The following is a 57,671-nucleotide window of genomic DNA, read 5'->3' on the forward strand; positions in this document are numbered from 1 at the left end:
TTATCGAGCCCAGGTTGGTGAGGCGGTTGTTGAAGCCGCTGACCGCACCGGTGGAGGCACGGGTGATGCCATCGCAGTAGATGGAATCCAGCGTATCCACGCACAGGTCGAGCTGGGTCTGCGCGTTGATGGCCTGGATGGCGCCTTCGATGTTGTGGCGGTAGAAGGTCACTTCCACGTCGAAGCGTTCGGACCACGAGGCGTTGTTGCCGAACCACGGGCTCCACACGAAACCGGCACTGAAGCTGCGCGAGGTTTCCGGATCCAGCTGGTCATTGCCGCCGGTGGTGACCGAGATCTGCGAGTTGGCCTGCTGGAAACCGGTTGGCACGCCCAACGCCGCACAGTTGGCCGCGCTGCCTCGCGGCGGCGTACCGCCCAGACCCACGGAGCACGGATCGAACAGTTGCAGGTCCGCGCGCGCCGCCGAACCGTACAGTTCACCGATGGACGGTGCGCGGAAGCCTTCGGCGTAGCTGGTGCGCAGCACGAAGTCGTCGGTCACCTGCCAGCGCAGGCCGTACTTGGGCGTGAACTCGCCACCGAAGGTGGAGTAATCCGAGTAACGCCCGGCCAGGCTCAGGTCCAGCTTCTCACCGAGCGCGCTCTTGGCGAAGATCGGCACCGCCAGTTCGAGGTACACCTCGTTGACGTCGTACGAACCGGAGGTCGGCAGCGACGGCACGCCGTTGTAGTGGCCGCGCACCGTGATCGGATCGGGCTGGTATTCGCCTTCGTACTTGCGGTACTCGTAACCAGTGGCGAACGACAGCGGCCCGGCCGGCAGCGTGAACAGGTCACTGCTCAGGTTGGCGGTGAACAGCGTGAGCTCGTTCTGGCTCTGGTCGTGCACCACCGGCTGGATCCAGTCCAGCATCGGCCGGGTGATGGTGCCGGGGCCCCCGAAGATGTTCAGCGGCACGCAGCCCGGGGTGGCCGCGCAGATGGCCGGGTCACCCAACGCGATGTTGGCGTTGTAGATGTTGTAGCTGCCGTAGTTGGTCTGTTCGGCCTTGTTCTTGCTGTACATGCCGTTGACGTCCCACGACCAGCTGCGGTCGGCGGCCTGGAACAGGCCCACCAGCCCGGTGGCGAAGTACGTGGTGTTCACTTCCTGCTCGAAGATGCGCGGCCCGCCTTCCACCGGGCGGCGGCCGATCATGCTCAGGTTGCTGGACGAATCCAGGTCGAAGCCGAACGGGTTGTACGGGTTGAGCGCGGAGATGACGATGTTGTCGGCCAGCGGGTTGCCGGTGGCGCCGTCGGGACCGAAGAACAGCGGCTCGGGGCCGGCCTGGTTGGTCGATTCGCGGCGGTTGGCCAGCGCCTTGATGTACCACTGCACGTTGTCGGTGATGTCGAAGCGGAACTGGCCGAAGATGCCCTTGCGCTCGGACGGGGTCAGCAGCAGGTTGTATTCGGCGAAGTTGAAGCGGTCCGCCGTGGTGAAGCAGTGGTAATCGTCGGTGCGGTCGCAACCGCCCACGCCGTTGAAGGTGGGGCTGGTGGCGCCGTTGTTGGGCGTGATGTTGTAGGCGATGCCGGTGTTCGGGTCGGTGAACATGAAGCGGCCGGTCGGGGTGGCCGAGCTGCCGAACGACAGGCCGGTGCCGGGAACCGGGTAGCGCGACTGTTCGCGGGTGTTGGCATACACCGCGTCCTGCTTGGTCCAGCTGGCGCCCAGGAACAGGCTGTAGCGGTCGCCACTGGTGCCCCAGGCCAGGTCCACGTCCTTCTGGGTGCCATCGCCCTTGCTGTACTCACCGTAGTTCACGGTGACCTGGCCGCCGTCGAATTCACGGCGGGTGATGATGTTGACCACGCCGGCAATCGCGTCCGAGCCGTACAGCGACGACGCGCCGTCTTCGAGCACTTCAATGCGCTCGACGATCGCCAGCGGAATGGTGTTGAGGTCGGTGGCCGCGCCCACGCCCGAGGCGGAAGACTCGTTGACCCAGCGGATGCCATCCACCAGTACCAGCACGCGCTTGGCGCCCAGGTGGCGCAGGTCGACCTGGGCCGAACCGGCGCCCACGCCGCTGCCATCGGGCGGGAAGCCGAAGTTGCCCGACGAGTTGAACTTGGCGTTGAGCGCCGAACCGGAACCGGTCAGTTGCTGCAGCACCTCGCCGATGGAATTCAGGCCGGTGCGTTCGATCTCGCTGCGGGTGAGGGTCTGGATCGGCACCTGGCCTTCGACCTCGGCCCGCTTGATGCGGGTACCGGTGACTTCCACCCGGTCCAGTTCGGTGGTGGTGCGGGGAGCATCCTGCGCGGTGGCAAGGGTGGGGACGGACAGCAGGCACAGCGCTACGGCAGCCGCCAAGGGGCGGTAATGCAGGTTGTTCATTCGCTCTCTCTCCAAAGGAATGGCTTGCTGGGACCGCCTCGCCTCCCCCTTGAAGCGCGGCAGCGTCTCCTTTGTAAACAACCTGTAAAGATGAAGGCGTGATGAAAGTGTGTTTTTCACGCGGACCTTACGGATGCGGCACCCAGCGGCGTGTTTGAGCCGACAAACGGCTGCACGGGACCCGAATTCCGGACAAAAGCGCCCTATTCCGTATGGCAGCTCAAGGCGGTGCCCGACCATCGGCACTGCATGCGGGTGGCCGAAGGGGTGTCGTCCTGCACCGGGATGCCCTGTGCCCGCGCGGCCCGGACCCACGCCTGGCGGCTGCGGACATTCTGGAACTGGTACCACCCGACCAGCGACACCGCACCGGCGCGCTGGGCAGCGCTCTGGTCCGGCAGCGGATTGCCGTGGGGGTCGCGGCTTTGACCGGTGAGGTAGGCGGCCCGGCGATGGCTGTTGCCGTCCATGGTGTAGACCGTCCGGGAGCGGTCAGGCCAGACAAGTTCGACCCGCAGCGGGCCCATGCCCAACCTGTCGTACAGCTTCAGCCTGCGCTCGTGCAAGTTCATCGACAGCTCGTCGAGCCGTTGGTAACCGGTGGTGGCCCCGGCCAGGTGGCGGGCCAGCTGCGCGCCAAGGCGGGTCTGCAGCGCAGTGTCCTGCGCCACTGTCACCGCGCTGAGCTGAGGCAGGGTTCGCTCGTGGTCGGCAACGCGCACCCCAACGGAAACCGCCGCCAGTGCAGTCGCGGGCAGCAGTACGCACCCCAGCACAACAAGAACGAGCAAGCAGCCAAGCGACCTCATCGCAGTGCCCCCTATGCGTTGCCTTCTTCATCCTCCTGCGGATAGAGCTCAACCGATAGGCCTATCCCGCTGCAGCGATCCGACCGAGCACTGCCCTATAGAACTGAAACCCACACAATCCGCTCAAGAATGCACTTACATAGAACTCCACTTCGCCAACGGTCTCACGTGGACATCGGCATCTGCCGATACCCCACTTGGCCAGCCACTAGACGGGCCATTTACTCTGGCACTGCGAAATGCTGTAGTTCCAGCTTCCACCCTGATCCAAGCAACCATCAATTGACAACTGCCTACGCAGCCAGAATCCAGCCCACAACAGCAACACAACGATCACCACCAGTATGATCAATTTTGACTTTCGCTTCATCATCGTCAGTAGCTTGGTGGAAGGCCGGACCCTTGAGAGCGCCAGCCCTAGCTCCATCGAAACGTACGCCGCACCCAGCACGGCCAGATAGAGCCATCCTGACGCCACGCCCGGGCCACAGAGGGTCGAGGTCAAACACTTGGCGACTCGAATGAACACCACCGCATCCAAACCGAGAGTTGCCAAGGCCGCCACAACCGACAACGCGCCCAGATAGTCCTTTGAACCACCGCGAGTTGTGGCGCGTCCACGCGCGCGACGAAGGACCTGACTCACTCGAAGTGGAACAAGGCCGACAGACAGCAGCCCAATCCCTCCCAGGGTGTGCAGCGCAAGATCCACGACAGACGTGCCCATAGCTCCTTCCTTGTGAGCCGAGTATGGCCTTAGGTACTTTACTGAGCGGCTCAAGTTCAAGGCATTACGAATGCATCCACATCATTGCGAAGCAGCACTTCCCGTGACGCAACCTTGCCGTTCGCGAGTGCCACGAAACCAAGCCTCACGTGTAGTGCCGGCTCATAGTCAGCGCAATGAATCACTCATAAGAACCTCCGGCTCATCACCAGAAATCACGTCAATCACCCCCTCACCAATCATTAGAATGAAGTGTGACAATTGATTACTGGAACGAGTCCCCAGTGATTCATCAACGTAATAGCTCTTCAACGAACCTTCGTTACATCGAACCAATGCCCCTCGCTTGTCTCCCATATCGGCGAAAAGTCTCAGCCTCACACCCTCATCAGAAACGCAGATGAAATCCACGGAAGAAAACGAGATTTCCAACGCCACACAATCGTCACCATCTCGCCCTTGAATCACTACACGGCCATCGTCGAAGACGACGTTGGAACTGGATGGCCTTGGTAGCAGGCCGAGCAGAACCTCATACTTATTTGACATAGCGCACCTTCACCCGCGCTCTGTCCCCGGGCCGTATCTCTATCGCAGGCGACCCGTCCGAAGATGTAGGACGCACAGCAGCTGCCAAAAATTTCATGCATACACATCAAATGCAAGATTGATATTTAGATCAGCCAATTTCTTCAAAGTATCATAATCCAGGACAAACCCTGAATTACCATCCGAGAACCATCCGATGAAGTACTCCAACCTTCCGCCCGTTTCCTTCAGGTGGCGCAGAAATTCAGCCTTTCCGACCAACTGGGCGGTCACCTCCTCAACAGCAACTTCGAATGAAGCACCGGCTGAGCACTCATGGGTCCAGTACGTTTCTCCTCTGAATCCGGCGAGTGGCGCCCCCTTCGGAGTGACCCTTTTGTCGCCGGCGGTATATGAGACTTTCGGAAGCAAGCCGAGCCCTCTGGAGATGGCATCACTCTGGATTTCAGGGTGCCACACCCTCAGGGAAATTTTGAATCGCGCAGATTTATTCACGGAAGATAATCCTCAAATGAACCCTGATCACTTCCCACTCCACCTTCATTGATCCAAACGTTGCCGTCCGGGCTGATCCCAACCCAATCCTTGGGACCCGCATTGACGCCATCCTTGATGCCATGGATGTCATCTTTACTAAGGCCTGGCCACTGGTCGATGGGCCTTGTTCCGGCTGGGCAGTCATCAGGGCGCTGCTCCCGGGAGGGTTTAGATCCATGATTACTCTTTTTGCTTAAGTAGCCATTGAATGCAGACAGTGCACCTATCATCGCGGAAGAGGCGATTCCTGGGTAGGAGTTTTTCGGAAAGGCCCCAATCATGGGAGTCACGGGATACGAACCGGGGTAGCCCGCATCCGCGACAGGATATCCACTGTGGTCGACCCAGGATCCGCCTACTGGCCCAGGTGCAGGCCGCGGCACAAATCGCTGCAGGCCTTTGGGGTCGATTGCTTTCATTGGGTTCCCACCCACGTACGCGTAGGTACTCGCTCCCCCCTTCAGCCCAATGGGGTCACTCTGGGAATAGCGCCCTACGTTTGAATCGTAGTCCCGGTGATAGTTATAGAACAACCCGGTCGCACCGGTAGCCTGTTGTCCTGGAAAACGCAGCGGGAGATCGAACACGACGCCGTCTCCGTCCGGGTCGCTGCTTGGCTCCTGGGCGCCAAACACTTCACTTTTGCTGCTCCATTCCCAAATTGGCACGTCGCGAGTGGGATCGACGACTATGCGAGGGGCCCTCAGATGATCGGGCTGGACGTAACCCAGGGTCGCTTCACCATTGCTCAGAACCGTGATCACTGCCACCGGGTAGTCTCCGAGCCAGATTGCCTGGTGCAGCGCTGACCCGCCAGCTGCGTAATTGCCCAGCCACTGGCCGGTCTCGTCATAGACTGTGATCTGGGCTTCGCTGGCGCTGGGCGTACGTAGTACCCGCTCCCCGCGATGGTTGTAAGCGTAGGCCTCCACTGCCTCGCCATTCTGTCTGACCTGGCTCGTCCGATTGGCATCGTTGTACACCAGCTCTTTCCCGTCCAGGCTGATCGTATTACCCGTGGCGTCATAGTGGCGCACGGCGCCATCCACTGCGATTAGACGATGGCTGTCGAGGGGGTAGGCGTAGCTCGCCGTGCCAGATGATGATGCGAGCGAGGTACGGTTCCCGGTGGCGTCGTACGTGTACGTTTCAATCGGCGTGCCCGTGGGGCCATCCTGGGTCTGGGTCAGTCGGCCGAGCGCGTCGTAGCTATACCTGGCTAGGATCGTGCTGCCAATTCCGTCCTTCAACTCGGTGACGTTGCCCACGGAGTCATAGCCAAAGCTCAGCGAGAGGCCGCCCGGGGCTGGATCGTGGACGGCTTGCGGACGGTAGTCGGTATCCACCGGACGCTGGAGCTGGCGGCCATTGCCGTAAGTCCAACCGGTGGCCGGGCCGAAGGGTGCATGGGTGACGTTGGTTACTACCACGTGCCGTGCCTGGCTGGGGCGCGTCAGGCCTATCTCCGTGATGCGACCCAGGCTGTCTCGTACATAGTCGGCCACGCTGCCATCGGGGTAGGTCAGCTGGGCCAGTCGACCAGCGGTGGTGTATGCGTACCGCACGGTTCTGCTGACACCATTTACCGTCTGCACCTTACGGGTGACTTGCCCGAAGCGGTCATGGCAGTACGCGGTACTCCCCGCTGCGTGCTGCACGTGCCCCAACCGGCCCTTGGCGAAGCGTTCGTTGGCCTCGCAGACCGCGGGTGCGGTGTCGTAGGTGTAGTCAACGTCCAGGTTGGGGTCCGGATAGGCAATCCCGGTCAGGCGGTTGAGCGCGTCATAGTGATAGGTGGCGGTGATGCCACGGGCGTCGGTGCGGGTCTTGCGGTTCCCGGCCGCATCCACGGTGAAGCCCGTCGTTCCGCTGTCCGGACTTACCTGCGCGGTGTGGTCTCCAAAGCCGTTGTAGGCATAGGTGGTGTGCAGACCCTTCGGGTCGGTGACCTGGGTGACCTGGTCCAACGCGTTGTAGCTGGATTTGATCTCGGCCTCGATGCCCCCTACATCCTGCAGGGTGCGGGCGAGACGTCCCAGCGGGTCGTGCTGCTGGGTGGTGACCCGCTGCAGGGCGTCGGTCAGACTGGCGGGGTTGCCTTCAGGGTCATACGTGAAGACGGTGGCGTGGTTGCCGGCGTCCTTCAGCGTGGTCAGTTCGCCCAGCGTGTTGTAGATGCGGGACAAGGTGCGGCGCAGCGTGCCGGCGGCATCCACCGTGTCTTCCTTGAGGCGATTGCCGGCGTTGTCCAAGGTGTAATGGAGGGTATTGCCGGCATTGTCGGCAATGTCGGTCAGCCGCTGAGCAGCGTCGTAGACATAGGTGACCGTGCTGCCATCCGGCTCGACTACCTCCTGCACTTGGCCGGTGGGCCAGTAGCTGATTTGGGTGGTGCGGTTGGTGGCGGCGGAATCGCCCCGCACGGTGACAGAGGTGGGCCAGCCACGCGGATGATAAGTGAAATCAGTGATCACGCCGTTGCTGTCCACCACCGAGAGCGGCCGGCCATTGGCGTCGTACGCCAACGTCTGTGCGCTGTTTCCCGCTGCGTTGGTCACGCTCAGCAGGTCGCCCTTGCGGAAGTTGCACGTGCCGGTGCCACCGGGAGCGCAGCCGGCGTCGTCGGCCGCATAGTAGCCGTAGGTAACCAGATCATTTGCGTCAGTGCGTGGACCATCCACCTGCTTGAGCAGGCCCAGTACCGGGCAGGTACCGCCGGACGCCACATCCGCTGCCTCGCAGTAGCTCAGCGTGGTGGTGCGAAGCTCGTCGGTGGTGATATCCCTCACCGCAATGCTGGTTGGCTGCAGACGGGTGTTGCGGGTGATGCGTGTCTCGCGATCACCCACCCTGCTGAGTATCACGCGGTTGCTGGTCGCATGCGTGCGCGTTTCGATCGTCCGCTGTTCCGGCAGGCCCACGGCCTCGGTCGTGATCTGCACGTTGACCGACTGGCCGCCCACCGGGTCTGTTCCGGTGCTGTAGGCGTACCTGGTCTGTATCCCCCGACGGTCGGTGACCGTGTCCAGCCTGCGGCGGAAGTCCTGGGCTGCGGGGTAATAGGTACGGCTGACAGCGCCTTGGGTATCGGTGAGCCCGGTGACCTTGCGCGGATAGCCGCCGTTGGCGGTACCGGTGAGGCCATACGTGGTGACATGGCCAAGGGCATCGGTAACGACGGTGGTACCTGCAGCGGTGTAGACCAGCTGCGTACCATCAATTCCGACATCGGCCTGGCTGCAGTCACTCGAATGGCGGCTGCAGGTCACCCGTCCCTTGGCGTCATAGGCGTACCAGCCGAACCGTTGGTTGTCCTCGGCGGTGACGCCGGTGAGGTACCGCGGAAAGCGGCTGTCTTCGTAGTGGTAGACACGGGTTGCACCGTCGGCATAGGTGGCAGTGGCCACCTGTGCAGTGGGGGTGTAGGTGTAGGACGCTACCATCTGACCCGCCACCGAGATCGCGCTGATCAGGTCGGCACCTTGCGGCGCGTCGTAATGGAATCCCAGCGTGCGGCCGTTTGTGTGGGCAATGGAAGCGAGACGCGCGCGAGGGTCGTAGGCATAGGTCAGCGTCGTACCATCCTCGCGGGCGCGCAACTTCAACCGCCCACCTGCATCGAAGGTCAGAACCTCGTCAGCGCGGAAGAGCTGCCAATCTGTCCCCTGCGGGACGATTCGATCACCACTGCCATCGATGGCTTCGTAGGCAGCGCCCACCTTCTGGAAGGCACCGTGCGTGCCGTCGGCCTGGATCAATCCCACGTTGAGTTCCGTACCCGGCGGGAACGTGGTGGGATCCGTGCCAATCGCCAAGCGCAGATTGTGCGAGTGCGTCCAGCCTTGGCCGAACGCACCACCCGCCGTGGAGGACATGGACTGGAAGTAGCGGGTGAACTGGATCCAGCCATAGTCCAGATCCGGTTCTGGCTGAGTTTTGTTGCCGGTTGTGGGTTCGCACGGATTGCCCACCGGGCACTGGTTGGTCAGCGGCGAGCTGGAATAAGTGCGCAGCTGTGCGCTGCTCTGCTCCTGCATGGGGTCCATGCCGCAGGCGTCCAGATCAGGACGCCAGGCCATGATCGTATTGTTGGGGCATTTGACCGTGCGCGTGCGCTGCACGTACTGCGTGGCCGGCGTGGCGGAGCACGCGCCCGTCGCCGAGTCATGTAACTGCACCACCACCGCGTAATTGGCGTCCTCACCGGTGTTGCTGCCATCCGGGCCGGCGCCTGCGCCACCGCCAGGGATGCCGGTCCAGGCGGCGGGGGTGACTTCCGTCGCCGGACATTGTGGGGACGAGACGAATGCGGTCTTGATTGCCGCGATCAGCGCATCCTCGCTCGCGTAGTCCTGCGAGTTGAGAATGTAATTCCAGTCAGTGCGCTGCAGCGCCTCCGGCTTGATCTGGTAGTCGTACAGGACCTTGTCTTTGGCGACGGTCTGTTTGACGACGTGCCAGCTAAAGGGGCCGCCCGACTGGTAAGAGGCGTAGATGTTCTCGATCGCGCCCTGGACTTCGCCCTCTGTGTTTTTGGGCTGGCTGAATGCGGCCATGGTTTCCCACTTCTTCTCCACTTCCTGCGCGTGCGCGAACGGGGCGATGGAAAGTACGATGAGCGTGACGAGCACGCGTTGGCGCGTGTGGTGCGTGGTTGAGCTGGACATCCCTGTACTCCTTCCTGGAGGCAGACTGCGCGTTTGACTGGAAACATCATTCGGGCGTCACCGCGTGTGCCAACTGTGCGGGCGGTGAGTGACAGGGAGGTTTATGCGCGATGGAAGCGCTGTGGGCAAGACGGGAAAGTGTGACCTTTCGCACCCAATGAAGAGGCCGGGACTGAAACAGCGTTGATTATGGGGTTTGCTTACGCGTCCGCGCGGAGTTTCCCTACGCTGACACGGGCCTGGTAATAGCGGCTGGTTACAGGCGCCGTGTCGGTTTTGGGGTGATCTGCGGGTGTACCGACCAACGGTCGGTACCTACCGGGCATTTGTTGGTGACGCGGGAGCAGCCCGCCGGTTGGCGGGCCGCTGGCTCTGCTACGGGTTCACGAACGCGATCTTTTCCATGTGCGCGTTGTTGGCGGCCGCCAACACCTTGGCCATCACGTCGTACTCGGCGTTGGGGTCGGTGGCGATGCGCAGTTCGGGAACATTGCCGGTGTTGGCTTGGGCGGCGTCCTGCATGCGCTGCTGCAGCGAGTTGACCGCAACCATCTGCCCGTTCCAGCTGACCTGGTTGCTGGCGTCCACGCGCAGTTCGATCGGCGGCGGCGGTGCGGTGGGCGGTACCACGGTAGTGGGTTGCGGCAGGTTGACCGGGATGGGCATGGACACCATCGGGGCGGTCACGATGAAGATGATCAACAGCACCAGCATTACATCCACCAACGGGGTGACGTTGATGTCGGCCAGTGGTCCGGAGTTGCCTGCTGCACTGAATGCCATGGTGAGGGTCCTTGTTGTTGGGTTCCTGCGGGCCGGCCAACGGCCGGCGCTACCGTTTGGTTTGAGTCTCCTGCAGCCGTTGGGGCTGGCGGCTTTGACATTACGCCCGTGCGTGGCGCCTGTTCAGGGGGGCGACGGGTGCCGTTCACCATTGAGTTGGCTTGCCCTCACCGGCCTTCACCCCCGCCCGCTATCCTTTCGGCATGAACCGACTCCCCCTCCTGATCCTCAGTTCCGCCACCCTGCTCGCCTGCACCGGCGTGGGCGCCGATGCCGGCGCCCAGAGCCTGGATGCCCAGCGCGCGCAGATGAAGGCGGCCATCGAGAATGCCGAGCGCGGCCAGTTCGATCCTGCCCAGTCAGCGGGCCTGACCCGGCACCCGTTGTATGGCTGGCTGGAGTTCGCCAACCTGCGCCGCAACATCGATACGGTCACCACTGCCCAGGCCCAGGACTTCCTCAAGCGCTACAACGGCCAGGCCGTGGCCACCAGTTTCCGCAATGTGTGGCTGCCGTCCGTTGCCCGCCGTGAGGACTGGCCCACCCTGCTGGCCAACTGGGCACCCACCGAGAATGTCGGCCTGCGCTGCGCCCAGCTCAATGCGCGCCAGGCTACCGGCAAGGGCGATGCGCAGTGGGTCAGCGAAGCCCAGGCGATCTGGCGCAGCACCGGCAAGTCCCTGCCCGATGCCTGCGACCCGGTGTTCGCGGTGCTGGATGCCAAGGGCGGGCTGAGCGCGGAGCTGCGCTGGGAGCGCATCGATGCCGCTGCCGATGCACAGCAGCCGGCGGTGATGCGCAGTGCCGCACGCGGGCTGCCGGCCGCCGACCTGGCGCTGGCCAACACCTATGCGGCGTTCGTGGACAAGCCCAATGCCAGCGCACTGAACTGGCCGCGCAACGAACGCAGCCGGCGCATCGCTACCGATGGCCTGGCCAAGCTGGCCAAGGCCGACCCGGACGCGACCGAACAGCAGCTACCGCAGTACGCCAACGCGCTGCAGCTGAGCGCCGCCCAGCAGGCGGACGTGAAGTACCAGATCGCGCTGTGGACGGTGGCGTCGTATGGGCCCGATTCCGCACGCCGGCTCAATGCCGTGCCGGATTCGGCGTATGACGAGCGCCTGCACGAATGGCGGGCGCGCGAGGCGATGTCGCGCGGCGATTGGCCGGCCACGCTGGCGGCGATCCGCAAGATGGGCCCGACCCAGCGCAATGACTCGCGCTGGCGCTATTTCGAGGCGCGCATGCTGGACAAGACCGGCAAACGCAACGAAGCGCTGCCGCTGTATCGCGAAGCGGCGCGCGCGGCCACCTTCCATGGCTTCCTGGCCGCCGACCAGCTCGGCCAGAGCACCTACACGCTGTGCCCGGTGGAGCCCAAGGACAGTGCGCAGGCGCAGGCCACGGTGGCGCGTGACCCGGCGATCGTGCGCGCGATGGAGCTGTTCAAGATCGAACGTTCGGGCTGGGCCGTGGCCGAGTGGAACGATGCACTGACCCGCTTCGACACCACCCAGCGCCGCATCGCGGTGGAAGTGGCGCGCGACAACGGCTGGTTCGACCGCGCGGTGTTCTCGCTCGGCAAGACCCCGGAAGAGCAGCGCCTGTACAGCCTGCGCTTCCCGCTGCACCACGATGATGCGATCCGCCGCGAATCGGCGCGCAACGCGATTGACCCGGCCTGGGTGGCCGCCGAGATCCGCGCCGAGAGCATCTTCAACCCGAAGGCGCGTTCGCCGGCCAATGCGATGGGGCTGATGCAGGTGCTGCCGGCCACCGGCGCGAGCGTGGCCAAGACCATCGGCCTGACCAACTACGGCGGTGCGGCCAGCCTGTATGACGCCGACACCAACATCGCCATCGGCACCGCCTACCTGCGCCAGCTGATGAACAAGTACGAAGGCCTGCCGTACGTGACCATCGCCGCGTACAACGCCGGGCCGACCCCGACCGCACGCTGGCAGTCGCAGCGGCCGGGCTTCGATCCGGACATCTGGATCGAGACCATCAGCTACAAGGAAACCCGCGAGTACGTGGCGCGGATCCTGGCCTTCAGCGTGATCTACGACTGGCGCTTGAACGGCGATGCGCTGCCGGTGACCGACCGCATGAACGGGCGGCTGCAGGCGAAGCGGAAGGCGTTCACCTGCCCGACCGATGCGGAGAAGGGCGGCGACTGAGGGCCTGCCAACGGCCGGCGTTGCCGGCCGTGGCATCATGGGCCCATGAAGATCTATCTCGTTGGCGGCGCCGTGCGCGACCGCCTGCTGCAGCGTCCTGCCGGCGACCGCGACTGGGTGGTGGTCGGTGCCACCCAGCCGCAAATGGAAGCGCTGGGCTACAAGGCCGTGGGCAAGGACTTCCCGGTATTCCTGCACCCGGATACGGGCGAGGAATACGCGCTGGCGCGGACCGAGCGCAAATCCGGGCGCGGCTACCGGGGCTTCGTGGTCGATGCCGATCCGTCGGTGACGCTGGAAGAAGACCTGCTGCGCCGCGATTTCACCATCAATGCGATTGCCTGCGATGAGGCCAGCGGTGAGCTGGTTGATCCTTACGGCGGCGTGCGCGACATTGAACAGCGGGTGCTGCGCCATGTGGGCCCCGCCTTCGTGGAAGATCCGCTGCGGGTGCTGCGTGCGGCGCGCTTCATGGCGCGTTTTGCACCGCTGGGCTTAAGCGTGGCACCGGAGACGATGCAGCTGATGCGGCAGATCGCCGACAGTGGCGAGCTGGATGCACTGGTGCCCGAACGGGTCTGGCAGGAACTGCGCCGCGTGCTCGGTTCGGCGCAACCGTCGGCCTTCCTGCGCACGCTGCACGATGCCGGTGCGCTGGGTGCGGTGTTGCCCGAACTGGAAGCGCTGTATGGCGTGCCGCAGCGCGCCGAGTACCACCCCGAAGTGGATACCGGCGTACACCAGGAAATGGTCAGCGATGTCGCCGCGCAGCTGGCGCCGGGCGATGACCTGGTGGGGTTCGCCGCGCTTACCCACGACCTGGGCAAGGCGCTGACTCCGCACGCGGAATGGCCGCGCCATGTGATGCATGAGGAGCGCGGGCTGGAACCGCTGCGTGCGCTGTGTGATCGCCTGAAGGTTCCGCTGGATCACCGCCAGCTGGCCGAGGCGGTGTGCCGCGACCATCTCAACGTGCACCGCATTGATGAACTGCGCGATGGCACGGTGCTGGATCTGCTGGGCCGCTGCGATGGGTTCCGGCGGCCCGAACGGATCGCAAGGATCGCGGTGTGCTGCGAGGCCGACGCGCGTGGCCGTCTCGGCTTCGAGGATCGGCCGTACCCACAGGCCGAAACGCTCAAGCGCCTGCACCAGGCGGCGCTGTCAGTGCAGGCCCGCGACCTGGATCTGGCCCACCTGAAAGGCCCTGCGGTAGGCGAAGCGCTGGCCCAGGCCCGCATCAAGGCCATTGCCGCCGCCCGTCGTTGATCCTACGGATGCACCACGAACAGGCCGCCTGCTCCGGGTGAGCGGGCGAGATCGGCGTCGGACAGGCGCGCCCGCGCGGTAGTGATGAAAAGGCGTCCGTCGTGTGCAAATGCGAGGCTGCCTACGTGCGCGGCAGGTACCGGGATCGAGCGCAGGACCGCACCGTTGGGGGCGAGTTCCACCACCGCATGGCCGCCCCACATCGCCACCCACAGGTGGCCTTCGGGCCCCATCGTCATGCCATCAGGTTTGCCTGGCACGCCGAGGAAGTCGGTCACCACACGCGGTTCGCCCAAGGTGCCGGCGTGGATATCGGCCGGATAGGCGAGCAGTGTGCGTGCCAGCGTATCGATCACGAACAGCGTGCGCTCGTCCGCGGAGAAGGCCATGCCGTTGGCCACGCCCAGCCCCTCTGCCACGCGCTGCGCGGGTGCTTCCGGGCGGGTTGCATGGAACAGCGCGCCACGGCCGGACAACAGGCCGCGATGCATGGAGCCGCCCCAGAGCCCGCCCCGGCTGTCCACCACCATATCGTTGAGCCGGCATCCCGCACCGACATCGATCTCCGGGCCGGCAGTGATGCTTCCCTCCGGCCCCAGCCGCAGGAAGTGTGTCTCGCCATTGCCGACCAGCGCGGACCCCACCCGTCCCAACGCCCACACCGGTTCGGTCAGCGGCACGCGCGTGCACGCCGTACCCTCCCAGCGCAGCAGGCACGGCGCGGTCGGGTCGACCCAGTACAAGGTGCCTTCGGCATCGAAGAGGGGCGACTCGCCCACCATCGTCTGCGCGGCATGCGCCAGCGTCGCCACCGGCGCGGGCGACGCCTGCAAGGCCTGGATCCACGCGGCAGCACGCCGGCCGACGTCATCGGCGGCCCGGCCGGGACGGTACAGATCGGTGCCGACGCCGAAGGCCCGCACACCTGCGTCGCGGTATGCCCCAATGTCGCCGACGCTCGCGCCACCCACGGCGATCAGGGTCACGCCGGCCGGCAGCACCGCCGACAGCGCCGACAACTGCGGTCGCGCGCCATGGGCCGGGAACGCCTTGAGGTGGCGTGCACCGGCGGCGATGGCGGCGAACGCTTCGGAGGCAGTGGCGAACCCGGGCAAGGGGATCATGCCCTTCGCCGCTGCGGCCGCGATCACGGCCGGATCGGTATTGGGCGACACGCAGAACGCGCAACCGGTGGCGGCGAGCTGCTCGACCGCATCGGTGGTCACCACCGTGCCGGCACCGATCAGCATGCGCCCTTCAAAATGCGCTGCCAGCGCGGCGATGGTGGGGAACGGGTCCGGCGAATTGAGGGGCACTTCCGCCAGCCGCACGCCGGCGGTGTACAGCGCCTCCACCACCGCAATCGCTTCGTCGCCGGTCAGCCCGCGCAGGATCGCGATCAGGCCGGTATCGGCCAGGGCACGGTCGAACACCGCATCATGCGCACTCATGCCATCGCCCCCGCTGCCTGGTGCAGTGCCAGGAACCCGCGGGTCGAGGCCTGTTGTGAGGCGATGGGCCTGCCGGAGCTCCCCAGCTCCTGCAGTGCGCGCGCATACAGCGCACACACCGGCGCCGCGCCGATCAACGGCACCTCGTTCAGTGCGTCGGCCCAGCAGCGGCGCACATCGGCGAGTTCCGCGCCGATCAGCAGGCCGCGCAGATAGGAAGCGCCCTCGCGCCGGGCCAGGTCACCCCGGATCACCCGCGCCCGCGCACCGAACAGCAGGGTGGTCAATCCCGCACCGCCCTGCGCGGCACGCACGCCATCGATGAACGCCGCGCCGTCTTCGGCCGGACCGTCAACCACCGATGCCAGCAGACCTGCTGCGGTGAGCCGGTCGAAGATCTCGCCCGACGTCGCGGTCATGAACTCCACCACCACGCCCTGTTCCAGCCGCACCCACTTGCTGTGCGTGCCGGGCAAGGCCACCAGTCCGGTGGCGGGAATCGTCCCGAGCGCGACCATCCCCAACAGCTCGGTTTCCTCCCCGCGCATGATGTCCGGTGCACCATCGCCGCGCCGGCAGGCCAGCCCCGGAACGATCGCCACCGCATGCGCACCGATGTGCACCTCATGCAGGCGCCCGGCGATGGCATCCGGTGATGCCGGGCAGTCCACGTATCCCGCATCACTCCAGCCGATGTTGGAGCCGATCATGCCGCTGGCGTAGATCCGCGAGGCGTGCGGCCATGCCGTTGCCACCTCCTCCAGCAGCGCCTGCATCTGCGACCGCTCCAGCCCGGCAATGCCGCGCGGCTGTTCGATCGTCGCGCTGACGGTTCCGTCGGCATCGATCCGGTACGCGCGGAAGTTGGTGCTGCCCCAGTTGATGCCGATGATGTAATTCGTGTCCTGCACACTCATCGCCGGGTCACCCCTGCACCACCGTCCAATGGAAACACCGAACCGGTGATCCAGCCGCTGCGCGGCGAGGCCAGGAACAACGCCAGCTCGGCGGCATCTCCGGGCGTACCCAAGCGACCCAGCGGATGACGCTGCTCGTTGCTGCGCCGTGCGGCGGCCGGGTCGGCGGCGCGCGCGAACGAGGCCTGCAGCATCGGCGTGTCCACCGACGCCGGCGCGATGGTGTTGACCCGGATGTTGTCCGGGGCAAACTCCAGCGCGGCGGTGCGCGCCATTTCCTCCAGCGCGGCCTTGGAGGCGGCATAGGCCGCCAGCCCCGGGGTGGCGAAACGTGCGTTGATCGAGGACACCAGCACGATGCTGCCACCGCGCCCGCGCATGTCCGGCACCACCTCGCGCATCACCCGCAGCGCACCGAGCACGTTGACCGAGTACACGTCCAGCCAAAGGTCGTCGGTGCTGTCGAGCGTACTGCCCGGCGGGCAGATGCCGGCGCAATGCACCAGCGCATCAAACGGCCCCAGCGCCGTGCGCAGTTCGGCAATGGCGGCTCTGACCGCCTCCGGCGAGCGCAGGTCGGCCACGGCACTGGCGTCCGCCCCGCTCGACTCGCCCTGGTCCAGCGCCGCCACCCGGGCGCCATCGGCGCGCAGCCGCGTCACCACCGCTGCGCCTATTCCGCTGGCCGCGCCGGTCACCAGCACCGTGCGCCCCTGCATTCCCGCCTCGCTCATGCCCTGCCCATCCTTTCCAGAGGAACCATGCTCAGAACCGGTAGGTCAGGCTGGCCTTGTAGGACCGCCCGAACACCACGTTGGTACGCAGGCCTTCGGCATAGCCGTCGAAGGTGCGCTGTTCGCTGTCGAGCAGGTTGTTGCCTTCCAGCTTCAGCGACAGGCGCTCGCTGAAATCGTAGCTCATCGATGCCGACAGGTCCTTGTAGGTATCGTTGTAGATGCCGGTGGACGCCGCCGACAACCCCACCAGGTACTCGTCACGCCAGTTGTAGGCCAGGCGGATGCCGAACGGGCCGTTCTCGTAGTAGCCGATCAGGTTGGCGTTGTTCTTGGACAGCCCCGGGAAGGTCATCGCATTGCCGTTGATGTCGGTGATCGGGGTTTCCGAGTCGATCCAGGTGTAGGTGGCCACCACCCCGAAGCCGTCGAACATGCCGCTGAAGGGCACCTGCGCCAGCAGCTCGGCGCCCTTCACCTTGGCCTTGTCGCCGTTGATCTTGCGCAGCACCAGGAAGTTGACGTTGCTGTAGGTTTCCGCGCTCTGGCGCTGCACGATGAAGGTGGACACATCCTTGTAGAACAGGCCGGCCGAGAGCAGGCCCTGGCCGCCGTAGTACCACTCCAGCGACAGGTCGTACTGGGTGGCCTTGAACGGGTCCAGGTCCGGTGCGCCGCCGCTGCCGGTGCCCGGCGAGGTCTGCACGCCGTTGGCGTCGAACACGGCGTTGTTGTTGAGGGTCACGCCGTTGTTGAGGTCTTCGGTATTGGGGAAGGCGACCACTTTGGCCGCGCCGCCGCGCAGCACCAGGCTGTCGGTGATCTGCAGCTTGGCCACCGCCGAGGGCAGTACGTTGCGGTCATCCCGTTCGAAGTTCGACGGGGTCAGCACGCCGGTGCCGCTGATCAGGTTGCCGCGCGAGGTCAGGTCACGGCCCACGAAGCGCAGGCCGACGTTGCCGCCCAGCGCCATGCCGCCCACCTCGGTGTCCCAGTTGAGCTTGGCGTAGGCCTCGAGGAAGTCTTCATCGACGCTGAAGGTGGCCGAATAGGCCAGCGCGGTATTGGCCGGATCCAGGCACTGCGGGTTCTGCGAGATCTGCGGCAACGTGGTGAAGCTGTCGCAGCCGCCGAAGGTGCCGCGGAACGCCCCCAGGTAATCGCGCGGCAGGCCGGCGAACTCCCCCGGCAGGAAGTCGTTGTTGCTGTACACGCGGATGTACGGATCCATCTGCGTGACCGGAATGCCTCCGGCCGGGCGGATGTCGGCGCGGCGCGGGTCCTGCAGGCTTTCCAGGCGGCTGAAACGCGCGCCGACGTCCAACGAGCGCAGCGGGCCGTTATCGAAGGCCAGGCTCCAGTCGGTGCGCAGCGCGCGCGAGTCGGTCTGCGCGCGCCAGTCGTTGTCGAACAGGATGGACATGCGCCACTGCGCCGGATCGACCACGTTGACGCCACTGACATTGAAGCTGCCGAAGCTGCCGCTGCGCAGGTCGAAGTCGGTGACCGAGGTCAGCCCTGCCATCGGCGCCAGCCGCATGTAGCGCTGGTTGTAGCTGGCGGTGGAACGCCCCCAGTCCAGTTCGGCCGAGCCGGTCACGCGCTCGCCGACCTGGAAGCTGGCGCGCAGCGCGCTGGACAGGGTGTCCGAATCGATGTCGGCCACTTCGGTGTTGAGCAGCACGGTGCCGGAGGATCGGCCGGCCAGCAGGATGTCGTGGTCGGAGTAGACCGCGTTGCTCAGGCCGGCGGATGGATTGAAGGCGATCCAGTAGCGGTCGCGCTCGGCCTTCTGCCGGGAATAGAAGGTATCCCAGGACAGCTCCACGCCATCGGCCGGGCGCCACTGCAGCACCGCGCTCAGGCCCACCTTGGTGCGGTCATCGTCGATGTTCTGCGCGCGCATGTCGGTGCTGCCGAAGCGCGTGCGGGTGGGGTCGGTCGGGTCGTTGAAGCGGGCATATCCGGAGAACGTGTCCAGGCCCTGCTGCACGACGTTGCGGCGGCCGTAGGTGGCCGACAGCAGCGCACCGAAGGTGCGGTCCTCGTTGCGCCGCGAGATCAGCCCGAACGCGTTGTGGCCCCACGAATCGGCCATGTCGTCGTAGGTGCCGGCCAGGCTGACCACGTTCTGGTCGCTGTCGCCCGACAGCGGCTGCCGGGTGTGGATGTCGACGATGCCACCCAGCCCGCCGGAAATCTGGTCGGCGCCGGCCAGCTTGGTGACTTCGAGCCGCGAGATCAGCTCGGAGGGCACCAGCGAGAGCAGGCCGTAGGTGGAGGTGGCCAGCTGGTCCAGGCCGTTGCCGCCGCGCCCGGTGGCATCGACGATCTGGCGGCCGTTGTACAGCAGCACGTTCTCTTTCAGGCCGCGCACCAGGATGTCGCTGCCCTCGCCCATGCCGCGCTCGAGCTGCACGCCGGCCACCCGGCCCAGCGATTCGGCGACGTTGGTGTCGGGCAGCTTGCCGATGTCATCGGCCACGATTGCGTCGACGATCTGCGGCGAATCGCGTTTGAGGTCGCGCGAGGCTTCCAGGCTGCCGCGGATGCCGACCACGCTCACGGCGTCGAGCGTCTGCGCCTGCTGGTCGCCGGCGGTGGTGGTGGTGGCGGGCGGAGCATCCTGTGCGGCGGCCAGCATCGGCGCCAGCAGGCAGGTGCCCAAGGCGGTGAACAAGGTGGAACGTCGAAAACGAAGCATGTATCGGCCCTCTCCCAAGGTAGGGATCCCGCTGCAGGCCCCCGACCTGCCCAGCTGGATCCAGCGCTTTTTCGTCGTTGCTGCTGCGCTGCGGCTTGGCAGCGTGTAGCTAATATAGCAATATGATTTGACCGCGCACGCTGCAATGCAGCGAAGAATCAAGACCCGTCTGTAGCGTCTGCGGTCACTTCCCTTCCATAGTGTTGCTATCCATGGCACACGCTTTCCAACAAGGACCCGGCGCAATGGCCGTTCTGCAAGGTGTCTTCCCGATCCTGCCCAGCATCTTCGACGCGCACGGCGCGCTCGACGAGGCCGGGACCGAAGCCGTGTTCGAGTACATCCTGGCCGCCGGCGCGGCCGGGGTGGTGTTTCCGGGCCTGGCCAGCGAGTACGACATGCTCACGCTGGATGAGCGCCTGCACCTGACGGCCTGCATCGGCCGCTGGAACCGCGGCCGCGTGCCCTTCATCGTCGGCGCCAGCGCGCGCACGCTGGAAGACGCGGTGCGGCTGGCCCAGGCCGGTGGCCAGGCCGGTGCGAGCGCTGCGATGGTGCTCACCCCGCATGCGCTGGCCGGTGATGCCGAGGGCATGGCCGCGTTCTTCAGCCGCCTGGCCAGCGAATCGGGCGTGGCGGTGATGCTGCAGAACGCACCGGCGCCGATGGGCGTCGGGCTGGGCGTCGACGAGGTGGTGGCACTGACCGCGCGCGTCCCCGCCATTGAATACGTCAAGGAAGAAACGATGCCCTCGGGGCATCGCATCACCGCGTTGTCCGAACGCGCCGGCAGCAGCGTGCGCGCGGTGTTCGGCGGCGCCGGCGCCCGTTATGTACTGGATGAACTCACGCGCGGGGCGGTCGGCACGATGCCGGCCTGCGAAATCACCGAGGTCCACGTGGCGATGCTGGCGGCCTGGGCGGCGGGCGATCAGTCGCGTGCGCGAACGTTGTTCGAACGCACCCTGCCGCTGCTCAGCATGCAGGCGGTGTTCCGCTGGCGCCTGACCAAAGCCATCCTGCTGCGCCGCGGCCTGATCGGCAGCGACCATGTGCGTGCCCCGGGACCGGCGCTGGACCGCTTCGATGCGCGCGAACTGGATATCCTGCTGGATCGCATCAGCGACCTGCTGCCGTTGGACACCGTCCCCGGGCAGGCACGGAGAAGCCACGCGTGAGCCAGGTCACCCAGGTTGAAACCTTCATCCTCACCGTTCCGCGCACCACGCCCTATCTGGGGCCGCTGGGGCCGGGCGAGCGGGTCAACTCCCGCGGCTACCTGGTGCGCAAGGGCAACGGGACGCTCTACCCCACCGTGGACCGCTCGGTGCTGGTGCGCGTCACCACCGCCGATGGCGCGGTGGGCTGGGGCGAAACCTATGGCATCTGCGCGCCGCGCGCGACCTGCGAGATCATCAACGACCTGCTTGCGCCGGAACTGATCGGGCGCGAGCCGGACGACGTGGAGCAGATCTGGGACGACCTGTACGGGCTGATGCGCGTGCGTGGCTGCGGCAGCGGGTTCCACACCGATGCGCTGGCGGCGCTGGACATCGCCCTGTGGGACCTGCGCGCGCGTGCGGCCGGCCAGCCGCTGTGGGCGCTGCTGGGTGAGCGGCGGCGCGACACCATTCCCGGTTATGTATCGGGCCTGCCGGCGGCAACGGTCGCGGAGAAGGTGGCGATGGCGCGCGCGTTTGCGGCGCAGGGCCACGATGCCTTCAAGGTGCATGCCGTGGTCAGCCATGAGGGCATCGTCGAAGAAATGCAGGCGCTACGCGCCGAGCTGGGCGATGCGGTGCACCTGATGGTGGACCTGCACTGGAAGTTCGATCACGCGCAGGCATTGGCCCTGGCAGGGCAACTGCTGCCGGCGCAGCTGACCTTCATCGAAGCACCGCTCAAGCCCGAGGATGTGGCCGGGCTGATCGCGCTGGGAAGCGAGAGCCCCATTCCCGTCGCCGCCGGCGAAGAGTGGCCCACCGACCACGTCGCGCGGTTGCGGCTGGTCGGCGGAACGCTGGCCTACGTGCAACCGGAGATGGGCCACACCGGCATCACCCAGTTCCTGCGCATTGCCCACCTGGCAGCAACGCACGGGGTGCAGGTCGCGCCGCACGCCACCATCGGCGGCGGCATCTTCATGGCGGCCAGCCTGCATGCATCAACGGTCATCGAAGGCCTGTGGCGCCACGAGTGGCAGCACTCCATCTTCTCGCGCTCGGTGGAGATGCTCGACACCGACATGGCGTATGCGCGCGAGGGTTACACGCTGCCCTCCGGTCATGGCCTGGGTGCACAGCCGAACGCGCGCTTCTGGCAACACGCGGAACTCGTAGCCTGAGCGGAAGGGCCGGACACGGTCCGGCCCTTCTCAACCTGCCGCCACCGCCTCGGCGTCCGGGCCAACCAGCGTCATTCGCGAACGCTTGGCTTTTCTCAGCGCGGTCCACGCCAGCAGCACTGCGATGGGGTGCAGGAACGCCATCAGCACGAACGCGCGGTCGAAGTTGCCGTCTGCCACCAGGTGGCCCACCACCTGCGCCGAGACCATGCCGCCGAGTGCACTGCCGCAGCCCACCAGCCCCGCCACCGACGCGATGTAGCGCGACGGGAACAGATCCACCGTCATCGCGGTGAGGTTGATCTGGTAGGTCAGGTGCGCGAAGGTCACCACGCACGCCAGCGCGAGCAGCAGCGGAATCGGCGGATGCAGCGCCACCAGCATGCCGATCGGCGCCAGGCACGCTGCACCGATCATGGTGGTCAGGCGTGCCCGCACCGGGCTCATGCCGCGTTTGACCAGTCGTCCTGATATCAGGCCACCGCCCACGCTGCCGATGTCGGCGGCGACATAGACGATCCATGCCAGCGAGGCGATCGCGGCCAGGCTCATGCCGCGGGCGTCGCCCAGGTATTTGGGGAACCAGAACAGGTAGAAGTACCAGACCGGATCCGCCACCGCGCGCGAGGCGACCAGCGCCCACACCGTGCGGTCGCGCGCCAGCCGGCCCCAGACGCCTTTCATCGACGCCGCCGGTGCGGTTGCCGCGGGTGTTTCCAGCGCCGGCGTGGCGACCGCCTCGACCGTTGCGGCCGCAGGCACCTCGGTGGCCGCCTGTCGCGCCGGGCGCGGATAGACGAAGTACCACGCAATCATCCACAGCAGCCCGGCCACGCCGGTGATCCAGAACGCGCTGCGCCAGCCGTAGGTCAATGCAATGCCGCCGATCAACGGCGGCGCCAGCGTCGCGCCGATCATCGCACCGGCGGTGTACAGGCCCAGCGCCAGGCCACGCTGCGGCGCCGGGAACTGCTCCGACACCACCTTGGTGCCCACCGTGTAGTTGCCCGGCTCACCCAGCCCCAGCGCGAAGCGCGCCGCGCCCAGCTCGAACGCACTGCGTACGAAGCCGGTGGCGATGTTGGCCAGCGACCACCAGCCCACGAACAGCAGCAGCGCCACGCGCGCGCCCAGCCAGTCGGTAACCCGCCCCGCCATCACGTAGGCCGCCGCGTAGGCGAACAGGAACACCTGCACCACGCGGGCGTATTCCAGGTCGCTCATGCCCAGGTCGGCCTGGATGGTGGTGGCCAGGATCGACAGCGCCTGCCGGTCCAGGTAGTTGATCACCGTGGAAAAGAACAGCAGCGCCAGCAGCACCCACTTGGTGTTCCTGCCGCCGGTCATGCGCCCGCACGCTTGGACATTGCCGATGCCTCCCCTTCGGAAGGCTGCAACGTATTGCTATTGTAGCAACATGTCAAACCGCACTGCGGCAAAGTCCTCAGCCGATCTCGGCGGCCGCCGCGCGCAATGCCGCCACCAGTTCTTCGGTAGCCGATTCGGGGATCCAGCCGGACATCGCGATGCCCGCATGCACCGGATCGCCCATGGCGATGGCCACGATGTGGTGGTCGCGCTCGTCGGCCACGTGCACGCGTGCATGCCCCTGCCGCCTGGTCTGTTCCAGGGTGGCCAGCAGCTGCTCGATCCCCTCCGGGAACATCGGGATGGGGCGGTCGGCGTACAGCTCGCGCACTTCCTCATCGGACAGCTGCGCCAGCAGCACGATGCCGATGCCGCTGGTGGTCGCCGGCAGCAGGCCGATGCGGCCCAGGCCCCGCGCCGCCTCGATTCCCGGCGGCGCATGGAACAGGTAGCTGACGCTGTCGTTCCACAGCACGCCCAGCGCCACGGTATGGCCGAACCGCCGCAGGTGCTCGAGCACGGGCAGCGCGCGGCGGATCAGCCCGGAGGCGAACAGGCTCTGCGCGGCCAGCACGTGCATGCCTGGGCCGGCGGTGTATTTGCGGTCGGCGGTCTGCCGGGCAATGCCCAGGTAGGCCAGCGTCTTGAGCAGCCGGTTGACCCGGGTGGGGTTGGCATCCAGCTGCCGGGCCAGCTCGCGGCAGCCCACCGGCTCGGGCGAGGACGCCAGCGCCTGCAGGGTCGCGATACCGTCGATCAGGCTCTGGTTGGGCTGGGCATTGGGCTTGGTTCGCATCCGGAAAGCGTACTTCCCCGCCGGAGGTAATGCCACCAATAGCAACACAATGCCCGGTTCCCGCTAGAAATCGAACCGCATCCCGACCGTGCCTTCGATCACCTTGCGCTCCTTCTGACGGCTGCTTTCCAAGTCGCGCGTGTAGTCGGCGACCGCAAACGCGCTGACATTGGCGTTGAAGCGCGCCACCACCCCGAAGCCGACTTCCAGCGCGCGCGAATCCTGCTGGTTGGTGATGCGGTTGCTGTCGAAGTCGATGCGGTCTTCGCCATCGAGCGTCTGCCAGTAGTTGAGCTTGAAGTACGGCTGCCACCCGTTGCCGGCAATGTCGTAGTCGGCAGCCACGCGCAGGCCGACGCGGCCGGTCCAGGCGTTGTCGGCATTGAAGCGCAGCTGCGCGATGCGGTCGGCGGTATCGTCCACCGAGGTGCGCTGCCAGATCACCTGCACCTGCGGTTCCAGCCACCAGGCCGACTGGCCAAACCGCAGCAGCGGCTTGCCCAGCTCAACCGACGCCGTGGTGCCGTCACCGTCCACGTCGATTCCGATGCCACGCGCGGAGGTGGCCTCGCCGTCGTAACGGCTCTGCATGACCACCACGTCCAGGTAACCGCCCGCGCTGCCGGTACGGGTCCAGTACAGGCCCACGTGCTTGTCATCCAGGCGGGTGCTGCCCACCGCGACGTTTTCCCAGCCGATCGCAAAGCCGTTGACGTTGCCCTGCGCGCGGGTGCGGCCGACAAAGACGCCGAACTGATCGCGGCGGCTGTCGTCGGCGTTGGCGTACAGGTCCAACCCGGCCTGCACGCCCTGGATGTCACCGTCGAACCCGGGCTGCGCATCGCCCTCCCAATGCTGGTCGTGGCTTTGCCCGACCAGCCGTGCCCATGCCGCGCGGACACCGCCCTGCCCCGCCAGGATGCGCTGCTCGCCCTGGCGTTCGTGGAAGGTTCCCAGGCTGGCCAGGCTGGTCTCGCGCAACAGCGGCGGCACTACCGAGTACTCGCTGGTCTCCAGCCGGTACAGGGGCACGATGGCCGCTTCGGAAGGACGTGCATCCGGCGTCGGCGGCACCGCCAGCGGGCCGGGAATGGCGGCCACCTCGGTCGGTACCGGCGGTGGCACCTCTACCTGCGGTTCCGGCACCGGCGGCGGCGCGGCCGGTTCCGGTGGGGGTGCCGGCTCCGCGGCCACCGGGTCTGGATTCTCGGGGACATCCGGTGAGGGGGGCGGCGGCAGCGCAGGCGGCGGCGCCCCCTGCGCCTCCGGCGGCGGTGGCTCAGGCGTCACCGAGCCCAGACCCGTCGGCGGTGAAGTCGCCGCGGCGACCGCTCCGTTGACCAGGGTCGAACGCAGGTACCAGTTCTCGCCACTCCCTGCGCTGACGCCGCCCTTGAACAGGAAATATTCAAATGCACCGACCGCCACCGGGCTGTACAACGCGAACGCGTTGGCGCTGGTGCTGGCACCGTTGATTGCCTGCACCACCAGGATGCCGTCGGCCACCGTTTCGGCGCCTGCGCCGCCCGCATTGAGGATGCCAACGCCGGTGGTGCCGTCGGCAACGCCGTTGGAGATCACCAGCCGGTCCGACGCGGAGTCGTCCGCGCCCAGCACCGTGTCCAGGTACAGCGCGCCGCCGTTGCCGGTGTAGTTGCCGGCGATGGTGAACGCGTCGCCCGCACCGTTGGTGCCATTGGTCAGGTCGATCCGCCCTGCGTTGGTCACGCTCACCGGCAATGCAGCGTTGAAGGCAACGATGCTGGCATTGACGCCACCACCGAACAGCGTGCTGGTGGCGTCGACGTCGAGCGTACCGGTGCCGCTGGCGCTGTCGCCCAGGCCCAGGTCGCCATCGAAGGTGAGCTGGGTGTCATTGCGCAGCGCCACCGCCTCCCAACCGGTGAAGCGCGCCACGCCGCTGGTCTTGACGTTGTCCATGCTCAACGTGTCGTTGCCCAGGCCACCGGCGAAGCCGGGCAATGCGCCCACGTGGGCGACGTTGAGATCGGCCAGCGCAGCCGTATCGTCTCCCTCGCCCATGTCGACCAGGCCATGCACCACCCCACCGCCGCTCCAGTCCACACGGTCATTGCCGAAGCTGAGGCGGATCTCGCCACGCACGGTGCCGCCGGTGATGGTCACCGAATCGTTGCCGCCACTGACGCTGATGTTGCCGCCGATGTAACCATCGGAGAGCACGATGGTGTCGTTGCCGAAGCCGGTGACGAGGTTGCCGTCGATGGTGCCGCCGGACATCAGGAAGGTGTTGTCTTCCAGCTTCATGTTGACCCGGCCGATGCGGCCGCCGGTCATTTCGCCGTAATCACCGTCATCGAAGGCACCGACGATGCGTCCATCGGTCATGCGGAAGCGGTCGAGTCCATCGCCCTGCAGCAACGCACCGATGGTGCCGCCGGTCATCAGGAACGTATCGATGCCCGACCCCTGTTGTACCTTGCCGGTCACCGTCCCGCCGCTGACCTCCAGGCTGTCCTGGCCATCGCCCTGGTCGATGCGGTCCATCGTTCCGTCGCGGATGACGATGGCGTCGCTCCCTACGCCCTGGAGAACGCCGCCGCTGAGCGTACCGCCCAGCATCTCGAACCGGTCGGCGCCGGTCCCGAAAATGATGCCGCTGGATCCACTGATGACGCCGCGGTTGATGACGGTCGTGGCCGCATTGGTCACGATGGCGCCGCCGCCGGTGTTGCTGATCGTGCCGCGGTTGTCGATCAGATGCCCCGCCCCGCCATTGAGACCGATCGATGCGCCTCCGGCGACCACCAATTGCGCACCGCTCTCTACGTTGATGGTGACGTTGCTGGAGCCAATCACACTGGTGATGGCGGTAGTCTGCGGACTCGGGGGACTCGCCGTACAGGTGACGGTCTGGCCAATCGCCGGTGCGGTGTTATCGCAACCGGCCCAGGCGGGACTGGTGGCTGCCAGCAGCGCGGCGCCACAGGCCAGGCGGGTGATACGGCCGATGCAGTCGGCCAACGGGTGCTTCGACAACACGATCCTGGGGCGCATGACCCGATCCTTTTCCATAGGAAGGAATACGGCTGTACGACTACGCGTGCGCTTTCAGTAAAACTACTGCCCCCGTGCGCGTAGTCTTACTGTCCAGGATGTGATGGCCGGGTATAGAAACCGTGAGGGGTCAGATCTTGAGGTAGATCCGTCGCGCATCCAGTACCCAGGCGACCACCCACCAGGCCAGGACGAAGCCCACCGCGCACAGCAGCGACGCGAGTTCCGGCATCGAAGGCAACCGCTGCAGCAGCGCGGCGTAACACGCCGCCCAGGCGCCACTGGCGATCAGTACCAGCGCCATCACCGACGAACCCAGGTAGGCGGCAATCGCGTTGACGCCGAAACGGCGGCCCACTGCAGGCCAGCGATGGCGGTCAACGAGAAAATGCGCAAGCAGCAGCGCCATGATCGACAGGCCACCGGTCCACAGCACGTAGCTGGGCGTCCACAGGTTCTTGTTGAACGGCAGCACCGGTGCCAGCAACAGGCCGCCGCCCAGCAGTACCAGCCCCAATCCCGCCAGCGCGCCCAGGCTGCCGGCACGCAGCCAGCGCCCGGCAATCAGCCCCAGCAATGTGGTGGCGATGGCACCGGCGCTGCTGAGCAGGCCTTCCGGGTCATGCCCGAGCCTGGTGATGGCGTCGTACTTGTAGACAAACGGTGCGAACAGCGCGGTATCGACGCGACTGACCGGGTTGAGCCACGGCTCCAGCGTATCGGCTCCCAGCAGCAACGCCGCATAGCCCAGCAACAGGCCGCCCAATACCGCCCACTGCGTGCGTTGCCGGGTGTGGATGGCCAGCAGGCCGACCACCGCCACGCACAGCGCGATCCGCTGCAGCACGCCCCACAGCCGGTAGGCCGGCAGCTCGAACAGCCACCACGCCAGCACGTGCAGCAGCGCGCCAGCGACAAGGATGCGCAGCGCACGTTGCAGCAGCGTACGGCCCAGCGCCGGGCGCAGGTCGGGATCAGTGGCGCGTGGCACCAGGCTGAAGGCCATCGAGACGCCGGCAATGAACAGGAACAGCGGGAAAATCAGATCGGTCGGCGTGAAGCCATGCCAGTCCGCATGCAGCAGCGGCGCGTACACATGGCCCCAGTCGCCAGGGTTGTTGACCAGCAGCATGGCGGCCACGGTCAGCCCGCGCAGGGCATCGATGGAGCCCATGCGCGAGGAGGATGGAATGCTCATGCGTCCTCGCGCTGGCCGGCAATCCAGGTGGCGCGCACCTGCAGCGCCTCGTCGAGCAGCACCAGGTCGGCCTGGTAGCCTTCGGCGATCTCACCCAGGCGATCATCGACGTTGAGGAACTGCGCCGGATAGCGCGACGCCATCCGCGCGGCCTCCTCCAGCGACAGGCCCAACAGCTGCACCGTATTGCGCACGGCCGTGGCCATGTCCAGCGCCGAACCGGCGAGCGAACCGGCCGCATTGCGCACCACCCCATCCACGGCGGTGATCACTTCGCCATAGAGTTCGTAGCTGGGGTTGTCGGCACCCACCGGCGGCATCGCATCGGTGACCAGCATGACCTTGCCCTGCGGCTTGGTCGCCAGCGCCACGCGCAGGCTGGCCGGGTGCACGTGCACGCCGTCGGCGATGATGCCGACCCAGCTGCCGCGATCTTCCAGTGCCGCGCCCACGGCGCCGGGTTCACGCCCGGTCAGCGGTGACATCGCGTTGTATAGATGGGTAAAGCCGCGGATGCCGGCATCCAGCCCTGCGCGTGCTTCCTCATACGTTGCCGCGGTGTGCCCGGCGGCCACGATCACGCCGCGTTCGACCAGCGCGCGGATGCTGTCCAGCGGCACCCGCTCCGGGGCCAGGGTCAGCAGGGTCACGCCATTGTCGAGCGAGGCCGCCATGGCGATCTCGTCGGCATCGGGCACGCGGAACTTGTTGGCATCGTGCGTGCCCTTGCGTGCCGGTGCGATGTACGGCCCTTCCAGGTGGATGCCGATCACCCCGGGCACGCCGTCGGCAATGGCCTGGCGGGTCGCGTCGATCGCCTTGCGCATCACCTGCACATCGTCGCTGATCAGCGTCGGCAGCAGCGCGGTGGTACCGAAGCGGCGGTGCGCGGCGGCCAGCGTGCGCAGGCTCTCCACGTCGGGCGTGTTGTTGAACAGCACGCCACCACCACCATTGACCTGCGCATCGATGAACCCGGGCAGCAGCCAGCCACCGCCCAGGTCCACCTGCTCGGCCGCACTGCCCAGCTGCGGCGCGGCGTCGGACACCAGCGCGGTGATGCGCCCGGCTTCGATCACCACCGCGAGGTCATCGCGGAAGCCGTCGGCGGTGAGGATGCGGGCATTGCGCAGGACGGTCTTCATCAGACGGTCTCCGTGACCTTGTTCAGGTGCGGCGGCAGGTCGGGATTGTGGCCGCGACGCAGTGCCAGCGCGTTGATGGCCTTGTAGAACGCCTGCACGGTCAGCAGCGGTGCGCAGGCCGGGTGCGGTGCCTGCGGCAGCGGCAGGTCGCCATCCGGTGCGGCCAGCCAGACCTGCGCGTCACGCGCGGCGAATTCGGCGGCCACCGCACGGGTGCCCGCGCCGGTTTCATCGGGCTGGGCGAAGGCCAGCACCGGGAACCCCGGGCCCACCAGCGCCATCGGCCCGTGCTTGACCTCGGCTGAGCTGTAGGCTTCGGCGTGCAGGCCGCAGGTTTCCTTGAACTTCAGCGCCGCTTCCTGCGCGGCGCCCAGGCCCAGGCCACGGCCGACCACGAACAGGTTGTGCGCCGGCACCAGGCCATCGGTCAGTGCGGACCAGTCGCTGTTCCAGGCCTGGCGCAGTGCGTCGGGCAGCGTGCGCAGCGAGGCGATCAGTCCGGCATCCTGGCTCCAGTACGCCACCAGCTGCAGGATCGCCGACAGCGATGCGAGGTAGCTCTTGGTGGCCGCCACGCTGCGTTCGGCGCCGGCACCCAGCGGAATCACGGTTTCGGCCAGCTGCGCCAGCGGCGAATCTTCCACGTTGACCAGCGCAACCACGCGCGCGCCAGCCGCGCGCGCGGCTTCGGCGTTGCGCAGCAGGTCCGGGCTCTTGCCGGACTGCGAAATGACGATGTACAGCGCGCCGCGCAGCTGCAGCGGGGATTCGTACACCGAACCCACCGACGGCGAGGCCGAGGCAGTGACCAGGCCGAGCTTGGTCTCCAGCAGGTACTTGGCGTAGGTGGCGGCGTGGTCGGAGCTGCCGCGTGCGCAGGTCACCACGAACGGCGGCGGCGCCGCGCGCAGGGTCGCGGCCAGCGTCTGCACCGTCGCTTCGTTGCGCGCGAACTGCGCGGCGATCACGTCGGCCGCTTCGGCGGCTTCGCGGAACATCAGGGTGTCGTGCGGGGCTGGCAGGGACATGCGGGACTCAGGTGGTTTCAGGGGTGGGGGGCCGCGTGCCGACCGGCCGCATCGGCGCGGTGGAACCGCGCACGACCAGCTGCGGTACGAAGCCCTGGTTCTGCAGCTGCAGCGGTGCATCGTCGTACGCATCGCTGCGCAGCTGCGCGATCAACAGGCGCGCGGCATGCCGCGCGATGTCTTCGGTGGCCTGCTTGGCGGTGGTCAGCGGCGGCCAGGACTGGCGCGAGAAGGGGCTGTCCTCGAAGCCGGCAATGGAGAGGTCGTAAGGCACGTTCATGCCGGCCGACTTGGCCGCGGCGAGCACGCCGGCGGCGATTTCATCGTTGGAACCGAAGATCGCGGTAGGCGGTTCGCGCAGCGCCAGCAGGCGGCGCGCGCCACGGAAGCCGTCGTCGAAGGTGTAATCGCCCTGCACCACCAGGTGCTTGTCCACGGTCATGCCGTAGTCGCGCAGCGCGGCTTCATAACCGGCATGGCGTTCGCCGCTGGAACGGTGCGAGGAACCGCCCCAGAGGAAGCCGATGCGCTGGTGGCCAAGCTGGATCAGGTGCTCGGTGATTTCGTAGGCGGCCTCGCGGTCGTCCACGAACACGCACGCGCCATCCTGTGGATCGGCGGTGGCGGCGATGATGCGGACCAGCTTGATGCCCCGCGCGGTCAGCGCGGCGACCAGGTCGCGGCGTTCGGACATCGGCGCGGTCAGTACCAGCCCGGCCAGGCGCGAACGCTGCACCCAGTCGGCGAGCTCTTCGGCGAGCATCGGCGAACTGGAATCGCAGGGGTGGATCTGCAGCCCGAAGCCGGTCTCGCGGCAGGCGGCCAGCACGCCGTTCTGCACGCCGATGATGTGGTACGGGTTGGGGTTGTCGTAGACCAGCCCGATCACCAGCGTGGTGCCGGTACGCAGGTTGCGTGCGGCGGGATCGGGCTCGTAGTCGAGTTCGGCAATGGCGCGCAGCACGCGCGCGCGCGTGGCCTGCATGACCGACGGTTCGTTGTTGATGACCCGCGAAACGGTCTTCAACGACACCTTGGCCCGTTCGGCGACATCCTTGATGGTCGCTCTACGCATGCTCTTTTCCTGGCTCACCGGTTGGGCGTCCATGATCGCCGATCACTGCCCGTCGCGGGGCAGCCCGACCCGGTGGCCGTGCAGGGAGTAGAACAGGATGTACAGGTAGCACGGCACCATCAGGCCCGCGAACACCCACTGGAAGTCGAAATGCTGCTTCAGCACGGCGAACGCCTGCGGGATGATCGCGCCACCGGCGATGGCCATCACCAGCAGCGCCGAGCCGGTTTCGGTGAAGCGGCCCAGGCCCCGGATCGCCAGCGGGAAGATCGCCGGCCACATCATGGCGTTGGCAAAGCCCAGCGCGGCCACGAAGCCGACCGAGACGTAGCCATGGGTGAACAGCGCACCGATGCAGAACAACACGCCCAGGCTGGCCGAGATGCTCAGGTAGCGCGACTGCGAGACCAGGTGCGGAATCAGCGCCAGGCCGGCCAGGTAGCCCACCAGCATCGCGAACAGGGTGATGGAGGTGAACAGCTTGGTCTGGTCCAGCGGCAGGCCGAACCCGTGCCCGTAGGTGCCGATGGCATCACCGGCCATCACTTCCACGCCCACGTACACGAACAGGCACAGCACGCCCAGCCACAGGTGCGGGAACTGGAAGATGCTGCTGCGTTCGGCCAGGCCGGGCGCACGCGCCGGGGTTGCGTTGGCTTCGGCAGTCTTGATTTCCGGCAGTGGCGAGAACAGCACGCCCACCGCCAGCACCACCAGCAGGCCGGCCATGGCCATGTACGGCATCTGGATCTTGGCCGCGAAGGTATCCAGCAGCGCGTTGCGGGTCACCGGGTCGGCGCTGGCCACCTGCTCGGACAGGTCGCCGATGCCGTGCAGCACCAGGGTGCCGATCAGGAACGGGGCGATCATGCCGGCAATCTTGTTGCAGATGCCCATCAGCGCGATGCGCCGCGCGGCCGTTTCGATCGGGCCCAGGATGCTGATGTACGGATTCACCGCCGTCTGCAGCAGGGCCAGGCCGCTGCCGATGATGAACAGGCCGCTGAGCGCGCCGGGGTACCAGCGCTGCTGCGCGAAGTGCGCGAACACCACCGCACCGGCGGCCATCACCAGCAGGCTCAGGCTCAGGCCTTTCTTCATGCCGGTGCGCTTGAGGATCCACGAGGCCGGCAGCGCCAGGAAGAAGTAAGACAGGTAGAACACCATCAGCACCAGGAAGGCGCCGACCTCGTCCAGTTCGAAGGCCAGTTTGACGAAGGTGATCAGCGGGCCGTTGAGCCAGGTGAAGAAGCCGATCAGGAAGAACAGCACCCCGATGATGAGGATCGAGGTGGCCACGCTCGAACGCGCGGTAGCAGCAGGCACTGCGGACATCTGGAAGGCTCCTGCATCGACGGCGCGCGGGCGGCGTCGGAAGAGTGGCTGGGAACAACGTTGTCACATTTATTCGATGGGCCACCCGCCTTTGTCAACAATTGGTTTCCGCGCAACTCCCGGAAAACGGCATGCTGCAGTTGCACAGAAACCCCGCAATGCCCCGCCGCACCTTCACACAGCCCCTGATTGCAACGGCTTTACGAAATCTTGACGGGAGTGGACTGAAAACGTTTTCTTGTGACGCAGGTCGCTGCGGCGCAGCATCGAAAGTGTCAGGTTGTCGTTGACATCGTTGTCAGAACGATTACAGACTCCGCTCAATCGCCGGGTCCAGACCTGGCCGTACGTATCCCAAGGGAGCCCGTGTGACCGCAGCCGCCCACGCCGTACCGGCCCATGTCCCCGCCGCGATGCCGCCGTTCCTGGCCGCCGACGTGGGCGGCACGCATGTCCGCGTGGCCCGTGTACAGGTCAGCCAGGATCCGGCCCATCCGGTCCAGCTGCTCGAATACCGCAAGTTCCGCAATGCCGACTACGCCGGCCTGAGTGCCATCCTGCAGGCCTTCATCGCCGACGGTGAGCGCCCCGCGCACTGCGTGGTGGCCACTGCCGGCTATGCCCGCGAAGACGGCACGGTGATCACCGCCAACGTGCCGTGGCCGCTGTCGGCGCGCCAGATCGAGGCCGACCTGGGCCTGGAAACGGTGTACATCGTCAACGACTTCGAAGCCGTGGCCTACGCCGCCGCGCAGGTCGATGCCAGCGGCGTGCTGCAGCTGACCGGCCCGGCTACCGCGCCGCGCGGCCCGACCCTGGTGGTCGGCCCGGGCACCGGGCTGGGTGCGGCGCTGTGGATCCCGACCGCGCACGGTGCGGTGGTGCTGGCCACCGAAGCCGGCCAGCCGACGCTGGCGGTGAGCACCGAACTGGAAATGGCGATCGTGCGGCAGATGCAGCGCGAGCTGGCGCACGTCTCGGTCGAACATGCGCTGTCCGGCCCGGGCCTGATGAATCTCTACCGCGCCCTGTGCGCGATCGAAGGCCAGCCGGCCGTGCTGGCCACGCCCGATGCGATCACTGCGGCCGCCGTCAGCAACCAGGACCCGCTGGCCCGCCAGAGCCTGGATGTGTTCTGCGGCCTGCTCGGCAGCACCATCGGTGACATGGCGCTGCAGTACGGCGCCCACGGTGGCGTGTACCTGGCCGGCGGGATCCTGCCGCAGATCCGCGAATTCCTGTTGAACAGCACCTTCGTGTCCCGGTACCTCAACAAGGGACCGATGCGCGAGGCGCTGGAACGCATACCCGTGAAGGTGGTCGAGCACGGGCAGCTGGGCGTCATCGGCGCCGCAAGCTGGTACCTCGGCCGCACGGACGCTTGAACGCACGCATCGCAAACCGCACGCCGTCGCTGGCGCACCAACGATTGATGAGGAGAGACATCATGAACCACCGCAAGAGCCTGCTTTCGGCAGCCATTTTCAGCTGTATCGCCTTCGGCGCCCACGCCCAGGATGCACAGCCGTCCCCCACCGACCTGGACACCGTGACCGTCACCGGTATCCGTGGTTCGATGGAGAAATCCCTCGACACCAAGCGTGAAGCCAATGCACGCCTGGAAGTGGTGACCGCCGAAGACGTCGGCAAGCTGCCGGCGCACAACGTGGCCGATACCCTGCAGCGCCTGCCGGGCGTGAACATCAGCTCGTCCAGCGCCGACGAAGGCGGCTTCGACGAAGCCGACCGCGTCAGCCTGCGCGGCACCAGCCCCAGCCTCACCCAGACCCTGATCAACGGCCACACCGTCGGCTCGGCCGACTGGTTCGTGCTCAGCCAGGGCAACAACGTCGGCCGCAGCGTCAGCTACTCGCTGCTGCCTTCCGAACTGGTCAGCTCGGTGGAAGTGAACAAGTCCTCGCAGGCCAAGCTGCAGGACGGCGGCACCACCGGTACGGTCAACATCATCACCCGCACCCCGCTGCAGTTCTCCAAGCAGCTGAGCGCCGAAGCGTCGCTGGGCGTGGTGCGTTCGGACCAGGCCGACTCCAACGACCCGCAGTTCTCGGGCCTGTTCAACTACAAGAATGCCGACAGCACCTTCGGCGTGCTGGTGCAGGGCTTCTACCAGAAGCGCGAACTGCGCCGCGAAGCGCAGGAAATCCCGGGTGGCTTCACCAAGATCTCGGCCACCGATCCGGTCGCCGCGACCAACCCGGACCTGATCGGCGTGAGCGTGCCGGGCCTGCTGGGTTCGACCCTGTTCGAACAGACCCGTGAGCGCAAGGGCGGCCTGGTCACCCTGCAGTGGAAGCCGATCGACAGCCTGACCCTGGGCCTGAGCGGCTTCTCCTCCGAGCTGGAAGCGAACAACTACAACCGCAACTTCATGCTGTGGGGCGGCAACTTCGCCAAGAGCCAGGCGCCGAACCCGGGCTACACCGTCACCGACGGCGTGCTCACCAACGCCACCTACGCAGGCGTGCCGGGCACCAACTACGCCGTGTACGACATGATCTACCGCGAGGCGACGGCCAAGACCAGCTACGTCACCTTCGATGCCGACTGGGCGATCAACGACAACCTGACCGCCAAGTTCCAGGCCGGTACCACCAAGGGCACCGGCGAGACCCCGCGCCAGTTCATCGCCGAAGTCACCCTGGGCCAAGGCGGCGGCGCCAGCTGGGCCACCCATGGCGCCGGTTCCCCGGCCGACTGGAGCGTGGGCGGCGACATCAGCCCGAGCGGCGTGAGCAGCTTCGGCACCTGGGGCAACCAGCTGGTCAAGGCCGAGGACGAAGAGAACTGGGCCTCGCTGGACTTCAACCAGTACTTCACCAACGGCGGCGCGCTGAGCTCGATCGACTTCGGCGTTCGCTTCGCCGACCACGAGCGTGAAGCGCTGTCGCCGGAAGGCGCCAGCCCGGGCGACATCTGGTCGGCCCTGCAGGGCAGCGCCACCGGCCAGTACCCGAGCAACTTCGCCAGCGGCATCGGCGGCACCTTCCCGCGCGATATCTGGTACTACACGCCGGACGCGCTGCAGACCGCCATCCTCAACAACTCCACCTGGCTGTCCAACAATGACGGCCCGACCGGCCGCCACAATTACGGCGCCGAGTGGAAGGTGAAGGAAAAGAACTTCGCCGGCTACGTGCAGGCCAACTTCACCGGTGACTGGTGGAGCGGCAACATCGGCCTGCGCTACGTCAACATCAAGCAGGACATCGACACCTTCCTGGCAGTGTCCGACCCGGCACGCGCCGATGTGAGCAGCCTGTTCGGCATGTGGCAGCGCCAAGCCTTCGAGAACAAGCACGACCGCGTACTGCCGAGCGCCAACATCAAGTTCGACCTGGACAAGGACCTGGTGCTGCGCGTGGCCGCGTCGCAGACCCAGACCCTGCCGGACTACTCGGCGCTGGGTGCCTCGGCGTGGGGTTCGGACCTGAACCGCACCGGCGGCGGCGGCAACCCGAACCTGAAGCCGACCCTGTCGACCAACCTGGACGCCAACCTCGAGTGGTACTTCATGCCGCGCGGCCTGCTGTCGCTGGGCGCGTACCACATGGACATGAAGGACTACATCGCCTTCGACGTGGTCAACAAGCAGCTCTACAGCGAGCTGACCAACCAGCTTGAAACCTACGCGGTGTCCACCCCGATCAACGCCGACGGCAAGGTCACCGGCGTGGAAGCGGCCTACGAACAGCCGATCGGCGACAACTTCGGCTTCACCGCCAACTACACCTACGCCAACGGCAGCTCGGCGCACACCTGGGCCGACGGCAGCCACAACCTGCTGGGCACCTCGAAGAACACCTACAACGTGGGTGCCTACTTCGAGAACGACACCTTCGGCGCACGCGTCACCTACACCCGCCGTTCCTCGTTCCTGATCAGCCTGTCCGGCGCCAACCCGTACTACCAGGATGATTTCGGCACGCTGTCGGCCTCGCTGAGCTACAAGGCCACCGACTGGCTGAGCATCACCCTGGACGGCCTGAACCTCAACAACCCGACCTACAAGTACTACCAGAGCGCGGCCATCCCGACCTCGTTCTACTCCAACGGTCGCCAGTACTACCTGAACTTCCGCTTCAAGTACTGATAGCTCCGCGCCATGTGGTAAAGCTGTACACCTGAAACGGGCCCGGACATCCGGGCCCGTTTTTTTTAACCCGCACCAAAGGAATGACCCGATGCACACCCGCACCCGTCGTACCTCGCTGTCGCTGCTGCCGCTGGCCCTGGCGCTCTCGCTGGCCCCGCTGGCACATGCCACCGATGCCCAGGCCCCCGATGGCCCGCGCGCCCTGCCCGGCTCGTTGCCGCTGATTCCCGCCCCCGCCCAGCTGCAACGCCTTGAGGGCGCGGGCTACACCGTCACTTCCACGACCGCGCTGCGCGCGCAGGGCGCGGCCGCCCAGCGCGTGGCCGGCCTGTTCGCGACCCAGCTGCAGCACAGCGGCGGTCCGACCCTGGTCGTGGCCAGCGCACGCGGCAATGACGGTATCCGCTTCGTGCTCGACGCTACCCTGAAGACCGGTGCCGAGGGTTACCAGCTGCGCAGCGATGCGCGCGGCGTGACCGTGCAGGCCGCCACCGAAGCGGGCCTGTTCTATGGCGCGGCCACCCTGTCGCAGCTGCTCACGGGCGGCAGCGACGGTGTCGTGCCGGCACTGAAGATCGACGATGCGCCGCGTTTCAGCTGGCGCGGGCTGATGCTCGATTCGGCGCGCCACTTCCAGAGCCTGGACGAGATCAAGCGCGTGCTCGACGCGATGGCCGAACAGAAGCTCAACACCTTCCATTGGCATCTCACCGATGACCAGGGCTGGCGCATGGAGATCAAGCGCTACCCGAAACTGACCGGTGTCGGCAGCTGCCGCATCCCGGCCGGCGATGGCGGCCGCGATCCGGCCACCGGCGCGCCGCGACCCTACTGCGGTTTCTACACGCAGGACCAGATCCGCGAGGTGATCGCCTACGCCGCCGCGCGCCACATCCAGGTGATTCCGGAAATAGACGTGCCAGGCCATGCCACGGCCGCCATTGCCGCCTACCCCGAACTCGGCACGATCGATACGCCACTGCAGCCGCTGAGCGAATGGGGCGTGTTCCCGAACCTGTTCAACACCGAGGAGAGCACGTTCCAGTTCCTGGAGAACGTGCTTGAAGAGGTCATCGAACTGTTCCCCGCCAAGTACGTCCACGTCGGCGGCGACGAAGCAGTCAAGGACCAGTGGGAGGCCAGCCCGCGCGTGCAGGAACGCATGCGCGAGGTGGGCGCGGGCACTGAAAATGAAATGCAGGCGCACCTGATCAAGCGCCTGGAGACGTTCCTGGAGCAGCACGACCGCCGCCTGATCGGGTGGGATGAAATCCTCGAAGGCGGCCTGCCGCCGGAAGCCACGGTGATGTCCTGGCGCGGTACCGAGGGTGGCCTCAAGGCCGCCAGCGAAGGCCACGACGTGGTGATGTCGCCGGTCACCGACATGTACATGGACTACCTGCAGACCAACTCGGAGAACGAGCCGCCAGGCCGACCGCTGACCACCCCGCTGGCCCGCGTGTATGGCTTCGAGCCGGTGCCGGATGCCTTGGCCAGGGACAAGGAGCAGCACATCCTCGGCCTGCAGGCCAACATGTTCACCGAGCACACCCGCAGCGTCGCCCGGCTGCACCACAACGTGTTCCCGCGCCTTGCCGCGGTGGCCGAAACCGGCTGGACGCCGCGTGACCGCCGCAACTTCGCCGATTTCCTGGCCCGGCTGCCCTCGCAGCTGCAGCGCTGGCAGGCGATAGGCATCGCGTATGCGCAGACGCCGTTCGAAGTGGAAGCCGATGTCACCAACGACCGCAAGGCCGGCACCGCCACCCTGGCCCTGCGCAACCCGCTCAACTATGAAATCCGCTACAGCGTGGATGGCAGCGCGGTCACCGCGCAGTCGCCGCGCTACGACGCGCCGCTGACCCGGCCGCTGCCGGTGGGTGTACAGGCCGCGACCTTCTTCAATGGGCAGGCACTGGCCAAGGCGGCGAGCCGCTTCGACATCACCGCGCAGTCGCTGCTGAGCCGCACCGACGAGCATCTGGCGATGTGTCCGGGCGAAGGCAAGCTGCTGCTGCGGCTGGAGGACGATGGCCCGGCCGACGGCCAGCGCGCGATCTTCAACGTGAACATCTTCAACCCGTGCTGGCTGTGGGAAGGCGCGGATGTGGAGGGCATTGCGAAGCTGCGGGTACGCGCGGGGCAGATTCCGTATTACTTCCAGCTGGCCCACGACGAGCCGCAGCGGCGCTTCGTGCCGGCGCGCAGCGCACACGGCGAGATGGACATCCTCAACGCGCAGTGCGATGGCAAGCCGTTGGCCAGCGTGCCGTTGCCGGCCACGCCCGGTGCCGATGGCTTCATCACGCTGGAAGCGGCCGTGCCGCGTTCGCTGAAGGGCCGCCAGGACCTGTGCGTGCGCTTCACCGGTGACACCCGGCCCACCATGTGGGTGCTGGACACGCTGGAGCTGGTACCGCGTTGATGACGCAGCGGTGCCGGCCCATGGCCGGCACCGCAGTGGATCAGCCTTTCATCCGAATGAGCAGATCGCGCAGCGGCGTGAAGGCCACCGCCATGCCTGCCACCACGCCGACGCTGTTGGCCAGCGCATCCATCGGGTCGGCCATGCGGTCGGTGGTCAGTGCGCCCTGCAGGAATTCAATGCCCACGCCCAGCAGCACCAGCCCGGCGCCGGCCCACAGCAGCGCCGCGCGCGTGCGGTAGATCTGCACCGCCGCCGAGGCCAGCAGGAAGTACGCCAGGAAATGCTCGACCTTGTCGCTGTTCTGCGGCAATGCCAGCGGCGGTGGCGGGATCAGGCAGACCACGATCGTGACCACGATCGCCAGCCACCACAGGCCCAGCCACACGCGCGGGAAGCGCAGCGGCTTCAGCATTCCGGCTGCGGTCATCTCAGAGCCGCCAGGTCAGGTCGCCCAGCAGGAACGCCGGGTCGAAATCCACGTCGCGCTGGAAGCCCATCACCTGGAAGCGCTCGCCCATCTCGCTGGGCAGGGTGAGCTTCTTGACCTGATCGCGCAGGCGCAGCTTGCCGATCTCGTCGGCACGTTCCTCGGCCATGGCCAGCAACCCATCCAGGCCATTGCCGAGCAGGAAGCTGGACTGGGTGCAGTAGCCGGCCAGCTCGAAACCGGCATGCGTGCCGGCCTCGGCCAGCGCGGTGAAATCCACCGACGCGGTCAGGTCCTGCAGGCCCGGCCACAGGAACACGTCGTTGTGCACGTGGTGGCGGTAGAAGGCGCGCACGGTGCCGTCGTCGCGGTCATCGCGGTAGTACTCGTTGCGCGGGTAGCCATAATCGACGAACAGCATCGCGCCGCGCTTCAGCCCGCCAGCCACCGCCTGGATCCAGTACGGCAGGTGCGGCAGCAGCTCGGAGCGATAGCCATCGGCGAACGGCTTTTCCCGGTAGCGCTCCAGGTGCCGCACGGCCGAGGTCAGCATGGCATCGGCCGGCTGCGCGCCGCGGATGAAGCGTCCGTCGGCATCCAGCTCCACGGTTTCCTCATAGACCATGCCGTCGCGCGCAAGGAAGCGCGGGGTCGGCAGGGCGTCGATCACTTCGTTGGCGAACACCACGCCGTCCCAGTCATCGTCGAACGGGCCGTCCAGCCATTCCACCAGGGCGAACAGCGGCGGCACCAGCGCCTTTTCCAGGCGCTCGCGCTGGCGCTCGCGCAGGTCCGCGCTGGGTTCCAGGATCGCGTAGCGCTCCGGCAGCGCATCCAGTTCCAGCATGCGCTTGAGCAGGATCTCGGCGAATGCGCCGCTGCCGCCACCCAGTTCCAGGAAGCGTGCCTGCGGGCCCAGCTGCTGCATCACCGGGGCGATGGCGTTGGCCAGGGTGGCGGTGAACAGCGGGCCCAGCTCCGGGGCGGTGGTGAAATCGCCATCCGCACCGAACTTGCTGGCGCCGGCGCTGTAATAGCCCCAGCCTGGCGCATACAGGCTCAGTTCCATGAACCGGGCAAACGGCATGGCGCCGCCGTTGGCAAGGATTTCCGCGCGCAGGGCGGCGGCCAGTTCGTCGCTGTGGGCCAGGGCGTCGGCATCGGGCGTGGGCAGGGAAGAATGCATGGTGCGGGCGATTGCGGTGACAATGCACAGCATAGCCGAGCAGGAAGGAGCCCCGATGACCGCCACCACACCCGTCGTGCTGATCACCGGCAGTGCGCGCCGGATCGGCGCGGCCATTGCCCGCCAGTTCCATTCGTGCGGCTGGTCGGTGGTGCTGCATGCGCACACCTCCACCGCCGAGCTGCAGCAGATGGCCTTCGACCTGGACATGCTGCGCCCTGGCAGCGTGCTGGCCCTGCAGGCCGACCTGCGCGACGCGCAGGCCCTGCCGGACCTGGTGGAACAGACCGTGGCCCAGTTCGGGCGGCTGGATGCGCTGGTCAACAACGCCTCCAACTTCTACCCCACCCTGCTCGGCCAGATCACCGCCGACCAGTGGGACGACCTGTTCGCGGTGAACGCCCGCGCGCCGCTGCTGCTGGCCCAGGCCGCCGCGCCGCAGCTGCGCCGCCACCAGGGCTGCATCGTCAACCTCACCGACCTGCACGGCACCCAGCCGATGCGCGACCACCCGGTCTACGCCGCAGCCAAGGCCGCGCTGGAAATGATCACCCGTTCGCTGGCGCTGGAACTGGCGCCGAAGGTCCGGGTCAATGCCGTGGCGCCGGGCGCGATCCTGTGGCCCGAGCAGGGCAAGGATGATTTCGCCCAGCAGGCGCTGCTGGCGCGGACCCCGCTGGGCCGCACCGGCACGGTGGAGGAGATCGCCGAGGCGGTGTACTGGTTGGTCAACGACGCCCCGTTCGTGACCGGGCACACGTTGCGGGTGGATGGCGGCCGGCAGTTGACGTGATTGCTGGCGTCGTCACAGCTCGACCACCTCGAATGCGTCGTCGAACTGCCGGTGCGCCCGCCACAACGTGGCCAGGTCCAGGCCGCTGACCGGGTCGATGAAGTCCGGCGCGATATCCGCCAGCGGCTTGAGCACGAAGGCATGCTTCAGCTCCGGGCGCGGAATCCGCAGGTGCCCCGGCCCTTCCACGATCAGGTCGCCGTAGAACACCACGTCGATGTCCAGCGTACGGTCGCTGAAACGCGGCCCGCTGCGGTCCCGCCCATGGGCGTCTTCCACGTCATGCAGCCACTGGTCCAGGGCCTCCAGCGGCTCGTCGGTCTCGATCGCCACCGCGTTGTTGAGGAAGGCCGGGCCGTCGAAGCCCACGGCGGCGGTGCGGTAGGCCGGGGAGACCCGGATATCGCCGAAACGCCCGCGCAGCGCGGCCACCGCAGCGTGAAGATGCTGCTGCGGTTGCAGGTTGCTGCCCAGGCTCAGGAGCACAGTGGTCATGGTATTCAGCGTACGTGGGGCGAATCCACACGGGGCCAACAGGGGCTCCGCATAGAATCGGGGTGCACATCATAGGACACCGACATGACCTATTGCGTCGGCATTGCGGTGGATGAGGGCCTTGTCTTCGCCGCCGATACCCGTACCAACGCGTCGCTGGACGACGTACGCGTGCACCGCAAGCTGCACGAATTCGAGTTTCCCGGCGAGGCCGCCTTCGTGATCATGGCCGCCGGCAACCTGGCCACCACCCAGCTGCTGATCTCGCGGCTGCACCGCGACGTGGAGGAACAGCGGCCGGAAAACCTGCGCGCCTACCGGCACCTGTTCGAGGTGGCCGAGTACGTGGGCCGGGTGCTGGTGGACAGCCAGGTCAAATGCAGCAACCCGGAACACGGCCATGACGGGGTCAACACCCAGGCGACCCTGATCCTGGGCGGCCAGGTCGGCGGTGAACACCCGGGCATGTACATGATCTACCCTCTGGGCAACGCGATTGCCGCCTCGCCGGAAACGCCCTTCCTGCAGATCGGCGAATCCAAGTACGGCAAGCCGATCCTGGACCGCATCATCCGCCCGCAGACCCGGCTGGACGATGCGGCGCGCACGGCGATCGTGTCGCTGGATTCGACCATCCGTTCCAACCTGTCGGTGGGCCTGCCGGTCGACCTGGTGCTGCTGCGCGCCGGCGACCTGCGCATCAGCCACCGCATGCGCCTGGCCGGCGACAGCCCGCTGTACGCCGAAATCCATGGCAACTGGTCGCGCCGGCTGGAACACGCCGTGGCCAGCCTGCCCAGCTTCCCCTGGGAAGATGGGTAGGCGCGCCCTACCCCGCCAGCGCCTCGGCCACCGAACGGAACACCTGCTGCATTTCCAGCGGCTTGCGCAGCACGTGCACCTCGACACCGTCCGGGAAGGTTTCCAGCGGTACCGGAACCTCGGCGTCTTCCAGCACCAGCGCCGGGCCGCGATAGCCCAGCGCGGCCATCTCATCGAGCAGGTGGCTGGCTGAAAGCAGCTTGGCCCCGGCATCGGCGATCACCAGTGCCGGCATCGCCTCCTGCTGCATCCAGCGCAGCGCGGCACCGCCATCGGAGGCCAGCTGCAGGTGGTAGCCCTGGCTGGACAACGCATTGCCCAGCAGCGACAGCCGGGTGGCTTCGCCATCGACCACCAGGATCGACTGCCCGGCACCGGCCGCTATCGGCTGTGCCTGCGGGACCGCATCGACCGGTTCCTCGCGCATCGGCAGCCGCAGTTCGAACCGACTGCCCACGCCCGGCGTGCTTTCCACCCGGATGCTGCCCTGGGCGCCTTCGACGATGCGCTTGCAGGAGATCAGCCCCAGGCCGGTGCCGTTGGCCTTGGTGGTGAAGAACGGATTGAACAGGTGCGCCAGTACCTCGGCGCTCATGCCCACGCCCTCGTCGGTCACCGAGATGCGCAGCCAGTCCTGGCCGTGCGCATCCGGGTCGGCCGCCGCGCGCAGGGTCAGGCGCCCGCCATTGGGCATGGCCTGGATCGCGTTGAGCGCCAGGTTCAGCAGCACCTGCTGCAGCTCGGTGTAGTTGGCATCCACCGCCAGGGCCGGGTCGTCCACGTCCAGGTGCAGGCTCACCTGCGCCGGCAGGGTACTGCGCAGCAGCAGTTCCATCGCCTCGAACAGATGGGCGATCTGGATCCGCTCGCTCGGGCTGCGCGAGCCACGCACGAACGACAGCATGGATTCGGCCATTTCATGCCCGCGCCGGCCACATTCGGCGATCACGTCGGCCAGGTGGTGCAGCTGCGGATCGTCGGTGCGGGCCTTCAGCAGCTCGGGCATGATCAGCAGCGGCTGCAGGATGTTGCGCAGGTCGTGGCTGAGCCCGGCAGCCAGCAGCGACAGGCTTTCCAGCCGCTGCGCACGCATCAGTTCGGCTTCCACCCGCTGGCGGTCGATGGTGCCACGCGCCTCGCGCACGGCGCGCGCCACCGCCGAAGGCAGCCGCGCCGGCTGGTGCTTGATGATGTAATCGTTGGCGCCCTGGTGCAGCGCGGCCACGGCATTCTCTTCGCCGATCGTGCCCGACACGAAGATGAAGGGCACGTCCGGGTGCCAACCGCGCACGATTTCGAGCGCCTGGTTGCCGGAAAAACCGGGCATGGCCAGGTCGGACAGCACGATGTCCGGCGCGAACCGCAGCAGCGCATCGCGCAGTTCGGCGGCGGTCTCTACCCGCTCGAAGCTGGCCTCCAGCCCGGCGTCGAGCATCTGCCCGCACATCAGCTCGGCATCTTCGGGCGAATCCTCCACCAGCAGGATGCGCAGGTGTCCCAGCGAGGGGCCGGTGAGCGGCATGGGTTACTCGACCTCCGGAGCCTGGTTGATCAGCGCCCAGAACTTGCCGAGCGTCTGCACGGCACCGAAGAACTGGTCCACGTCCACCGGTTTGACCACATAGGCATTGACGCCCAGGTCCCAGCTGCGGGCCAGGTCGCTCTCCTCGCGCGAGGACGACAGGATCACCACCGGCAGCCGCTTGAGTTCCTCGGCACTGCGGATCTGGCGCAGCACTTCCAGCCCGTCCATGCGCGGCATCTTGATATCCAGCAGCAGCACCGCCGGCAGGCCCTCCTCGCGGTTGGCGAAGGCACCGCGGCGCAGCAGGTAGTCCATCGCTTCCACGCCGTCCTCGACGTGCACGATGGGGTTGGCCAGGCGCGCTTCCTTCAGGGCATCGATGGCCATTTCAGCATCGGCGGGGCTGTCCTCGGCAAGCAGGATGGTGCGGAGAGCGGTCATGCGACGGGGCCTTTGTTGAGTGCGTCGAGAGAGGAAGGGAGAAGGAAGTGGAACGTGGCGCCCTGGTCCACCGCCGCTTCGGCCCAGATGCGGCCGCCGTGGCGGGCGAGAACCCGGCGCACGCTGGCCAGGCCGATGCCGGTGCCGGAATACTCGCTGGCCTTGTGCAGGCGCTGGAACACGCCGAACAGCTTGTCGGCGTAGGCCATGTCGAAGCCGGCACCGTTGTCGCGCACGCTGAACAGGTGGCTGCCATCGGGCTGGCGTTCGTACTCCACCGCAATCCGCGCCGGATGGGCGTTGGCCGAGTACTTCACCGCATTGCCGAGCAGGTTCAGCCACAGCTGCCGCATCATGTTGTCGTCGCAGACGAGGATCGGAAGCGGTGCGATCTTCCATTCGATGCGCCGCGCCGCGCCGCCGTGCTCGGCCTCGCTTTTCAGATTGGCATCCAGCAGCGCGCGGGTATCGGCCACCAGCGACTGCATGTCCACCGCCTGCAGGCGCATCGCCGCGCGCCCGAGCCGCGAGTAAACCAGGAGATCGTCGATCAACGTGGCCATCCGCCGCGCCGAGCCGGCGATGACGTCCAGGTAGTGCCGCGATTTTTCGTCCGCCTCCTCGCCGAGGTGCCGGGCCAGCTTGTCCGAGAAGTCGGCAACGTGGCGCAGCGGTGCGCGCAGGTCGTGCGACACCGAATAGCTGAAGGCTTCCAGCTCGCGGTTGACCTCCGATACCTGTTCCACCTTGCCTTCCAGCTGGCGGTTCAGTTCTTCCACGCGCTGCTGCACGGCACGTTGCACGGTGACGTCGGTGACCGTCATCAGCACCACTTCATCATCGCGGTCCGGCAGCGGCATGCGCCGGGCGTTGATCAGCATGGTGCGCACCTGGTCATCATCGGTGCGCTGTTCGTGCTCGAAGTCCCACAGTTCGCGACCACGCAGCAGCACGTCCATCAACCGCTGCTGCACCGCCGGATCGCTCCAGGCACCCTCGCCCAGCGTTTGCAGGGCGCGGCCGTCGGTGGTCGCGTCGTCATGCAGTCCATACAACTCCGAGAACGCCGGGTTGTGCAGCTGCACCTTCAGTTCGCGGTCAAGCAGCACGATCGGCTCCCGCACGGTGTGCAGCACCGATGCCGCACGTGCCGAGGCGCGCCGCGTGGCACGTTCGGCGGTGGCGCGGTGCAGGATCTGCCGATGCAACAGCCACAACACCAGGCCGAGCAGCAGCAGCTGGACGACCAGTGCGGTCCACGAGACCAGCTCGCCCTGCCGTTGCTGCTGGGCGAACACGGCCGAACGCTGGGCCAGCAGTTCTTCTTCGCGGTCCTGCAGTTCCTCGATCAGGCCGCGGATCGGATAGCGGGTAGTCAGGTCCTGTACCAGTTGGCGCTGGTCGCCGTCGGGGCTGGAACGGGCCAGCTCGGCGGCCAGCTCCATGCGCCGGTCCAGCAGCGACTGGATGCGGCCGATGCGCACCAGCTGTTCGGGATTGTCGCGGGTCAGCTCGGTCAGCCGCGCCAGCCGTGCCGGAATGTGGCGGGCCTGGCCAAGCCGCTCGCGCAGCCCGGGGGCATCGATGCCCTTGGACAGCGTCAGCGCCGCCGATTCCACGTCGCGCACGTCCGCCTGCAACTGATACACGGCGACGCCGACGTCCTGGGTGTGGGTCACCCAGCGCATCGCGTCGAGGTTCTCGTCGGAGAGTCGGCGCAGGGTCAGCCATGGCACCACGATGATGGCCACGGCCGCGAGGCCGAGGGCCGGCAACCGCCAGCGGTCCCAGAGTTCATCACTGAAAACCAGTGCCATAGACCCTCGTTGGCTTGCATGCTCCCCCTCCCCGCCGGTACGCCCCGATCCAGGAGCGACGCCGACAGGGGCGAAGTCCTGAATATACTCCACACCAACGTGAATACGGGACAGGACCGGACAGCGGCGCCGTCCATGAAAAAGGGCGCGCCTGACGGCGCGCCCCGGTGTCTGTGCAGGTGCTGTCGCGGATCAGCGCTTGGCAGCGGCCGCGGAGACCTTCAGTGCACTGGCGTCGACACTCTTGACGCCCTTGATCATCTTGGCCTTGGCAACGGCATTGTCATGCTCGGCCTTGGTCGCCACGGTGCCCGACAGCGATACCACGCCATTCACGGTTTCCACCTTTACTTCAGTGCCGGGAACCTTGCTGCTGGCCAGCAGGTCACTCTTGACCTTGGTGGTGATCCAGGTGTCGGTGACCGGCTCGTCCGAATCATGCATGTCCGCATGGGTCATGGCAGCCTTGTCGGTGGTCTTCGGCGGATCCTTGGCCATGGCCGCCGAGGTGCCCAGCAGCATGCCGAAAGCGAGCGAAGCAGCAAGCAGATTACGGGTAGTGTTGGTCATGTGCGGTGTCTCCCTGGTTAGTGGGCCCAGTGTCGGCGGCGAGGCGTGGACAGCACGTCGCTGCAAGATCACGTTGCCGTGAACCGCTCAGGTTCAACCCCAACAGTTCAGGTTTCCGCACTGCATCATTTGCAATTATTCTTACGCGACACAACGCATCAGGTGCACACATGGCGACGATCGCGCAGGTGGGATTGATCGGATACGGGCTGGCTGGAAGCGTTTTCCACGCGCCACTGATCCAGCACACGCCGGGCCTGGCCCTGCACAGCATCGTCAGTTCGCAACGCGAGCGGCTGCTGCGCAGCTTCACCGATGTGCACATCCACGCGGACGTGGCGCCGCTGCTGGCCGACCCGGCGGTGGATGCGGTGGTGATCGCCACGCCCAATGAACAGCATGCACCGCTGGCACTGGCGGCATTGCGTGCGGGCAAGCATGTGCTGGTCGACAAGCCGTTTGCCTTGACCACGGCCGAAGCGGAGGCGGTAGTCGATGCCGCGCGCGAGGCCGGGCGCGTGGTGTGCGTGTTCCAGAACCGGCGCTACGACGCCGACTTCCTCACGCTGCGCGGCCTGCTGGCGGCAGGCACGCTGGGACGCATCGCGGAAGTCCATTCGCACTTCGACCGCTACCGCCCGCAGGTGCGCGACCGCTGGCGCGAGAGCGATGCACCGGGCAGCGGATTGTGGATGGACCTGGGCCCGCACCTGCTGGACCAGATACTGCAGCTGTTCGGCTGGCCCGAGGCGATCAGCGCCGACATCACCGCGCAGCGCGACGGTGCTCGCAGCGACGATTACTTCCATGCCGTGCTGCACTACCCTGCGATGCGCGCGATCGTGCACGCCGGTTCGCTGGTGGCCGCGTCGGCACCGCGCTTTGCCGTGCATGGCAGCGCCGGCAGTTACCTCAAGGACGGCCTGGACGTGCAGGAAGACCAGCTGCGCCAGGGCATCGCCCCGGGCGCACCGGGCTGGGGCCTGGACCCGCAGCATGGGCAGCGGTTGCAGGTGGATGCCGACGGGAAGGCACATCGCCACAGCGTGGACAACGCCGTGGGCGATTACCGCCGGTTCTACGCGGCGTTCCGCGATGCGATTCTCGGCGAAGGCCAAGAGCCGGTCAGTACTGAAGAAGCATTGCAACTGATGCGGCTGCTCGAAGCAGGCCGCGAAAGCGCCGACAGTGGCCGGCGCGTGGATCTTCGTTAGCTGACCAATTGCATCGAAGGCACGATGCTCCGGTAGGGTTGCATCCCGATCAACCGCCGATGCAGCTGATCAGAGCGGTGGGGCATGAACTTCATCGGAGACATCGCTCCGGCGAAGGTCATGCGTCCAAGCGCCGATCGCCCATCCGTGCAGTCGTTTGGGAACCGACCCTACCAGCGGTCCCGCTTACTCCTTCACCATCGCGTGGCCGCCGAACTGGTTGCGCAGCGCGGAGAGCATGCGGTCGCTGAAGGAATTCTTTTCGCGTGAGCGCAGGCGCTCCAGCAGCGACAGGGTGATCACCGGCGCGGACACGTCCAGGTCGATCGCTTCGGCCACGGTCCAGCGGCCTTCGCCGGAATCGGGCACGAACGGCGCGATGCCATCCAGCTGCGGGTTGCGGGCCAACGCGTCGGCACTCAGGTCCAGCAGCCAGGACCGCACCACGCTGCCGTGCTGCCAGGCCGCTGCGACCTGGCCCAGGTCGAGGTTGAACTCGGTCTTGCGCTGCATCAACGCGAAGCCTTCGGCGTAGGCCTGCATCATTCCGTACTCGATGCCGTTGTGGACCATCTTGCAGAAGTGCCCTGCCCCGCTGGGCCCCGCGTGGACCCAGCCGCGATCCTCGGCCGGGGCCAGGGTGCGGAAGATCGCACCGACGCGCTCGACGGCCGCGGCATCGCCACCGATCATCAGGCTGTAGCCTTCCTGCAGGCCCCACACGCCACCGCTGGTGCCGCAGTCGAGGTAGGTCACGTCTTCCTCGAGCAGCTGCGTGGCACGGCGCATCGAATCCTTGTAGTACGAGTTGCCGCCGTCGATCACTACGTCGCCCTCGGACAGGTGCGGCGACAACGCGGCCAGGGTCTGGTCGACCACCTCGCCGGCCGGCACCATCAGCCACACCACGCGCGGCACCGACAGCTTCGCCAGTGCTTCGGCCGCCGTTGCGCTCACTTCGAAGCCGCGCGCAGCGGCGCTGGTGCGGGCCGCTTCACCGGGGTCAACGCCGATCACGCGGTGGCCGCCGCGGTGCAGCCGCTCGGCCATGTTGGCGCCCATGCGCCCCAGTCCAATCATTGCAATTTCCATGACTCACCTTTGCTCGGGTTGCGAATACGTTGACGCTGCGGCGCACTGCTGGAGCTGTGTCTGGATCCAGCGGTGGTACAGCGTGGTATGCAGGTTGTGCAGGCCCAGCTCGAACGCGAACGGCGTGCGCGGATTGCGGTCGAGCAGGCGTGCAATGTGATAGCCCACCGGACGTATACCGCGTGGGTGCACATAAATCACGAACTCCCGGTAGAACGGATCGTCCAGCAGCGCGTCCAGTTCAGCCAGCAGCGGCTGCTGGTCGGCCGGCAGCGCGGCGCGCAGCACCGGGTCGCGCTCGGCCAGCAGCCGTTCGAAGCGACGCAGCCCGGGCCCCGGCATGCGCCCGGCCACCTCCCAGATGCGCCGGTTGATGCGGTCGTAGTAGGCAAAGCCCTCGTGCACGCGCAGCGCCTCGGCGGCTGCCTCGCCCACATCGACGATGACGAAGTTCTCGGCCTGGTTGTTGATGTCGTCCAGGTACACCGGATCGAACACATGCTCGATGAAGCCCGGCGCGCCTACGAACGCCTGGCGCCCGCGCCGCGAGGTCCGCACCGCCTTGCCGTCGGCGAAGAACTCGCCGGCGTGGTGGCCGAGCAGGATGCTGTCGGTGTCGTGCAGGGTCAGGAAGGTACCGATCGACAGTTCGCCGGGGGTGAACGCTGTATCGAACGCGGCATCGCCATAGAGCTCGCGCTGGGCGGCCAGCTGCGCCACCTGCCGGCCGACACCGCATTCGCTGCGCACCCGGCCGGCATAGAAGGCCTGCACGGCCGCGCTGTTGGACCCCTGCGGCTGGTAGCCGCGGCCGAAGCTGCGGAAGCCCTCCCAGCCCTGCGCGCGTGCACCGCCCGGGCCAAAGCCGATCCAGCCGAGCTGCAGCGCCGAAAAACGGTAACCGGGGTTGTCCTGCAGCCGCGTGGCGGCGCGGCGGGTGGCCTTGCCCAGCTCGAAGGCGTAGGCGCAGACGGTCGCCGGATCGTCCAGCAGGGTCTGCAGGAAGCGCTCGCGCTGCGCGGCGGGCCATGCACGCGGCAGCTGCACGCGCAGGTCGCCGGCCGCCTGCGCCTGGGGCAGGTCGGCCCGTTCGCAGACGGGGCCGCCGTGCACGCGCGGCGTGGCGATGTCGGCGTCCTGGAGCTGCCAGCCAAGGCGTTCGATCAGCGTCTGCACGCAGCTGCCCGGGTCGGTGCGCCCCTCCGCGACCGGAAGCAGGGCGATCATCGTTGCCAGCAGGACGCCCACGGCGCGCCATCTGCGCGATGGATGACGGCCCCTGCCCGGCATGCTCCGCGTCCGCTCAGTGCGCGTCGCCAGGGGTATCGCTGGCTGGAACCGCAGGCGGCGCCGGTGTGGGTGTGGCAGGCGGTACCGGGACCGATGCAGGAACCGGCGCCTGCTCCGGCTCGGGCACCGGGGTAACCGGCGGCGCGGGTGCCGGCGGAACCGGCGCGGCTGCCGGCTCGGGCGTGCTGGCCTTGGCTGCCGGCAGGTACTGCTGCAGGCGGGTGAAGAAGCGGCGGTAGAAGTCGCCGTCCTGCACGGTGCTGCTGGCCACCTTCACCAGCGAATCGTCATTGCTGCCGAACGGCAGCGACACCGACCCCAGCGCGCCCACACCCACGCTGGCCGAGGTGGGGCTCTTCTTCAACGCATAGCGGTCCTGCACGGCACTGATGAACACCAGTGCCTCGTCGCCGCGCGCCGCACATGAGACACGCAGCACCAGCTGCTCATGCTCATCCTCGCGTGGCTGGAAATTCTTGTTGCCTTCCACCGCGTCCGGATCGGCGCGGGCAATCGCGTAGCCCTGGCTCAGCAGCGTGCGCCGTGCCGCCTCGCAGGCCTGCGCCGGGGTGCCCGGCACGCTGCGCGAGTACATGTCGCCCGAATCGAAGGATTCACGCAGCAGCGTGCTGACGGCGGCACGGCCGCCGCAGGCGCTGAGGGTCACGGCCAGCAGGCTGGCCGCCAGTGCATGGGAAGGCCGCATGGGCGCTCCTGCAGGAGGGGATCGCCCCAGCATAGGCCCGGTGGCGTATGCGTGGGGTCTAAACGCAAAGGGCCGGCGTTTCCGCCGGCCCTCCGTTTTCCGTTGGTTCACCCGGTCAGTCGGCCCAGCGGCCTGCCGCGGTCGACTGCGGCAGCACCTGCGCCGACAGCGGGCGGTCTTCGGCCAGCAGGTTCACCGCATCGGCCAGGATCGCGGCCGACTCGCGCAGCAGCGGGTCCGGACGCTTCTCGGCCGCCTTCTCGCGGGCGGCATCCTTGACGATGTCGCGCTCGTTGCCGGTCAGGCCATCATCGTTGCTGTCATCGGCCAGCGGGTCCAGGTCCAGGCCCAGTTCCTTGCGGGTGGCCTGGCGCTGCTTGCGCTGGGTTTCCTGGCGCTCGCGCTCGGTGCGGCGCTCGGCCTCGTTGAGCGAGATGTACTTCTTGGCCGCTTCGGTGCGGAACTGCTCCACGTCCTCATTCCACCACTGGAACTCCTTGTCCGAGGCGATGCGCGAGGCATGCAGGGTTTCCAGCTTGGGCAGCAGCGGCCCAAAGTTGCCGTACTGGGTGTGCGGCACGGCGGCGATGCGGGTCCACGGCAGCGCGTTGTCGTAGGTGCTTTCACCGTACTCGGTGGCATCCACGCTGGCCGGGAAGGCCAGGTCCGGCACCACGCCCTTGTGCTGGGTGCTGCTGCCGCTGACGCGGAAGAACTGCGCGATGGTCAGCTTCACCTGGCCGAAGCGCTGGGCTTCGCCGCTCGGCCAACGGTCCAGGTCCACGATGTTCTGCACCGTGCCCTTGCCGAAAGTGGTTTCACCGATCACCAGCCCACGGCCGTAATCCTGGATGGCACCGGCGAAGATTTCCGAGGCCGAGGCCGAACCGCGGTTGATCAGCACGGCCAGCGGGCCGTCCCACGCCACCGCCTCGCTGCGGTCGTTGTTGACCGTGACCCGGCCACCGGATTCGCGCACCTGCACCACCGGGCCCTGTTCAATGAACAGGCCGGTGAGCTCGATCGCCTCATCCAGCGAACCGCCACCGTTGTTGCGCAGGTCCAGCACCACGCCATCGAGCTTGTCGTTCTTGAAGCCGGCGAGCAGCTTGGCCACATCGCGCGTGGCCGACGCGTAATCGGTCGCGTTGCGGCGGCGGCCTTCGAAGTCCTGGTAGAACGTGGGCAGCTTGATCACGCCGACCTTGCGCGCCGGCGCCCCATCCTTGGCCGGGATGGTCAGGGTTTCGCCCTTCGCGGCCTGCTCGGCCAGGCGCACCTTCTGCCGGGTCAGCACCAGCATGTGCGGCTTGCCGTCCACGCCTTCCTCGGCCGGAATGAATTCCAGCCGCACCTGGGTGTCCTTCTTGCCGCGGATCTTGGCCACCACGTCATCGATGCGCCAGCCGATCACATCCTCGACCGGACCCGACTTGCCCTGGCCCACGCCCACGATGCGGTCGCCCGGCTTGAGCGTGCCATTCACCGACGCCGGACCACCGGCGATGATCTCGCGGATCACCACCATGTCGTCCTGGCGCTGCAGCTGCGCGCCGATGCCTTCCAGCGACAGCGACATGGCCTGGTTGAAGTTCTCGGCCGTGCGCGGGGTGAAGTAATCGGTGTGCGGATCGACTGCGCTGGTATAGGAGTTGAGGAAGAACTGGAACACGTCCTCGCCCTTCAGCTCATTGACCGACTTTTCCAGCTGCGCATAGCGCTTGTCCAGCGTCTTGCGGATGTCGGCCGGCTGCTTGCCGGCCAGCTTCAGGCGCAGCCAATCGTTCTTGACCGACTTGCGCCACAGGTCATCGAGCTCGGCGCTGCTGGCCGCCCACGGCACGTCCTTGCGGTCGTACTCGAAGCGCTCATCGCTGCTGAAATCGAAATCCTGCTTGAGCAGCTTGCGCGCGTAACCCACCCGCTCGCCAACCCGCTGCTTGTACACCGCGAACACCTGGAACGCCGGCTCGAGCTCGCCGCCGCGGATGGCCGACGAAATGTTCGACTCGAACGGCGCGAACTTCGTGATGTCGGCCTGGGTGAAGAACTGCTTGCTGCCGTCCAGCGATTCCAGGTAACGCTTGAACACGTCCTTGGAGGTCGCCGCATCCAGCGCGCGCGGCCGGTACGCGTAGCGGCTGTCGGACAGCAGCCCGTACACCAGCTTGGAGGTCGTCACCTGGTCGGCCGTGGCCGCCGACGGCAGGGCCGGCGAATCAGCGTAGGCAGCCAGCGCCAGCGGCGCGGTCAGCGCCAGGGCCATCAGGAATGCGGGGGCTTTGAATTTCATCGACTTGCTCATGGCACCTTGCCAACGGGGAGACTGCGTGCGGATCAGACCACACGACAGTGCCGAAAGTTGCGGGGTTTGTCATCCACCGCGCCAGAACGCGGATTTCCAGCCTAAACGGCGGCCTGTATCAAATTGTGAATGACGCGGAATTGCCGCGTGGAAAGGGGTTTACGGGCGAAACCGCGCGGCGGCCTGAACCATTCGGCGGTCGGCAGGCATTCAGGCCCCCGGGAAGCCGTGACGGTCTTCGATCAGGTTCATCGCGAGCGTGGAGGGCCCCGCCGCGGCCGGCAGGCCCCTGTGCAAATGTCCCCCGGCGTCGGCCGGAGGCCGACACCTCCTCCTTTACTTTGCCAGGAGCCTGCCGGCCGCGACGGGGCTCGGCTTGCGGTTCGCGGTGGAAAAGCGGATGCCGGGGTGCCACGCCGGTGGGTCGAGTGCCGGGGCGGCATACCCTTGGAGGCGAAGTAAAGGAGGAGGTGTCGGCCTATGGCCGACGCCGGGGGACATTCGCCGGAAAGGGTATGCCGCCCCGGCGCTCGATTCACCGGCAGCCGCGTCTGACGGGAACTCAGGCGACGCCAGCGCCCTTGGCCTGCACATCGGCGTGGTACGAAGAACGCACCATCGGGCCGGAAGCCACGTGGCTGAAGCCCAGCTCGTAGCCGTAGACCTCCAGTTCCTTGTATTCCTCGGGCGTCCAGTAACGCAGCACCGGGTGGTGATGCGCCGTCGGCTGCAGGTACTGGCCGATGGTGATCATGTCCACGTCGTGCGCGCGCAGGTCGCGCATGGTCGCCCGCACCTGGTCCATCTCCTCGCCCAGGCCCAGCATGATGCCGGACTTGGTCGCGATCGACGGGTGCTGTGCCTTGAAGTTCTTCAGCAGCGTGAGCGACCACTGGTAATCCGCACCCGGGCGTACGTTTCGGTACAGGTCCGGCACGGTTTCGATGTTGTGGTTGAACACATCCGGCGGGTTGGTCGCCAGGATGTCCAGCGCCCGCTCCATGCGGCCCTTGCCGCGGAAGTCCGGCGTGAGCACTTCGATGCGCGTGTTCGGCGACTTGGCCCGGATCGCCCCGATGCAGTCGGCGAAGTGCTGGGCACCGCCGTCGCGCAGGTCGTCGCGATCCACGCTGGTCACCACCACGTACTTCAGGCCCATGTCCGCCACGGTCTGCGCCAGGCTGGCCGGCTCGCCCGCATCCGGCGGCTTCGGCCGGCCGTGGGCCACGTCGCAGAACGAGCAGCGCCGCGTGCAGACCTCGCCCAGGATCATGAACGTTGCCGTGCCGTGGCTGAAGCACTCGTGGATGTTGGGGCAGCTGGCTTCCTCGCAGACCGTCACCAGGCGGTTCTCGCGCAGCTTGGCCTTCAGCGTCTGCACCGCGTTGCCCGACGGGATCCGGACCCGGATCCACGACGGCTTGCGCAGCACCGGCGCGTCGGCGAACTGCACCGGCGAGCGGCCGATCTTGTCACCGCCCAGCTGTTTGACCCCGGCCTGCAACGGCGCGGCGGACGGCGTGTCGCCCTGCACGACCTGCAGGGGAATGATGCGAGCGGTGGTTTCAGTCATGGCCTTGGTCGGCGGCGCTCAGGCCGCGTCAGTCAGATCGGGCAGGTCCGTGGCAGGCTGGAGGTCCAACCCGAACTGGCGGGCCAGATGGCCCAGCAGTACCGGCTTGACGGCCGCCATGCCGGACGGTCCCCCCAAGTCTACCATCGAGGTGACCTGCAGCCCTTGGTAGCCGCAGGGATTGATGCGGTGGAACGGCTCCAGGTCCATCGCCACGTTGAAGGCCAGGCCGTGGAAGGTGCAGCCGCGGCGGACCCGGATGCCCAGCGCGGCCACCTTGGCCCCGCCCACATAGACCCCGGGCGCGCCGTCCAGCCGTTCAGCCCCGATATTCCATTCGTCCAGCGTATCGATGATTGCCTGCTCGATCCGGCACACGTAATCGCGCACCCCGATCCCCAGCCGGCGCAGCTGCAGCAGCGGATAGACCACGATCTGGCCCGGCCCGTGGTAGGTCACCTGGCCGCCACGGTCCACGTGCAGCACCGGGATATCGCCCGGAGCCAGCACGTGTTCGTCCTTGCCGGCCTGGCCCAGGGTGAACACCGGATCGTGCTCGACCACCCACAGTTCGTCCGGGGTGTCGTCCGTACGCGCATCGGTGAAACGCTGCATTGCATGCCAGACCGGCGCATAGGGCTGGCGGCCCAGGTCGCGCACGATCGCCGGCTGCGCCGGGCGTTGGCCCGGTGCAGCGCTGGAGTCGCAGCTGGTTACAGCGTCCACTTCACTTCCGGGTGGCCGCGCAGCGCCGTGTGGGCGAGGTCCAGCTGCTCACGGCTTTCGGCCATGAAGACCAGCTTCACGGACACGTATTTGCCGTTGGACGAGGTCTTCCAGGTGATGCGCTCTTTGAGCACCTGGATGCCGGCCACATGCAGCAGCTGCGGGAGTTCGTGCTCCAGACCGATGTTCGCCGAGCCCATGGCGCTGAGCTCGAATTGACCGGGGAACTGGAAGCCGTGTTCGGGATTGTCAGACTTGATTTCCATGACCGCGATTATGGGGACGGAAACGTCTGAACCCAAGACCTGCATGATCGTGCGCACAGCTGCGCCGAACGGTACGTGAAGATCGGCCTTCACGAACAAGACGCACCAGTGCGTGCGCGGCGCTGGTCATTGCATCACGCCCTGCATACCCTGCTCCCGCTTAAAAATGAATAAACCATCAGCGGGAACCTTATGCTTCTGAAGCGATTCGCGTTACCGGCCGCGCTTGCCGGTGTTCTTGCAGCAGCCGCGCCTGCAGTACAGGCAGCCGAACAATGCGGGCCCGACGCCATGCGCGAGCACCCGCCGCAGGTCAACTTCCGCGTCGACAACGATCTCTTCGGCGGCGCCGACCAGGACCAGGGCTACACCAACGGGGCGCAGATCACCTTCGTTTCGCCCAACCTGGTCGATTACACCGACGATCCGTGCCTGCCGAAGCTTGCGCGCTGGGTCAACCGCCATCTCGAACGCCTGGCCCCCGGCGAGTTCGAGCAGCAGAACATGATCTTCAGCTTCGCCCAGCAGATCTACACCCCCAAGGACTTCACCCGCCGCGACGTGATCGAGGACGACCGGCCGTATGCCGGCGTGCTGATCGGCAGCTTCGGCTACAACGCCCGTCGCGGCGACCGCCTGCAGACCACCCAGCTCGCGCTCGGCGTAGTCGGCCCGTGGGCGCTGGGCAAGGAAGTGCAGGACGCCGTGCATGACGCGCTGGGCGACGAGAAATTCCAGGGCTGGGACAACCAGCTGCACAACGAACCGGTGTTCATGCTCACCCACGAGCGCATGCGGCGCTGGGGCGATGCCGAAGACAACCTGGCCGGCTGGGGCTGGGATGCGATCAGCCACTACGGCGGCGCGGTCGGCAAC

Annotated in this window: 44 protein-coding genes (2 of these 44 only partly in view); 11 read left to right on the plus strand and 33 right to left on the minus strand. The window is 66.8% G+C overall.

The annotated features are described in order from the left end of the window. The 7 genes from NMB40_RS14895 to NMB40_RS14925 all read right to left on the minus strand — a co-directional run. A protein-coding gene (locus tag NMB40_RS14895; protein ID WP_494358922.1) for a TonB-dependent receptor crosses the window boundary here: on the minus strand, positions 1 to 2,350 show its 5' portion. 521 nt of this gene lie to the left of the window's left edge; 2,350 of the gene's 2,871 nt are visible here — the first part of the coding sequence; it begins with the start codon at positions 2,348 to 2,350; its stop codon lies beyond the left edge, outside the window. A gap of 203 nt (positions 2,351 to 2,553) precedes the next feature. Then, on the minus strand, positions 2,554 to 3,141 hold the full coding sequence (locus tag NMB40_RS14900) for a hypothetical protein (RefSeq protein ID WP_494358923.1): 588 nt from the start codon (positions 3,139 to 3,141) through the stop codon (positions 2,554 to 2,556). A 226-nt stretch (positions 3,142 to 3,367) separates the two neighbouring features. Continuing rightward, positions 3,368 to 3,886: a hypothetical protein gene (locus NMB40_RS14905; protein ID WP_494358924.1), complete on the minus strand. Its 519-nt coding sequence runs from the start codon at positions 3,884 to 3,886 to the stop codon at positions 3,368 to 3,370. A gap of 168 nt (positions 3,887 to 4,054) precedes the next feature. After that, positions 4,055 to 4,435, minus strand: coding sequence for a hypothetical protein (locus NMB40_RS14910; RefSeq protein ID WP_494358925.1), 381 nt, complete (start codon positions 4,433 to 4,435; stop codon positions 4,055 to 4,057). A 93-nt stretch (positions 4,436 to 4,528) separates the two neighbouring features. Next, positions 4,529 to 4,930, minus strand: a complete 402-nt coding sequence (locus NMB40_RS14915; RefSeq protein WP_494358926.1) for a DUF4279 domain-containing protein — start codon at positions 4,928 to 4,930, stop codon at positions 4,529 to 4,531. Beyond that, complete coding sequence (locus NMB40_RS14920; RefSeq protein ID WP_494358927.1) at positions 4,927 to 9,639, minus strand: RHS repeat-associated core domain-containing protein; 4,713 nt, start codon at positions 9,637 to 9,639, stop codon at positions 4,927 to 4,929. Before NMB40_RS14920 ends, NMB40_RS14915 begins: the two co-directional genes overlap by 4 nt. A 375-nt stretch (positions 9,640 to 10,014) precedes the next feature. Then, complete coding sequence (locus tag NMB40_RS14925) at positions 10,015 to 10,422, minus strand: ExbD/TolR family protein (protein ID WP_282244271.1); 408 nt, start codon at positions 10,420 to 10,422, stop codon at positions 10,015 to 10,017. Positions 10,423 to 10,625: 203 nt separating this feature from the next. Here NMB40_RS14925 and NMB40_RS14930 point away from each other — a divergent pair, with 203 nt between their 5' ends. Both NMB40_RS14930 and NMB40_RS14935 read left to right on the plus strand, forming a co-directional pair. After that, positions 10,626 to 12,605, plus strand: a complete 1,980-nt coding sequence (locus NMB40_RS14930; protein WP_494358928.1) for a transglycosylase SLT domain-containing protein — start codon at positions 10,626 to 10,628, stop codon at positions 12,603 to 12,605. Between the two features lie 45 nt (positions 12,606 to 12,650). After that, a complete protein-coding gene (locus NMB40_RS14935) occupies positions 12,651 to 13,874 on the plus strand; it encodes a multifunctional CCA addition/repair protein (protein ID WP_494358929.1) in 1,224 nt (407 codons plus the stop codon). 2 nt (positions 13,875 to 13,876) lie between these two features. Here the strand turns inward: NMB40_RS14935 and NMB40_RS14940 are convergent, their stop codons facing one another. Genes NMB40_RS14940 through NMB40_RS14955 form a run of 4 tightly spaced genes read right to left on the minus strand, consistent with a single transcriptional unit; the run spans position 13,877 to position 19,680 of the window. Further along, positions 13,877 to 15,325 (minus strand): 2-dehydro-3-deoxy-6-phosphogalactonate aldolase, encoded by a 1,449-nt coding sequence (locus tag NMB40_RS14940; protein WP_494358930.1) that lies wholly within the window; start codon positions 15,323 to 15,325, stop codon positions 13,877 to 13,879. Further along, a complete protein-coding gene (locus NMB40_RS14945; protein ID WP_494358931.1) occupies positions 15,322 to 16,242 on the minus strand; it encodes a 2-dehydro-3-deoxygalactonokinase in 921 nt (306 codons plus the stop codon). The genes NMB40_RS14940 and NMB40_RS14945 overlap by 4 nt, the downstream gene beginning before the upstream one ends. Beyond that, on the minus strand, positions 16,239 to 16,976 hold the full coding sequence (locus tag NMB40_RS14950) for an SDR family NAD(P)-dependent oxidoreductase (protein ID WP_494358932.1): 738 nt from the start codon (positions 16,974 to 16,976) through the stop codon (positions 16,239 to 16,241). Before NMB40_RS14950 ends, NMB40_RS14945 begins: the two co-directional genes overlap by 4 nt. A gap of 31 nt (positions 16,977 to 17,007) precedes the next feature. Beyond that, positions 17,008 to 19,680, minus strand: coding sequence for a TonB-dependent receptor (locus tag NMB40_RS14955; protein ID WP_494358933.1), 2,673 nt, complete (start codon positions 19,678 to 19,680; stop codon positions 17,008 to 17,010). Positions 19,681 to 19,925: 245 nt separating this feature from the next. On the opposite strand from NMB40_RS14955, the gene NMB40_RS14960 reads away from it, so the two are divergent. Further along, a complete protein-coding gene (locus NMB40_RS14960) occupies positions 19,926 to 20,858 on the plus strand; it encodes a dihydrodipicolinate synthase family protein (protein WP_448143565.1) in 933 nt (310 codons plus the stop codon). Beyond that, positions 20,855 to 22,024 (plus strand): mandelate racemase/muconate lactonizing enzyme family protein, encoded by a 1,170-nt coding sequence (locus tag NMB40_RS14965; protein ID WP_494358934.1) that lies wholly within the window; start codon positions 20,855 to 20,857, stop codon positions 22,022 to 22,024. The genes NMB40_RS14960 and NMB40_RS14965 overlap by 4 nt, the downstream gene beginning before the upstream one ends. Positions 22,025 to 22,054: 30 nt before the next feature. Here the strand turns inward: NMB40_RS14965 and NMB40_RS14970 are convergent, their stop codons facing one another. The 8 genes from NMB40_RS14970 to NMB40_RS15005 all read right to left on the minus strand — a co-directional run bounded on the left by NMB40_RS14970 (position 22,055) and on the right by NMB40_RS15005 (position 33,005). Then, the gene (locus NMB40_RS14970; protein WP_448143567.1) at positions 22,055 to 23,371 is read right to left on the minus strand and encodes an MFS transporter; all 1,317 of its coding nucleotides are present in this window, start codon (positions 23,369 to 23,371) and stop codon (positions 22,055 to 22,057) included. A 97-nt stretch (positions 23,372 to 23,468) separates the two neighbouring features. Further along, a complete protein-coding gene (locus tag NMB40_RS14975; RefSeq protein ID WP_354276401.1) occupies positions 23,469 to 24,188 on the minus strand; it encodes an IclR family transcriptional regulator in 720 nt (239 codons plus the stop codon). 63 nt (positions 24,189 to 24,251) lie between these two features. After that, positions 24,252 to 27,224 (minus strand): autotransporter family protein, encoded by a 2,973-nt coding sequence (locus NMB40_RS14980; protein ID WP_494358935.1) that lies wholly within the window; start codon positions 27,222 to 27,224, stop codon positions 24,252 to 24,254. A gap of 130 nt (positions 27,225 to 27,354) precedes the next feature. Next, positions 27,355 to 28,422: an acyltransferase family protein gene (locus tag NMB40_RS14985; RefSeq protein ID WP_494358936.1), complete on the minus strand. Its 1,068-nt coding sequence runs from the start codon at positions 28,420 to 28,422 to the stop codon at positions 27,355 to 27,357. Continuing rightward, the gene (gene nagA / locus NMB40_RS14990) at positions 28,419 to 29,567 is read right to left on the minus strand and encodes an N-acetylglucosamine-6-phosphate deacetylase (RefSeq protein WP_448143570.1); all 1,149 of its coding nucleotides are present in this window, start codon (positions 29,565 to 29,567) and stop codon (positions 28,419 to 28,421) included. Before nagA ends, NMB40_RS14985 begins: the two co-directional genes overlap by 4 nt. Then, positions 29,567 to 30,595, minus strand: coding sequence for an SIS domain-containing protein (locus NMB40_RS14995; RefSeq protein WP_068854024.1), 1,029 nt, complete (start codon positions 30,593 to 30,595; stop codon positions 29,567 to 29,569). Before NMB40_RS14995 ends, nagA begins: the two co-directional genes overlap by 1 nt. Positions 30,596 to 30,602: 7 nt before the next feature. Further along, positions 30,603 to 31,670 (minus strand): LacI family DNA-binding transcriptional regulator, encoded by a 1,068-nt coding sequence (locus NMB40_RS15000; RefSeq protein ID WP_068854805.1) that lies wholly within the window; start codon positions 31,668 to 31,670, stop codon positions 30,603 to 30,605. Positions 31,671 to 31,712: 42 nt separating this feature from the next. Then, positions 31,713 to 33,005, minus strand: a complete 1,293-nt coding sequence (locus tag NMB40_RS15005; protein ID WP_282244310.1) for a sugar MFS transporter — start codon at positions 33,003 to 33,005, stop codon at positions 31,713 to 31,715. 413 nt (positions 33,006 to 33,418) lie between these two features. Here NMB40_RS15005 and NMB40_RS15010 point away from each other — a divergent pair, with 413 nt between their 5' ends. From NMB40_RS15010 to NMB40_RS15020, 3 genes are all read left to right on the plus strand, one after another. After that, positions 33,419 to 34,390: a glucokinase family protein gene (locus NMB40_RS15010; protein WP_494361086.1), complete on the plus strand. Its 972-nt coding sequence runs from the start codon at positions 33,419 to 33,421 to the stop codon at positions 34,388 to 34,390. Positions 34,391 to 34,452: 62 nt separating this feature from the next. After that, positions 34,453 to 37,116, plus strand: a complete 2,664-nt coding sequence (locus NMB40_RS15015; protein WP_494358937.1) for a TonB-dependent receptor — start codon at positions 34,453 to 34,455, stop codon at positions 37,114 to 37,116. Between the two features lie 91 nt (positions 37,117 to 37,207). Continuing rightward, positions 37,208 to 39,544, plus strand: a complete 2,337-nt coding sequence (locus tag NMB40_RS15020; RefSeq protein ID WP_494358938.1) for a family 20 glycosylhydrolase — start codon at positions 37,208 to 37,210, stop codon at positions 39,542 to 39,544. A 40-nt stretch (positions 39,545 to 39,584) separates the two neighbouring features. Here the strand turns inward: NMB40_RS15020 and NMB40_RS15025 are convergent, their stop codons facing one another. Both NMB40_RS15025 and NMB40_RS15030 read right to left on the minus strand, forming a co-directional pair. Next, positions 39,585 to 39,974: a VanZ family protein gene (locus NMB40_RS15025; RefSeq protein ID WP_494358939.1), complete on the minus strand. Its 390-nt coding sequence runs from the start codon at positions 39,972 to 39,974 to the stop codon at positions 39,585 to 39,587. A gap of 1 nt (position 39,975) precedes the next feature. Then, positions 39,976 to 41,160 (minus strand): class I SAM-dependent methyltransferase, encoded by a 1,185-nt coding sequence (locus NMB40_RS15030; protein WP_448143575.1) that lies wholly within the window; start codon positions 41,158 to 41,160, stop codon positions 39,976 to 39,978. Between the two features lie 55 nt (positions 41,161 to 41,215). On the opposite strand from NMB40_RS15030, the gene NMB40_RS15035 reads away from it, so the two are divergent. Continuing rightward, positions 41,216 to 41,953, plus strand: coding sequence for a pteridine reductase (locus NMB40_RS15035; protein ID WP_448143576.1), 738 nt, complete (start codon positions 41,216 to 41,218; stop codon positions 41,951 to 41,953). A gap of 12 nt (positions 41,954 to 41,965) precedes the next feature. On the opposite strand, the gene folK is transcribed toward NMB40_RS15035, so the two are convergent. After that, a complete protein-coding gene (gene folK, locus NMB40_RS15040) occupies positions 41,966 to 42,448 on the minus strand; it encodes a 2-amino-4-hydroxy-6-hydroxymethyldihydropteridine diphosphokinase (protein ID WP_494358940.1) in 483 nt (160 codons plus the stop codon). 84 nt (positions 42,449 to 42,532) lie between these two features. Here folK and NMB40_RS15045 point away from each other — a divergent pair, with 84 nt between their 5' ends. Further along, a complete protein-coding gene (locus NMB40_RS15045; protein ID WP_282247454.1) occupies positions 42,533 to 43,270 on the plus strand; it encodes a proteasome-type protease in 738 nt (245 codons plus the stop codon). Between the two features lie 7 nt (positions 43,271 to 43,277). On the opposite strand, the gene NMB40_RS15050 is transcribed toward NMB40_RS15045, so the two are convergent. The 4 genes from NMB40_RS15050 to NMB40_RS15065 form a co-directional block, all read right to left on the minus strand. Beyond that, complete coding sequence (locus NMB40_RS15050) at positions 43,278 to 44,792, minus strand: ATP-binding response regulator (RefSeq protein WP_448143578.1); 1,515 nt, start codon at positions 44,790 to 44,792, stop codon at positions 43,278 to 43,280. A gap of 3 nt (positions 44,793 to 44,795) precedes the next feature. Beyond that, positions 44,796 to 45,236 carry a response regulator gene (locus NMB40_RS15055; RefSeq protein WP_193059234.1) on the minus strand — a complete coding sequence of 147 codons (441 nt, stop codon included), beginning with the start codon at positions 45,234 to 45,236 and terminating at the stop codon, positions 44,796 to 44,798. Beyond that, on the minus strand, positions 45,233 to 47,053 hold the full coding sequence (locus NMB40_RS15060; protein ID WP_494358941.1) for a sensor histidine kinase: 1,821 nt from the start codon (positions 47,051 to 47,053) through the stop codon (positions 45,233 to 45,235). Before NMB40_RS15060 ends, NMB40_RS15055 begins: the two co-directional genes overlap by 4 nt. Before the next feature lie 192 nt (positions 47,054 to 47,245). After that, on the minus strand, positions 47,246 to 47,623 hold the full coding sequence (locus tag NMB40_RS15065; RefSeq protein ID WP_282247451.1) for a BON domain-containing protein: 378 nt from the start codon (positions 47,621 to 47,623) through the stop codon (positions 47,246 to 47,248). 170 nt (positions 47,624 to 47,793) lie between these two features. On the opposite strand from NMB40_RS15065, the gene NMB40_RS15070 reads away from it, so the two are divergent. Then, positions 47,794 to 48,837: an oxidoreductase gene (locus NMB40_RS15070; protein WP_494358942.1), complete on the plus strand. Its 1,044-nt coding sequence runs from the start codon at positions 47,794 to 47,796 to the stop codon at positions 48,835 to 48,837. Positions 48,838 to 49,023: 186 nt separating this feature from the next. Here NMB40_RS15070 and gnd read toward each other — a convergent pair whose 3' ends face one another. The 7 genes from gnd to NMB40_RS15105 form a co-directional block, all read right to left on the minus strand. Next, the gene (gene gnd, locus NMB40_RS15075) at positions 49,024 to 49,929 is read right to left on the minus strand and encodes a phosphogluconate dehydrogenase (NAD(+)-dependent, decarboxylating) (RefSeq protein ID WP_282247449.1); all 906 of its coding nucleotides are present in this window, start codon (positions 49,927 to 49,929) and stop codon (positions 49,024 to 49,026) included. A gap of 3 nt (positions 49,930 to 49,932) precedes the next feature. Further along, positions 49,933 to 51,219 (minus strand): hypothetical protein, encoded by a 1,287-nt coding sequence (locus NMB40_RS15080; RefSeq protein ID WP_494358943.1) that lies wholly within the window; start codon positions 51,217 to 51,219, stop codon positions 49,933 to 49,935. Between the two features lie 13 nt (positions 51,220 to 51,232). Further along, the gene (locus NMB40_RS15085) at positions 51,233 to 51,925 is read right to left on the minus strand and encodes a DUF2242 domain-containing protein (protein ID WP_494358944.1); all 693 of its coding nucleotides are present in this window, start codon (positions 51,923 to 51,925) and stop codon (positions 51,233 to 51,235) included. A 115-nt stretch (positions 51,926 to 52,040) separates the two neighbouring features. Beyond that, positions 52,041 to 54,218, minus strand: a complete 2,178-nt coding sequence (locus NMB40_RS15090; RefSeq protein WP_282247446.1) for a carboxy terminal-processing peptidase — start codon at positions 54,216 to 54,218, stop codon at positions 52,041 to 52,043. Positions 54,219 to 54,792: 574 nt separating this feature from the next. Next, entirely contained in the window at positions 54,793 to 55,803 is a 1,011-nt protein-coding gene (gene lipA, locus NMB40_RS15095; protein WP_282248392.1) for a lipoyl synthase, read from the minus strand. 18 nt (positions 55,804 to 55,821) lie between these two features. After that, on the minus strand, positions 55,822 to 56,529 hold the full coding sequence (gene lipB, locus NMB40_RS15100) for a lipoyl(octanoyl) transferase LipB (protein WP_282248393.1): 708 nt from the start codon (positions 56,527 to 56,529) through the stop codon (positions 55,822 to 55,824). Then, entirely contained in the window at positions 56,517 to 56,795 is a 279-nt protein-coding gene (locus NMB40_RS15105; RefSeq protein ID WP_282248394.1) for a DUF493 family protein, read from the minus strand. Before NMB40_RS15105 ends, lipB begins: the two co-directional genes overlap by 13 nt. A 192-nt stretch (positions 56,796 to 56,987) precedes the next feature. Between NMB40_RS15105 and NMB40_RS15110 the strand changes: the two genes are divergently transcribed. Continuing rightward, positions 56,988 to 57,671, plus strand: partial view of a lipid A deacylase LpxR family protein gene (locus NMB40_RS15110; protein WP_448143583.1) — the 5' portion only. 378 nt of this gene lie beyond the right edge of the window; only the first 684 of its 1,062 coding nucleotides appear in the window; it begins with the start codon at positions 56,988 to 56,990; its stop codon lies off the right edge, out of view.

It is taken from the genome of Stenotrophomonas sp. FBCC-B152 (assembly GCF_059134105.1).

What these genes read in the sequence shown, in the direction of transcription:
- NMB40_RS14905 (WP_494358924.1), bottom strand. Translation starts at nt 3,886, where the DNA reads ATGGGCACGTCTGTCGTGGATCTTGCGCTGCACACCCTGGGAGGGATT.
- NMB40_RS14910 (WP_494358925.1), bottom strand. Translation starts at nt 4,435, where the DNA reads ATGTCAAATAAGTATGAGGTTCTGCTCGGCCTGCTACCAAGGCCATCC.
- NMB40_RS14920 (WP_494358927.1), bottom strand. Translation starts at nt 9,639, where the DNA reads ATGTCCAGCTCAACCACGCACCACACGCGCCAACGCGTGCTCGTCACG.
- NMB40_RS14925 (WP_282244271.1), bottom strand. Translation starts at nt 10,422, where the DNA reads ATGGCATTCAGTGCAGCAGGCAACTCCGGACCACTGGCCGACATCAAC.
- NMB40_RS14930 (WP_494358928.1), top strand. Translation starts at nt 10,626, where the DNA reads ATGAACCGACTCCCCCTCCTGATCCTCAGTTCCGCCACCCTGCTCGCC.
- NMB40_RS14935 (WP_494358929.1), top strand. Translation starts at nt 12,651, where the DNA reads ATGAAGATCTATCTCGTTGGCGGCGCCGTGCGCGACCGCCTGCTGCAG.
- NMB40_RS14940 (WP_494358930.1), bottom strand. Translation starts at nt 15,325, where the DNA reads ATGAGTGCGCATGATGCGGTGTTCGACCGTGCCCTGGCCGATACCGGC.
- NMB40_RS14945 (WP_494358931.1), bottom strand. Translation starts at nt 16,242, where the DNA reads ATGAGTGTGCAGGACACGAATTACATCATCGGCATCAACTGGGGCAGC.
- NMB40_RS14950 (WP_494358932.1), bottom strand. Translation starts at nt 16,976, where the DNA reads ATGAGCGAGGCGGGAATGCAGGGGCGCACGGTGCTGGTGACCGGCGCG.
- NMB40_RS14955 (WP_494358933.1), bottom strand. Translation starts at nt 19,680, where the DNA reads ATGCTTCGTTTTCGACGTTCCACCTTGTTCACCGCCTTGGGCACCTGC.
- NMB40_RS14960 (WP_448143565.1), top strand. Translation starts at nt 19,926, where the DNA reads ATGGCCGTTCTGCAAGGTGTCTTCCCGATCCTGCCCAGCATCTTCGAC.
- NMB40_RS14970 (WP_448143567.1), bottom strand. Translation starts at nt 23,371, where the DNA reads ATGACCGGCGGCAGGAACACCAAGTGGGTGCTGCTGGCGCTGCTGTTC.
- NMB40_RS14975 (WP_354276401.1), bottom strand. Translation starts at nt 24,188, where the DNA reads ATGCGAACCAAGCCCAATGCCCAGCCCAACCAGAGCCTGATCGACGGT.
- NMB40_RS14980 (WP_494358935.1), bottom strand. Translation starts at nt 27,224, where the DNA reads ATGCGCCCCAGGATCGTGTTGTCGAAGCACCCGTTGGCCGACTGCATC.
- NMB40_RS14985 (WP_494358936.1), bottom strand. Translation starts at nt 28,422, where the DNA reads ATGAGCATTCCATCCTCCTCGCGCATGGGCTCCATCGATGCCCTGCGC.
- nagA (WP_448143570.1), bottom strand. Translation starts at nt 29,567, where the DNA reads ATGAAGACCGTCCTGCGCAATGCCCGCATCCTCACCGCCGACGGCTTC.
- NMB40_RS14995 (WP_068854024.1), bottom strand. Translation starts at nt 30,595, where the DNA reads ATGTCCCTGCCAGCCCCGCACGACACCCTGATGTTCCGCGAAGCCGCC.
- NMB40_RS15000 (WP_068854805.1), bottom strand. Translation starts at nt 31,670, where the DNA reads ATGCGTAGAGCGACCATCAAGGATGTCGCCGAACGGGCCAAGGTGTCG.
- NMB40_RS15005 (WP_282244310.1), bottom strand. Translation starts at nt 33,005, where the DNA reads ATGTCCGCAGTGCCTGCTGCTACCGCGCGTTCGAGCGTGGCCACCTCG.
- NMB40_RS15010 (WP_494361086.1), top strand. Translation starts at nt 33,419, where the DNA reads ATGCCGCCGTTCCTGGCCGCCGACGTGGGCGGCACGCATGTCCGCGTG.
- NMB40_RS15015 (WP_494358937.1), top strand. Translation starts at nt 34,453, where the DNA reads ATGAACCACCGCAAGAGCCTGCTTTCGGCAGCCATTTTCAGCTGTATC.
- NMB40_RS15020 (WP_494358938.1), top strand. Translation starts at nt 37,208, where the DNA reads ATGCACACCCGCACCCGTCGTACCTCGCTGTCGCTGCTGCCGCTGGCC.
- NMB40_RS15025 (WP_494358939.1), bottom strand. Translation starts at nt 39,974, where the DNA reads ATGACCGCAGCCGGAATGCTGAAGCCGCTGCGCTTCCCGCGCGTGTGG.
- NMB40_RS15030 (WP_448143575.1), bottom strand. Translation starts at nt 41,160, where the DNA reads ATGCATTCTTCCCTGCCCACGCCCGATGCCGACGCCCTGGCCCACAGC.
- NMB40_RS15035 (WP_448143576.1), top strand. Translation starts at nt 41,216, where the DNA reads ATGACCGCCACCACACCCGTCGTGCTGATCACCGGCAGTGCGCGCCGG.
- folK (WP_494358940.1), bottom strand. Translation starts at nt 42,448, where the DNA reads ATGACCACTGTGCTCCTGAGCCTGGGCAGCAACCTGCAACCGCAGCAG.
- NMB40_RS15045 (WP_282247454.1), top strand. Translation starts at nt 42,533, where the DNA reads ATGACCTATTGCGTCGGCATTGCGGTGGATGAGGGCCTTGTCTTCGCC.
- NMB40_RS15050 (WP_448143578.1), bottom strand. Translation starts at nt 44,792, where the DNA reads ATGCCGCTCACCGGCCCCTCGCTGGGACACCTGCGCATCCTGCTGGTG.
- NMB40_RS15055 (WP_193059234.1), bottom strand. Translation starts at nt 45,236, where the DNA reads ATGACCGCTCTCCGCACCATCCTGCTTGCCGAGGACAGCCCCGCCGAT.
- NMB40_RS15060 (WP_494358941.1), bottom strand. Translation starts at nt 47,053, where the DNA reads ATGGCACTGGTTTTCAGTGATGAACTCTGGGACCGCTGGCGGTTGCCG.
- NMB40_RS15065 (WP_282247451.1), bottom strand. Translation starts at nt 47,623, where the DNA reads ATGACCAACACTACCCGTAATCTGCTTGCTGCTTCGCTCGCTTTCGGC.
- NMB40_RS15070 (WP_494358942.1), top strand. Translation starts at nt 47,794, where the DNA reads ATGGCGACGATCGCGCAGGTGGGATTGATCGGATACGGGCTGGCTGGA.
- gnd (WP_282247449.1), bottom strand. Translation starts at nt 49,929, where the DNA reads ATGGAAATTGCAATGATTGGACTGGGGCGCATGGGCGCCAACATGGCC.
- NMB40_RS15080 (WP_494358943.1), bottom strand. Translation starts at nt 51,219, where the DNA reads ATGCCGGGCAGGGGCCGTCATCCATCGCGCAGATGGCGCGCCGTGGGC.
- NMB40_RS15085 (WP_494358944.1), bottom strand. Translation starts at nt 51,925, where the DNA reads ATGCGGCCTTCCCATGCACTGGCGGCCAGCCTGCTGGCCGTGACCCTC.
- NMB40_RS15090 (WP_282247446.1), bottom strand. Translation starts at nt 54,218, where the DNA reads ATGAAATTCAAAGCCCCCGCATTCCTGATGGCCCTGGCGCTGACCGCG.
- lipA (WP_282248392.1), bottom strand. Translation starts at nt 55,803, where the DNA reads ATGACTGAAACCACCGCTCGCATCATTCCCCTGCAGGTCGTGCAGGGC.
- NMB40_RS15105 (WP_282248394.1), bottom strand. Translation starts at nt 56,795, where the DNA reads ATGGAAATCAAGTCTGACAATCCCGAACACGGCTTCCAGTTCCCCGGT.